Source organism: Azospirillum ramasamyi, from assembly GCF_003233655.1.
In the GTDB taxonomy this organism is placed as follows: Bacteria; Pseudomonadota; Alphaproteobacteria; order Azospirillales; family Azospirillaceae; genus Azospirillum; species Azospirillum ramasamyi.
This window is the reverse complement of record NZ_CP029830.1, coordinates 226,719-270,000: the sequence shown is the minus strand read 5'-3', so window position 1 is coordinate 270,000 and position 43,282 is coordinate 226,719. Positions and strand designations below refer to the sequence as shown.

General features: G+C 68.5%; 34 protein-coding genes and 1 rRNA gene (2 of these 35 only partly in view). 17 read left to right on the top strand and 18 right to left on the bottom strand.

The window, feature by feature from the left end; genetic code table 11:
• A 23S ribosomal RNA gene (locus DM194_RS13825) occupies positions 1 to 263 on the top strand; it begins 2,484 nt to the left of the window's first position.
• A 164-nt stretch (positions 264 to 427) separates the two neighbouring features.
• Here the strand turns inward: DM194_RS13825 and DM194_RS13820 are convergent.
• The 11 genes from DM194_RS13820 to DM194_RS13770 form a co-directional block, all read right to left on the bottom strand.
• Complete coding sequence (locus tag DM194_RS13820; protein ID WP_111068178.1) at positions 428 to 1,534, bottom strand: GNAT family N-acetyltransferase; 1,107 nt, start codon at positions 1,532 to 1,534, stop codon at positions 428 to 430.
• Positions 1,531 to 2,547 (bottom strand): NAD(+) synthase, encoded by a 1,017-nt coding sequence (nadE, locus tag DM194_RS13815; protein WP_111068177.1) that lies wholly within the window; start codon positions 2,545 to 2,547, stop codon positions 1,531 to 1,533. Before nadE ends, DM194_RS13820 begins: the two co-directional genes overlap by 4 nt.
• A 55-nt stretch (positions 2,548 to 2,602) precedes the next feature.
• On the bottom strand, positions 2,603 to 4,657 hold the full coding sequence (gene asnB / locus DM194_RS13810; protein WP_111068176.1) for an asparagine synthase (glutamine-hydrolyzing): 2,055 nt from the start codon (positions 4,655 to 4,657) through the stop codon (positions 2,603 to 2,605).
• 112 nt (positions 4,658 to 4,769) lie between these two features.
• Complete coding sequence (locus tag DM194_RS13805) at positions 4,770 to 6,362, bottom strand: class I adenylate-forming enzyme family protein (protein ID WP_111068175.1); 1,593 nt, start codon at positions 6,360 to 6,362, stop codon at positions 4,770 to 4,772.
• 91 nt (positions 6,363 to 6,453) lie between these two features.
• Positions 6,454 to 6,747, bottom strand: coding sequence for an acyl carrier protein (locus DM194_RS13800; RefSeq protein WP_111068174.1), 294 nt, complete (start codon positions 6,745 to 6,747; stop codon positions 6,454 to 6,456).
• Positions 6,748 to 7,079: 332 nt separating this feature from the next.
• The gene (locus tag DM194_RS13795; RefSeq protein WP_111068173.1) at positions 7,080 to 8,012 is read right to left on the bottom strand and encodes a polysaccharide deacetylase family protein; all 933 of its coding nucleotides are present in this window, start codon (positions 8,010 to 8,012) and stop codon (positions 7,080 to 7,082) included.
• 84 nt (positions 8,013 to 8,096) lie between these two features.
• Entirely contained in the window at positions 8,097 to 9,266 is a 1,170-nt protein-coding gene (locus DM194_RS13790; protein ID WP_211110621.1) for a glycosyltransferase family 4 protein, read from the bottom strand.
• A gap of 377 nt (positions 9,267 to 9,643) precedes the next feature.
• The gene (locus tag DM194_RS13785) at positions 9,644 to 10,846 is read right to left on the bottom strand and encodes a glycosyltransferase family 4 protein (RefSeq protein WP_111068172.1); all 1,203 of its coding nucleotides are present in this window, start codon (positions 10,844 to 10,846) and stop codon (positions 9,644 to 9,646) included.
• Positions 10,847 to 10,870: 24 nt separating this feature from the next.
• Positions 10,871 to 11,902, bottom strand: coding sequence for a glycosyltransferase family 2 protein (locus DM194_RS13780; protein ID WP_111068171.1), 1,032 nt, complete (start codon positions 11,900 to 11,902; stop codon positions 10,871 to 10,873).
• 73 nt (positions 11,903 to 11,975) lie between these two features.
• On the bottom strand, positions 11,976 to 13,304 hold the full coding sequence (locus tag DM194_RS13775) for an O-antigen ligase family protein (protein WP_111068170.1): 1,329 nt from the start codon (positions 13,302 to 13,304) through the stop codon (positions 11,976 to 11,978).
• 271 nt (positions 13,305 to 13,575) lie between these two features.
• The gene (locus tag DM194_RS13770; RefSeq protein ID WP_246024398.1) at positions 13,576 to 14,994 is read right to left on the bottom strand and encodes an exopolysaccharide biosynthesis polyprenyl glycosylphosphotransferase; all 1,419 of its coding nucleotides are present in this window, start codon (positions 14,992 to 14,994) and stop codon (positions 13,576 to 13,578) included.
• Positions 14,995 to 15,877: 883 nt separating this feature from the next.
• Here DM194_RS13770 and DM194_RS13765 point away from each other — a divergent pair.
• Both DM194_RS13765 and DM194_RS13760 read left to right on the top strand, forming a co-directional pair.
• Entirely contained in the window at positions 15,878 to 17,368 is a 1,491-nt protein-coding gene (locus DM194_RS13765; RefSeq protein ID WP_111068168.1) for a lipopolysaccharide biosynthesis protein, read from the top strand.
• Between the two features lie 32 nt (positions 17,369 to 17,400).
• Positions 17,401 to 18,048 carry a serine acetyltransferase gene (locus DM194_RS13760; RefSeq protein ID WP_111068167.1) on the top strand — a complete coding sequence of 216 codons (648 nt, stop codon included), beginning with the start codon at positions 17,401 to 17,403 and terminating at the stop codon, positions 18,046 to 18,048.
• 87 nt (positions 18,049 to 18,135) lie between these two features.
• On the opposite strand, the gene DM194_RS13755 is transcribed toward DM194_RS13760, so the two are convergent.
• The 5 genes from DM194_RS13755 to DM194_RS13735 form a co-directional block, all read right to left on the bottom strand.
• Positions 18,136 to 20,640, bottom strand: coding sequence for a cellulase family glycosylhydrolase (locus DM194_RS13755; protein ID WP_111068166.1), 2,505 nt, complete (start codon positions 20,638 to 20,640; stop codon positions 18,136 to 18,138).
• A gap of 223 nt (positions 20,641 to 20,863) precedes the next feature.
• On the bottom strand, positions 20,864 to 21,829 hold the full coding sequence (locus tag DM194_RS13750) for a class I SAM-dependent methyltransferase (protein WP_111068165.1): 966 nt from the start codon (positions 21,827 to 21,829) through the stop codon (positions 20,864 to 20,866).
• A 260-nt stretch (positions 21,830 to 22,089) separates the two neighbouring features.
• Positions 22,090 to 23,373, bottom strand: a complete 1,284-nt coding sequence (locus DM194_RS13745; RefSeq protein ID WP_111068164.1) for an endo-1,4-beta-xylanase — start codon at positions 23,371 to 23,373, stop codon at positions 22,090 to 22,092.
• Positions 23,374 to 23,501: 128 nt separating this feature from the next.
• Positions 23,502 to 25,763 (bottom strand): GumC family protein, encoded by a 2,262-nt coding sequence (locus DM194_RS13740; RefSeq protein WP_111068163.1) that lies wholly within the window; start codon positions 25,761 to 25,763, stop codon positions 23,502 to 23,504.
• Between the two features lie 84 nt (positions 25,764 to 25,847).
• Positions 25,848 to 26,672 carry a WecB/TagA/CpsF family glycosyltransferase gene (locus DM194_RS13735; RefSeq protein ID WP_111068162.1) on the bottom strand — a complete coding sequence of 275 codons (825 nt, stop codon included), beginning with the start codon at positions 26,670 to 26,672 and terminating at the stop codon, positions 25,848 to 25,850.
• 423 nt (positions 26,673 to 27,095) lie between these two features.
• On the opposite strand from DM194_RS13735, the gene DM194_RS13730 reads away from it, so the two are divergent.
• Positions 27,096 to 29,387, top strand: a complete 2,292-nt coding sequence (locus DM194_RS13730; protein ID WP_111068161.1) for a helicase-related protein — start codon at positions 27,096 to 27,098, stop codon at positions 29,385 to 29,387.
• A 9-nt stretch (positions 29,388 to 29,396) separates the two neighbouring features.
• On the opposite strand, the gene gpmA is transcribed toward DM194_RS13730, so the two are convergent.
• Positions 29,397 to 30,158: a 2,3-diphosphoglycerate-dependent phosphoglycerate mutase gene (gene gpmA / locus DM194_RS13725; RefSeq protein WP_111068160.1), complete on the bottom strand. Its 762-nt coding sequence runs from the start codon at positions 30,156 to 30,158 to the stop codon at positions 29,397 to 29,399.
• A 381-nt stretch (positions 30,159 to 30,539) separates the two neighbouring features.
• On the opposite strand from gpmA, the gene DM194_RS13720 reads away from it, so the two are divergent.
• From DM194_RS13720 to DM194_RS13705, 4 genes are all read left to right on the top strand, one after another.
• On the top strand, positions 30,540 to 30,941 hold the full coding sequence (locus tag DM194_RS13720) for a cyclic nucleotide-binding domain-containing protein (protein WP_111068159.1): 402 nt from the start codon (positions 30,540 to 30,542) through the stop codon (positions 30,939 to 30,941).
• Between the two features lie 19 nt (positions 30,942 to 30,960).
• Complete coding sequence (locus DM194_RS13715; protein ID WP_111068158.1) at positions 30,961 to 31,305, top strand: hypothetical protein; 345 nt, start codon at positions 30,961 to 30,963, stop codon at positions 31,303 to 31,305.
• A 570-nt stretch (positions 31,306 to 31,875) separates the two neighbouring features.
• Entirely contained in the window at positions 31,876 to 34,122 is a 2,247-nt protein-coding gene (locus tag DM194_RS13710) for a hybrid sensor histidine kinase/response regulator (RefSeq protein WP_246024397.1), read from the top strand.
• Between the two features lie 61 nt (positions 34,123 to 34,183).
• Positions 34,184 to 35,479 (top strand): pentapeptide repeat-containing protein, encoded by a 1,296-nt coding sequence (locus tag DM194_RS13705; protein WP_111068156.1) that lies wholly within the window; start codon positions 34,184 to 34,186, stop codon positions 35,477 to 35,479.
• 17 nt (positions 35,480 to 35,496) lie between these two features.
• Here the strand turns inward: DM194_RS13705 and DM194_RS13700 are convergent, their stop codons facing one another.
• Positions 35,497 to 35,715, bottom strand: a complete 219-nt coding sequence (locus DM194_RS13700; RefSeq protein ID WP_111068667.1) for a hypothetical protein — start codon at positions 35,713 to 35,715, stop codon at positions 35,497 to 35,499.
• 184 nt (positions 35,716 to 35,899) lie between these two features.
• On the opposite strand from DM194_RS13700, the gene DM194_RS13695 reads away from it, so the two are divergent.
• From DM194_RS13695 to DM194_RS13655, 9 genes are all read left to right on the top strand, one after another.
• On the top strand, positions 35,900 to 37,498 hold the full coding sequence (locus DM194_RS13695) for a glycosyltransferase (protein WP_111068155.1): 1,599 nt from the start codon (positions 35,900 to 35,902) through the stop codon (positions 37,496 to 37,498).
• A 109-nt stretch (positions 37,499 to 37,607) separates the two neighbouring features.
• Complete coding sequence (gene pseI, locus DM194_RS13690; protein ID WP_111068154.1) at positions 37,608 to 38,663, top strand: pseudaminic acid synthase; 1,056 nt, start codon at positions 37,608 to 37,610, stop codon at positions 38,661 to 38,663.
• Positions 38,656 to 39,402 carry a cytidylyltransferase domain-containing protein gene (locus DM194_RS13685; protein WP_111068153.1) on the top strand — a complete coding sequence of 249 codons (747 nt, stop codon included), beginning with the start codon at positions 38,656 to 38,658 and terminating at the stop codon, positions 39,400 to 39,402. Before pseI ends, DM194_RS13685 begins: the two co-directional genes overlap by 8 nt.
• A 110-nt stretch (positions 39,403 to 39,512) precedes the next feature.
• Complete coding sequence (locus DM194_RS13680) at positions 39,513 to 39,746, top strand: phosphopantetheine-binding protein (protein WP_111068152.1); 234 nt, start codon at positions 39,513 to 39,515, stop codon at positions 39,744 to 39,746.
• A 3-nt stretch (positions 39,747 to 39,749) separates the two neighbouring features.
• Positions 39,750 to 40,598, top strand: a complete 849-nt coding sequence (locus DM194_RS13675; protein ID WP_111068151.1) for an alpha/beta fold hydrolase — start codon at positions 39,750 to 39,752, stop codon at positions 40,596 to 40,598.
• 6 nt (positions 40,599 to 40,604) lie between these two features.
• Positions 40,605 to 40,868 carry an acyl carrier protein gene (locus tag DM194_RS13670; RefSeq protein WP_111068150.1) on the top strand — a complete coding sequence of 88 codons (264 nt, stop codon included), beginning with the start codon at positions 40,605 to 40,607 and terminating at the stop codon, positions 40,866 to 40,868.
• On the top strand, positions 40,865 to 42,046 hold the full coding sequence (locus tag DM194_RS13665; protein WP_111068149.1) for an AMP-binding protein: 1,182 nt from the start codon (positions 40,865 to 40,867) through the stop codon (positions 42,044 to 42,046). Before DM194_RS13670 ends, DM194_RS13665 begins: the two co-directional genes overlap by 4 nt.
• Complete coding sequence (locus tag DM194_RS13660; RefSeq protein WP_111068148.1) at positions 42,043 to 42,804, top strand: SDR family NAD(P)-dependent oxidoreductase; 762 nt, start codon at positions 42,043 to 42,045, stop codon at positions 42,802 to 42,804. Before DM194_RS13665 ends, DM194_RS13660 begins: the two co-directional genes overlap by 4 nt.
• A gap of 56 nt (positions 42,805 to 42,860) precedes the next feature.
• Positions 42,861 to 43,282, top strand: partial view of a ketoacyl-ACP synthase III gene (locus DM194_RS13655; RefSeq protein ID WP_111068147.1) — the start only. It continues 637 nt past the right edge of the window; 422 of the gene's 1,059 nt are visible here — the first part of the coding sequence; the start codon lies at positions 42,861 to 42,863; the stop codon falls past the right edge of the window.

Here is a 43,282-nt window from a genome sequence, read left to right as displayed (position 1 = left end):
GTGTCGGAGTTTTGCGAGGATCTGTCCCTAGTACGAGAGGACCGGGATGGACATACCTCTGGTGCACCGGTTGTCACGCCAGTGGCATGGCCGGGTAGCTAAGTATGGACGGGATAACCGCTGAAAGCATCTAAGCGGGAAACCCACCTCTAAACCAGAGCTCCCTTGAGAGCCGTGACAGACCATCACGTCGATAGGAGGCATGTGGACGGGCGGCAACGCCTGAAGCTAAGCCTTACTAATCGCTCGATCGGCTTGATCTCACCGAGCGCCATGCACAGCGGTAAGCCGCTTCATGGACGCCATAGAAGACGCACCCTCGTCACTTAAAACTCGATTTTATCGCGAACAGCGAAAAGGCCGCCTCCCGTATGGGAGAGCGGCCTTTTCGCTGTTGGGGCTGTTCGCTTTTGAGGCTGGGCGTCTTCTACTCACCCAAGCCCTTGAACCCCATGTCGCTGTCGGCGACGGTGACGAACCAGTTCTTCGGATCGCCGGTCGGCCCGGCAAGTTCCGGCTGGTCCAGCGCCGGCCGGACCATCATCCGGGTCGGCGTGTGCAGGCCGTTCTTCAGGCAGAGGAAGCCCATCATCGACAGCGGCCGCGCGGCCTGGGCGTTCAGCGTCCGGCACATCAGCGCGACCATCCCCTGCCGGCGCGCCAGTTCGGTCATCAGCGAGAAGGCGGCCAGCAGCCAGCCCGGCCGGGCGAGATAGTCGCAGATCACACCGACCGGCTCGCCCTTCCAATGATCGATGCGCAGCACGACATAGGCCAGCACCGTCTCGCCACGCATGACGTAGAAGCGGCGGAAGCGGTCGGCCCGCGGCGTGGTGTCGAAACGCCAGTTCAGGAAGGCCCAATCGCGCCGGGCGATCACCGGATGCTGCGGCGAGGCGGCTTCCCACAGATCGTCGACCCGGTAGTCGAAGCGGTCGATCTCCACCAGCTTGGCGCCGAGCAGCTTGGCCGACAGCCCGTAGCCCATCGAGGCGGTGGCGAGCGCGGGCTTGCCGATCCGGGCGACCAGCTTGGCCAGCCCGCCGCCATAGGGGCTGACGCGCAGGCAGCGCAACGGATCGATCACCCGCAGATAAGTCGGCACATTGCCGAGGTCGAGCCAGCCCGCACGCTTGTAGGACTTGTAGGCGGCCTCCGTCATCGACAGCGACACCGCGAGGTCGCAGGCGCTGGAATGGGTTTCCGACAGGGCGGGACCGACGCCGCGCAGGCGCCATTCCGGGGCGACCATCAGGTCGATCGCCCAGGAGGCCCGGCGGGTGCGCTCGCCGACCTTCAGGGCGAACGGAATGCCGCCCTGCTGGCCGACGACGGCTCCGTTGCGCTTGCACAGCCAGAGCTGCGGTCCCTCATGCTCCCGTTCCGGCGGCTCTTCGAACAGCCAGTGGAAGTGGTCGGGGCACAGCTGGATGGCCTCAGCGCCGAAATTCGCCCGCTGGAACGCGTCGAGGGCGGCGCGGTCATCCGGCTCGTACCGTCCGACGCCACGCTGTTTCCAGTCTATGACGCTCATGCTTCCTCCCCGACGGACACCGGCTGGATCAGATGGGCATCGCGCAGGATGCGGGCGGAGGTGCGGCGCTTGGCGGTGATGTCCTTGTAGACCCGGCGGACCTGCGGAAGCGTCAGGCCCAGCGCCGCCGCCGCCTCCTCTTCCGTGGCGCCGCGGCCATAGGCGCAGAGCGCCAGGTCGAGCTTGTCGTAGGGCAGCGCGTAGTAGAACTCCTCCTGCGACTGCGGCAGGGTGTAGGTGTCGGTGCTGGGCGACTGGGCCTGGATTTCCGCCGGCAGGCCGAGATAGGCGGCCATCTGGTAGACCTGCGACTTGTAGAGGTGGGCGATCGGCTTCAGGTCGGCCAGACCGTCGCCGCCGCGCACGAAGAAGCCCAGCTCATATTCCAGACGGTTCGGCGTGCCGAGCACGGCATAGTTCAGCCGGTCCGCGTGGGTGTATTCGACCGTCTTGCGGATGCGCTGCTTCAGGTTGGTGGCGGCGACGACGTCGAGATAGACATCGACCGGCATGCGGCTGGTCTGGCGCTCGCCGTCCGGCGATTCGACGGTCAGGGTGAAGTAGTTGACGCGGTCGGCGTCCAGGAGGTTGCCGGCCAGACCGATCTTCTGCTTCCAGCCCGGACCGAATTCCGGGAACAGCCGGCGGATGGCGTTGTCGCGCCGCTCGTAGCAGCCGAGAGCCTCCAGCGGGCCCGTGATGTTCTCCATCACCGGCGTGACGCCGAGATGTTCGCAGAGCAGGGTGCCGAGACGGGTGCTCTTCGGCGAGTTCTCCTTCTCCGGCATCAGGATGCACAGCACGCGCTCCGGCCCCAGGGCACGGACGGCGAGCGTGGCGCAGACCGAGCTGTCGATCCCGCCGGACACGCCGAGCACGATGCCCTGGCGGCGCAGATCTTGGGCGACGATGCGTTGGATGGCGTCTTCGATCTCACGCGCCGCGGCCGCGCAATCCAGATCGAGGGCCTTGGAGTCGAACTGAGCGAGGGGCGAGGACAGGGCGTTCAGCATGGTCACGGTTCCCGATGGGGGTTGATGCATCGTCGGTCAGAATGGGTAACGGCGGTCATGCCGCGGTGGGTTGGGGCGTGGCGGTCCGGGCGTCGGCATCCCGATCGTTCAATGCCCGGTCCTCCAGCACATGGATTTCGGCACGATCCAGGGCGGCCCGCTGGTCGCGGATGCGCTGGGGAAGCTCGTCATGGACGTAATGGGCCAGCAGTTGCAGGGTCAGGGTGCCGACCAGGGCCATCTCCTCCCGTTCGCCGGCCATGCGGCCGTTCTGGCGATGAGCCTTGTCGGCCAGGGCGGAAACGGCGTCGGCGTCGGTCAGGCCGTAGCGGGCGAGCGCGTCCGGCGACAGCAGGTCGCGCACATAATCCGGGGCGCCGTCGCCGAAGAGGGCGGTGGTCATCGGCGCGCGGTAGGGGCGCTTCGGCCGCTGGAAAATCTCGGCCGGCAGATGGCGGGCGGCCAGCCGGCGCAGGGCCAGCTTGTCGCGCAGCCCCAGCATCTTCACCCGATCCGGCAGGGCGGCGCAAAGCTCGTCCACCGCCGGGTCGAGGAAGGGATAGCGGACCTCGATGCTGTTGGCCATGGCGACGCGGTCGCCCTGGGCCGACAGCAGGTAGGGCGTCATGAAGGTCGCGATTTCCGCCCACTGGCTGCGCGCCAGCGGCGACCAGCGCGACCAGCCGTCCGGCAGATGGGCCGCCACATGCGCCTCGAAAGAGGCATCGTCGGCGGCGGCCTGGACATCGGCGGACAGCAGGCGCTGCGACCAGGCGGTATTCCGCCAGCGGGTGCGGTGGGCGTAGAAGGTCTCGCCGGTGTCCATCATCCCACGCTTGAAGAAGGCCTGCCACAGCGGGCTGTCCTTCTGGCCGTTGACGGCGGCGAAGGGGTGGATGCGGCCCAGCAGCTTCGGCCGCGCCTTGCTGCCGGGCTGGCGCGCCCAGAAGCGGCGAACCTTGTCCTCCTTGAAGATGTCGTAGCCGGCCAGCCACTCGTCGGCGCCCTCGCCGGACAGCACGACGCGGATGCCGCTCTCGCGCACCAGACGCGACAGCAGGAACAGCGGGGCGGGGGCGGTGCGGACCAGCGGCGACTCTCCGTGGCGGATGACGTCGGGCAATGCCGCCTGGATGTCCTGCGGGCCGCAGAGGATGTCGTGATGCTCGGTCCCGACATGGCCGGCGACCAGCCGCTGCTGCGGCGTCTCGTCGAAGCCGGCGTCGGTGAAGCGGACGCCGAAGCTGTGCATGTGGGTGGTGTCGAGCTTGCGGGCCAGCGCGGCGATCACCGAGCTGTCGAGCCCGCCGCTGATGTAGACGCCGACCGGCACGTCGGCGCGCAGCCGCAGGCGGATGGCGTCGAGCAGCTTCTCCTCCAGCCGGTCGGCCGCCTCGTCTAGCGACAGGTTGGCGAGCGAGGGATCGGTGGCGAAGTCGGGCTGCCAATAGCGGTCGACATGCAGGGCCAGCGTGGAGTCGATGCGGATGGCGGTGGCCGCCGGCACGCTCTCCACCCCGGCGAAGACGCTTCCGTGCGGCGCGGTGCTCCAATGGGTGAAGACCTGGGCGAGACGGGCCGGGTCGAAGGCCGGCGTCACCCGGCCGCCGCCGAACAGGGCCTTGGCCTCCGACGCGAAGAGCAGATGGTCGCCGCGCCGCGCATAGAACAGCGGCAGGATGCCGAGGCGGTCGCGGACCAGCCACAGCTCGCGCCGGGTGGTGTCCCACAGGCAGATGGCGAACTGGCCGTTCAGCTTGGCCCAGGTGGCGGGACCGTATTCCTCGAAGGCGTGGACGATCACCTCGGTGTCGGTCCGGGTGTAGAAGCGGTGGCCGCGCGCCTCCAGATCCCGCCGCAGTTCGACATGGTTGAAGATTTCGCCGTTGAAGCTGATCCAGAGGGTGCGGTCCTCGTTGTGGATCGGCTGGAAGCCGCCGGCGAGGCCGACGATGCTGAGCCGGGCATGGGCAAGCCCGATCCGGTCGTCACGATAGAAGCCGTAGCCGTCCGGGCCGCGGTGGCCCAGCATGGCGATCATGCGCTTCAGCTCGTCCAGACCGGCCGGCTCGGCATAGGATCCTGCGAGAACTCCGGCGACACCACACATGAGCGTGCTCTCTGTCCTGGGGTGGGTGTTGTTGTGTCGGGGAGGGTAGACCCCTACCTGACCTCCCCGCTGGGCGGGGGAGGGACTGCCGCTGATTTTTCTGCTCCAGCGCCTAATCTCCCTCCCCTGCGACGCGGGGGAGGGGAGGGGTGGGGGCAAGAGCCGGAACCTCCTCCACCAGCTCCGCCCGCCTGATCTTGCCGGAATCGGTCTTGGGCAGGCTGTCGCGGAACTCGATGAATTTTGGCACGAGGTGGCTTTCCAGGCGGCCGCGGCAGTGCTGGCGGATCGCCGCTTCCGACAGGACCGCACCGTCGCGCGGGACGAGGAAGGCCTTGACCGCCAGGCCGTCGGCATCGTCGGGGACGCCGATCACGCAGGCCTCCAGAACGCCGTCCAGCTCGTACAGCGCGTTCTCGACCTCGCGGGGGCTGACCTTCTCGCCGCGGCACTTGAACACGTCGTCCTTGCGGCTGACGAAGTAGAGGTGCCCTTCGGCGTCCTGGGTGAAGAGGTCGCCGGTGAACAGCAGCGTCTCGCCCCGGGGGCCGCGGCGCAGGCGGCGGGCGGTCTCTTCCGGCCGGTTCCAATAGCCCCGCATCACGTTGGCGCCGCGCACCACCAGCTCGCCCACTTGGCCGGGGGGAAGGCGGTTGCCGTTCTCGTCGGCGACGAAGGCTTCGCAGTTGGGGATGGCGCGGCCGACGGAGGCCGGCTTCGCGTCGAGTTCGGCGGGGCTCAGCGTGCTGATGCGGGTGCAGCACTCGGTCATGCCGTACATGGAATGGAAGGCGGCTTGCGGGAAGCGCTCGCGCAGGCGGCGGAGATGGGCGGCCGGCAACGGCGCGGCGGCGTTGGTCAGATAGCGCAGGCTGCCGAGATCGGCGGTCTTGGCCGCGTCCAGCCCCAGCAGGGTGGAGAAGACCGTCGGCACGCCGGGCAGGCCGGTGACCCGGTGCTGCACCATGCGCTTCAGCGTTTCCATCGGGAAGGCGAAGGACCGCTCCAGCACCAGGGTGAAGCCGACGCGGGCGCCGGTCATCACCTGGGACAGGCCATAGCCGAAGGTCAGCGGCAGGACGCACATCACCACGTCGTCGGGCGTGTTCTCCAGATAGGTCGAGATCGCCCAGCTGGTGTTGACGTAGTTGGCGTGGGTCAGCATCACGCCCTTCGGCCGCCCGGTGGTGCCGGAGGTGTACATGATCGCCGCCAGATCCTGGTCGATCAGACCGGGATCGGCCGGCGGGCGGTGCCGGCCCGAAAGCGCGTCGGTGTAGAGCAGGCCCGCCGCGCCGGCCGGCGGACAGGCGCCGACCCACAGGACGGCCGGCGGCGTTTCCACCGCCTCCAGCGCCGGCAGGACCTGGCGGGCCAGCGCCGCCGGTGCGATCAGGAGCCGGACGCCGGCATCGGCCAGCAGATAGGCCAGCTTGTCGGCCTTGGTGGACGGATTGACGGGGACGAAGACGCCGCCGGCCTTGAGGGTGGCGAAGAGGCCGGCGACATACTCGATGGAGTTCTCCAGCATCACCGCGACGCGGTCGCCGCGGGCGATCCCCGCCGACTGGAGCGCGCAGGCGACGGCGTCGCTTTCACGGTCCAGTTCGGCGAAGCTGCGGCGGCCATCCCCGGCGATCAGCGCGGTGCGGTCGGGATCGCGCCGGGCCGTGTCGGTGAGGAGCTGGTGAACCAGATGGGTCATGGGAGGGATGTCCTTCTTGCCTTTGCCCGTCCTATGGGACGTGTCCGCTTTGGCCGTGTCCGTTCTGGCTGCCGCCGCCGCGCCCGCGAGGTCAGGCGGCGCTGCGGAGTTCCTGCTTGCGGCCGACGAAGGCGGCGATGCGGTCCACCGATTCCAGGTTGTCGGCGATCATGTCGTCATCATCGACGGCGATGCCGAAGCGCTCTTCCAGGAAGGCGACGACGTGCATGATGCCGGTGCTGTCGATGATCCCCGACTCCAGCAGGGATTCGCTGTTGTCGAAGCCGGAGTCCCTGCCAAGCAGGAAGTTCTCCACGATGAACGCGCGGACTTCCGGCAGGGCGGGAGCGGTCAGGGTCGTCTCGGTCATGGTGGCGGTCCGCATGTCTCTGAAAACTCCTGCTGGGTTCGGTCGACGTGGGGTGCGTCGCTAAAGGGTGAGGCGTCGCGAAGTTGGTGGGGTCGAAAACAGATCCTGGTGCTTCTTCGGGACCGTCCGGGGGGCGGGTTCCGCCTGCCCCCTGTCTGCCGTCCTTCCGTCGTTCCCGCCTTCGATCTCGCATCGGCGTGATGTGCAATTTTATTGTGACTATCGCGCTGCTTTGCGAGAGATCAAAGGATAGGAGTGCATTGAAGTCTGTGGTTAGCCACTCTGTTGCCCGGTTATAGGGCTAGATACTGCTGTCCTGACCTTTGGCATGAGAAAGTGAATCGCGGTCATACGCCTGCAGATTTGGGCTTTGCCATCGTCCCCGACCAACCGGACATGACCTCTCCGGCCTCGGCGCCGCCGGTGCCGCCCTTGCGCTTGCGCAGCCATGCCGGAATGCCGGTCAGCTGCACGCTGAGCCATTCCACCGTCGCGTCGTCTGACACCGGGAAGGCTTTCAGCCGCAGGGGATCGGTGGAGGCGTCGTTCCAGCCGGGATCGATGGTGCGCGCGGTGCGATAGCCGGCGCGGCGGATCTCCTCCACCTCGCGCTCGCTGAAATCACCGTTGGGGAAGGCGAAGTGACGGCAGGGCCGGCCCACCGCCTCCTCCAGCTCGGTGCGGCACAGCGCGATCTCGTCGGCGCAGCGGCCGTCGTCGCATTGCAGCAGAATGGGGTGGGTACGGGTGTGGGCGCCGTAATCGGCGACGTCGGTCATCCGCGCGATCTCATCCCAGGTCATCGCCTGGCGGTCGGCGCCGTCGCTGTCCGGGTCGTTGCCGGCTTCCGCCAGCAGGCGGCGGCGTTCGGGATCGGGAACCCGCTTCAGCCGCTCCACCCCGATGCCATCGGCGGCCGGGGTCTTCCACCAGTAGGGGCGGGCGGTGCCGACGATCTGGCTGCAAAGATAAATTGTCGGACGCAGGTCGAATTCGCGGAACAAAGGTGCCAGCTCGGTGTTGTTCCGATGACCGTCGTCGAAGGTGATAACCAGCGGATAGGCGGGCAGCTTGTCCCAGTGGCCGGTTTCGATCGCGGTCGCCACCGCGTCCAGCGTGGTGAAGCCATAGTGCTTCGAATACCACCGCAGATGCTCGCGCAGCACCTCCGGGGCCGGGTCGTGGTAGACGACGATGGTGACGCCGTGGCGCGCCTTCAGGAACCGTTGCATCGCACCGAACCCCGACCAGCGCACCAGATTGGCGATGGCGCTCTTCATGGTGCACACTCTCCTTCCTGTCGATCTTCCCGTCGTTGCCCCCGGTCCGTGCCCTGGACCGGGAACAGGGTTGGCTTCGTCGTTTCAGCCGGTCGTGCTCTTGGTGTGCCCCGCCGGCCCGGAGGCCGGCACCGGCCCGGCCGGGACGGCGGACGTCGCTGTCAGGCTGCCGCGGGCGTTGCGGCGGTAGATCTCCAGAAGCCGTTCGCGGAACACCGCGACGTCGAACTGGCGTTCCCACCGGGCGCGGGCGCCGGCGCCGAGATTGCGGCGCAGGGTGCGGTCGTCGATCACCCGCGACAGCGTGTCGGCCAGCGCGGCGACGTCGCCCGGCGGCACCAGCAGCCCGGTCTCGCCGTCGGCGATGGCGTCGGGAACGCTGCCGACCGGGGTGGCGACGATGGTCAGCCCTTCGGCCATCGCCTCCAGCACCGACATCGGCAGGCCTTCGAACATCGAAGGCTGGACCAGCACATGGGCGTTGGCCAGCTCGCGTCGGCAGCCGGTCTGATCGAGCCAGCCGGTGAAGGTCACGCGGTCGGCGATGCCCAGCTCCGTCGCGAGGTTGCGGTAGGTCTCCAGGTCGCCGTCGCCGGCGATGGTGACCTGCCAGTTGCGGTCGCGGCAGGCGGGAGAGGCCAGCGCGTTCAGCAGGACGTCGATGCCCTTCAGCTTGATCAGCCGGCCGAGGAACAGCAGGCGCACCGGACCGGCGAAGCCTTCCTCCGCATCGTCCCGGACGGGGGGCTTCGATGGGCCGGGAACCGCGTTGTGCAGCAGGGTGGTGCGCTGTCGCGCCTCCGGCCCGAAGGCCTCGGCCACCCAGTCGCGCCAGAATTCGCCCAGCACGACGATCTCGCTGGTCATCGCCATCATGCGGCGGATCGCCCAGCGCATGATCGGGCCGGAGTCCTTGAAGTGTTTCGGGAAACGCCCGCCATGCAGGTGCAGGACGACCGGCACGCCGAAGGCGCGGGCCATGGCGATCAGGATGCCCTTGCGCAGGACGCTGCCATATTCCGCCATGTGGATGTGGACGAGATCGGCTTTTCCGGCCACGAAGCAGCCGGCGAGGCGGGCGGTGGCCCGTGCGAAGTAGAGGGGCATCAGGTGGAACTTGCCCGGACCGTAGCTGTCGACCACCTCGAACTTCACATCCGGGCAGTTCTGCCGGAGATCGGTGGTGAAGTTGTCGACCACACGGCCCATTCCGCCTTTCTCCTGGGTGCCGCCGGGGGAGACGATGTAAATCATGTCCACTCCTGATCCTTTCCCGGCCCGCCTTCGCTGTGTCGCGCCCCGGCTTTTGCCGTGTGGCGCCCGTCCTCGGACGGTTGCGGCGGGCTTGTTTTGTTTTCGGCCTCGATCCCTATCGTCCGTCGGTCAGACGCCAGGAGACTGCAAGCTGTGGTGCGGCCGGTCGGCTGCCGCCGGTTGGAACGTGCCGCGGCCGGAGGCCGGGAGACGTGTGGATGCAAGTTTACGCGATGCCGCAGCCGCACGCTGTGGAGCGACCGAACGGGTTGGCTTGCCGGAATGGTTACCCAACCTGTGCATGGGCGATCTCCCTTGCGGTTGTACGCTCTCTGATTGTTTCCTACCCCGATCATCGAAGCGGCGCCGGGTCGCCGTCACCGCCGTTTGGAGGCCGCGGCGGCCGATCCGGCCAGCTTGCCCAGCTCCCCCGACAGCTCGGTTCCGCTGCGGTCGAGCTCCTGGTAGATGGCCAGAAGGGACTTGGCGTAGGCGTCGATCACGAATTGCTTCAGGAACAGCCGGCGTCCCTGCTCCGCCAAACGGCTGTAGAGCGCCGAGTCGCTGCCGACCTCCTGGATCGCGCCGGCCAGGGCGGCGGCGTCGTTGACCGGGATGATCCGCGCGGTCTCGCCGTCGGTCAGCACCTCCGGGATCGAGCCGACCGGGGTGGTGATCACCGGCAGCTGGGCCGACAGGGCTTCCAGGATCACCATCGGCAACCCTTCATGGGTCGAAGGCAGCAGAAGCATGTCGTGGGAGCGGATGTGGGCGTGCGCCTCCTCCCGGCCGATCCAGCCGAGGAAGCTGCACTCATCCGCCACTCCCAGCTCGGCGGCCATGGCGCGGTAGCCGTCCACGTCGCCGCCGCCGCCGATGGTGACCCGGAAGGGCTGTCCGCGCTCCTTCAGCTGGGCGCAGGCGCGCAGCAGGGTGCCGATGCCCTTGCGTTCGGACAGGTTGGCCAGCACCAGCAGGGACAGCACGGTCCCCGGTTCCGGCGGCCTGCGCGGGCCGAGATCGGCGCCGACATCGGGAACGGCGTTGTAGAGCACCCGGATCTTGCGGGGGTCGGTGCGGACCGAATGGACCAGATAGTCGCGCCAGTTGTCACCCAGCACGACGACCCGGCCGCAGCGGTTGAACAGCCAGCGGCTGATCGCGCGGGCGAAGGCGCCGCCTTCGAAATACTCGACGAAGGACGCGCCGTGCAGATGGACGACGGTGGGGCAGGACAGCAGCCCGGCCACCACCTGCACCGCCGCCTTGCGCAGGAAGCTGGCGCGCTCCGACACGTTGATGTGCACGACCGACGCCCGGCGGCGGGCGAGGATCCAGGACATCCGCGCCAGGGTCAGGCCGAGGTAGAAGGGTGACAGCAGAACGCTCCCGGTGCCGCGGGTGTCGAGGATGATCGATTCGGTCGTCCCCGTCTTGTCGAACTGGTCGACCACGTAGCCCGTCATGCGGCCGATGCCGCCGCCGCCGTCGAGCGCACCCGGCGTCGCGAAGACGATCACGGTGCGCTTGGCCGTTTCCGGCTGGCGGCTGGGGGCACGTCTGTCGTTGATGCTGTCCATGGGCGTCAGGGTCCTTTTTCGGGCTCAGGCGGCGTCGGACGCGGAGAACAGGGCCTGGCGGAGCCGGCGTCGCAGTCCGACCGGCATCAGCGAGTGCATGGTGAAGGTGGCGAGCGCCATCGGCGTCGGCTGTCCGTCGCGCAAGGCGGAGTTCAGGATCCGCCAGCGGGTGCCCGCGGTGCGTGCCGCCTGCTCGCCGCCGGTCGCCTGGAGGAGAAGGCTGGCATAGGCGCGCGGGGAGAGGTGGTTGCGCATCTCCTCCGCCCATTCCAGCGCGTGGTTGATGTTGTGGCAGGTCGACAGCGTGACCCGGTTGTTCTCCTCGGTGTAATGGACCGCCATCACGTCGGGGATATGGATCAGCGCCACGCCGTCGATCCGGCCGCAGGTGATCAGCCATTCCCAATCGTCGAAACGGGACTTGGGAACGGGGTTGCGCAGCAGCAGCGCCTTGGGCGTCAGCAGGGTCGTGGTGGGGGCGAAGGTCTCGCCCTTGAACAGCCCGCGGCGGACGAACAGGTAGTCGCCGATGGCGTCGGCGGGCGTCGACAGCCGGCGCGGCCAGGCGAAGGTGCCGCGGGCGGTCACCACCTGGCAGCGGCAGCTGATGATGGGGAAGCGGACGTCCGGCGGGCGGGCCGCCATCTGCAGTTCCACCTTCTCCGGCATCCAATGGTCGTCGTCGTCGAGGAAGGCGATCCAGCCGCCCCGCGCGGCGCGCACGCCGATGTTGCGAGCCTCCGCCGCGCCGTGGTTCGTCTGGAGCTCCATCACGGTCAGCCGCGGATCGGCCAGCGTCGCCAGATGGGAGGCGGTGGCGGGATCCGGGCCGTCGATCACCACGATCACGTCGAGATCGCGGTAGGTCTGGTCCAGGGCGCTGCGCACGGCCCGCATCACCATGTCCGGCCGGTTGCGCGTGGGGATGACGACGGTGACCTGATCGTTGGGCGCCGCCTGTTCGCCGGCCCGGTCTTCGCCGGCCATTTGCTTGCCGGCCCCTTGCTTGCCGGCCGCCGGACGGTTGAAGCTTGCCGGCTCGTTGTTCTGGCTCATGGGTCTGCCTTCGGTCGAAGCAAAATGGGAAAGGTCGCTGGTGACATGGCCCTGTGCAGGCCGGATGCGGCGGTCAGAGCCCGCGGCTCTGGCCGGCATAGGCCGGACCCATGCCCGAGGCGGGCATCCCGGCCGGGGCGTGCCGGCGCAGTCGGGCCTGTTCCTCGGCGCGGGCGTTCAGCATCCGCTGCCAGCGGCTCTGCTGGATCAGACGGACCACGGCGATGGTGCCGATCACCCAGTTCATGGAATGGCGCTCGGCGAACACGCTCTCCGACACCGACACCGCCAGCATGGCGCAGCCGACGGCGAAGGCCCAGGCGGCCTCGGGCCGGCTGTTGCCGTAGCGGGCGGCGAAGAAGCCCTGGAACAGCAGGCGGCTGAGCAGCACCAGAACCAGCGCCACGCCCACCAGCCCGAGGTCGAGCATCAGCTCCAGCCAGCCGCTGTGGGCGGAGGTGATGCCCCAGTCGCGGGTGAAGCTGGACCCCGGGCCGTTGAAGCCGAACCAGTAGGCGGCATAGCCGTAACCCAGCAGCGGACGCTCGCCGACGGAATGGACGATGTGCTCCCACAGGACGGTGCGTCCGGTCATGGTGGGATCGCGGCCCAGCGCGTAGAGCAGGTCGTACCAGAAGGTGGCGCCCGCCGTGACCATGATGACCAGCAGCGCCGCCAGCAGGGCCATGGTGGGAACGAAGTTGCGGATGCTGCCGCGCAGCATGGTGGTGGACAGCAGCGCCACCGAAACCAGGACGGAGGTGATCAGGCCGGTGCCCGACTGGCTCATGACGATCAGCAGCATCGCCAGGATCATCAGCGGCCGGGTGACCCAGCGGCTCTGTTCCTTCTGCCAGTCCAGCCAGACCAGGGCCAGGATCAGCCAGACCATCATGCGGCCGGTCACGTTCTTCTGGAAGAACACGCCCTTCCAGGCGCCGACATGCTGGGCGCTGTCCAGCCCGATCTCCGGCATCGCGAAGATCATGAAGTAGGAGACGAACATCAGCGTCGAAAGCCCGACCACGATCAGCCGCATGATCTCCGGGAAGCGGAACCGCAGGCCGAGCCAGATGCCGAACACCGTGGTGAACAGGAAGGCGATGGAGCGGCGCAGCGTCACGTCGGGGAACAGCGACCACAACGCGGTCAGGAAAGCGAAGGCGATCAGCGCCGTCAGCGCCGGGCTGGCGAAGGGAATCTGGAAGGCGATCGCCGGCCTCAGCGCGATCGCGGCGAGCAGCAGGACATAGATGCCGCCGTAGAAGATCGTGACGCCGGCGGCATCCAGGTCGCCGGCCACCGGGTCGCCGCCGGTCAGCATCAGCGGAAGCACCGAGCCCCCGAAGGCGATGATGCCGATGACGGCGATGCTTTTTTCCAGAAAATCGAGGATTTTCATCGGCTTTCCCTTAGGCTGCCGTACCGGGTTCGGCTTTGCAGCACTGAAGATGCGGTTGCCACCCCTCATCTCGTAGCCGGGCGGTGGCATTAGACCGAAGGAGGCCGCGCCCGAAAGGAGTAGCCGGAATCGCGTTTCCCTCTCCCGTTACCGCCCGAAAAAGGGAATGGCTCCTAAGCAATTTCCGGAACTGCCGGGCATGGATGAAAAAAGACCCCCGCGCGGGCGGCGCGGGGGTCCGGCTGGCATTCGGTCCGGTATGTCGGCGGCGTTACGAGCCGTCGCCCTTCAGCACCATCACCGCGGTCTTGCAGAGGATGAAGAAGTCGAACAGCAGGCCGCAGTTGCGCACGTAGAAGACGTCCATGGCGACCCGCTCCTGGAAGGTGGTGCGGTGGCGGCCGGACACCTGCCAGTAGCCGGTCAGTCCGGGACGGACGGTGCCGATCACCGCGGCGGAGTCACCCACCTCCGGCAGTTCCTTGGGCATGTAGGCGCGCGGGCCGATCAGGCTCATGTCGCCCATCAGGATGTTCCACAGCTGCGGCAGCTCGTCGAGCGAGGTCTTGCGCAGGAAGCGGCCGAGCGGGGTGATGCGCGGATCGACCGTCAGCTTGTGGTAGGTCATGTACTCTTCGCGGGCGACCGGGTCGTTCTCCAGCAGTTGCTGAAGCTGTTCCTCGGCGTCGACATGCATGGAGCGGAACTTCAGCAGGTCGAAGGTCTGCTTGCCGCCGGCCCAGCGCTTCTGGCGGAACATCACCGGGCCGGGGCTGTCCAGCTTGATGGCGACGGCGAGGCCCAGCATCAGCGGCGCCACAAGGACCAGCAGGATCGCCGACAGCACGATGTCCATGGCGCGGCGGATGCGCAGATAGCCGGTCGGCGGGCGGACGCTGACGCGCAGGGCCAGCGAGCCGTGCAGGTTGTGATAGGTCGCGTCGACGGCGCTGACGTTGCCCTCGCCCAGCACGCAATAGACCTGGCGGAAGGGCAGGGTGCGCACCAGGCCGGTCAGGTCGCTGCCGTGGCGGGCCATGTCGGCGACGATGGCGGCGCTGGCCTGGCGGGCGATGGCGGGCGACTTGGACAGCAGTTCGACCGGACCCATCACCGGCAGGCCGGCGACGCGGGTCTGCCAGAGGCTGTCGTCGTCGTCGACGAAGCCGACCGGACGCATGCCGAGCCAGGGCAGGCGCTGCAGCTTCTCGGCGATGGCGGCGCCCTGCGGGCCGGCGCCGACGATCATCACCGGCGTGCGCCAGTCCAGCGCGCTGGACAGCAGCCCCTGGATCAGCAGCAGGTCCGCCACATAGGTGACGGCGAAGCCGAGCAGGGCGATCGACAGCGCCTCCACGAAGAAGGAGCGGAAGCCTTCCATCACGATGAAGGGGACGGCCAGGACGGCGCAGCACAGGAAGGCCGCCTGGAAGGTCCGCCTCGTCCGTTCCAGGTAGTCGAAGCGGCCGAGGGTGTAGATGCCGAACACCGACTTCACCAGCGGCACCAGCATAAGCCCGGTGACCAGCGACCGCTGCCAGGCGGCGGCCTGCACCGGATCGCTCAGCGCATCGGTGGCGAAGAAATGGTTGAGCGTCCAACCCACCAGGGCGAGGACGAGGCCATCGGAGAGTGCCAGTAACAGCCCGGGGGCGATCGTCGGGAACGTCGCCTTCTTTGCCGAGGTCATATCAATGACGGCTTCTGGGTCCAGTTTGCTCATCGCAGGTCCCGTGGTTGAAGGGAATGCCAGCTGCCGCACGACAATTCGTGCGGGTGGTCGCTCGTCATCAGCGTCTCTTTGGTAACGGCCGGTCTTTACCGCGCTGCGCCGCGAATTCACCCGCGACGCATTTGTGTAAAGATCGCTCTTTCATGTTTTTTGTCAGCCGATCCGCGGTTGGTTGAGGACGAATTAGGATGAGGAGCCGCAGGCGGCAACAGTGCATACGGACGTTGATTTCGCGTCCGCGATACCACGGGAGCTTCAAAGGGGGCGCACGCTCGAATATTAATGGGGATACTTTTGGATGCCGTACCCGTCAGGGATAGCGTTTCGGAGTAAAGGCAAGGTGGTGCCGCTCCCCCGTAGACACCTGGACTAACCGCGAATTATGGGTAGAGGCGCGGGATCTCCTCCCTCGTCCGGTCTGATCCGCGCCGCGCGTAATGGCGTTGTCGCCAAACTTGTGGGGAGGGGGATCCGCCCGGCCTTACCGATGGAGGGCGGGCGGCAATTCCGAGCGAAGGCGAGGCTCCAACGCTCCCTTGCGTGGTGAGGGGCGTAGGAGGCAGTTTGCCAGTCCGCCGGAAAGCCTAATCGGAAGGTCCTGTTCCTCTGCCGGGGCCACCGATCGGAGCCGGGGTGACTAGCACCGAAGAGTGCCGCCGTCGCTTCAAGGCCGAATTGACGCTTTCCAGACCGCCGCCGAGATTTGGCGCGATCCTTTCCCGCGCTCCATACCCGTTATGCGCCTGCGTGATGCACCGGACGCCGCGACCCCATCCCGAGCGGGAGCGGGGCGGGCGGGACCGGGAAGGGACGGTGGGTAACAGGGGGCGAAGGAAAGCGGATGGCTCTCGAAGCTGGCACCATCATCAAGCATGGCTGGATGTTCATGGTGGCGAATGTGGTCAACCGCGCCGCGGGACTGCTTCTGCTGCCGCTCTATGCCAAGGTCCTTTCGCCGGCGGAGTTCGGCGTCTACGCCCTGATCAGCGTCGTGGGCGACATCGTCGCCGTCATGCTGATGATCGGAATGATCAACGCCTTCACCGTCGTCTATTTCGAGCATCCGGACGAGCGCGGGCGGTCCCGCGTGGTCAGCACGACGATGATCGGGCTGTGGACCGCCACGCTGGCCCTGCTGGCGGTGGCGCTGCCGGCCGGCTGGGCCGCCAGCGAGCTGCTGTTCGGCAGCCGGGAGCAGGGACGGATCATCGCCATCGCCTTCGCCGGCATCGCCTTCAGCGCGGTGTTCGAACTGGCCCTGGCCTATTACCGGGTCCACAAACGGTCGGGCACCTGCCTGCTGATTTCCGTCGGCAAGGCGGTCGGGCTGATCGGCCTCAACCTCAGCTTCCTGCTCTGGATGGATCTCGGGGTGACCGGCATCTTCCTTGCCAATGCCATCACCTTCGTCGGGCTGGGCATCGGTCTGACCGTGGCGATCCTGGTGGCGAACGGCCTGGGCTTCTCCTTCGGGCTGCTGAAACGGGTGGCGGCGCTGGGCCTGCCCTTCATGCCGCAGACCATGCTGGACATGGGCAACCAGTTCGCCATGCGCTATCTGGTCAACCTGCTGATGGGCGTGGCGGCGGTCGGCGTGCTGTCCTTCGGGCTGCGGCTCGCCACCATGCTCTACATGTTCCTGACCGCGTCCTTCCTGCAGATCTGGTCGGTCAGCCGGATCGAGGCGCAACATGATGCCGGCGACGGCGCCGCCAGCCGGGAACAGTCGGAATTCGTCTTCTACCTGTTCGTCGTCCTGCTGTCGGCCGCGGCGCTGGGCATGGCGCTGACCGCGCCGGAGGTGCTGTGGCTGATCGCCTCCAGCGAATACGAGACGGTGCTGCCCTGCATGCCGCTGCTGGTGCTGGCCTATGTGGTTCACGGCGTCCGCATGCATGCCGAGATCGGGCTGGTGAAGACCAAGAAGGTGGGCGTGCTGCCGGCGATCTCGCTGGGCGGGCTGGCGGTCGGCACGCTGATCATGGCGGTCACGCTGGGGCCGCTCGGCCTGATGGGCGGCGCCATCGGCGTGCTGGGGCGCGAGCTGGTGATGCTCGGCGCCACCGAGACGCTGTGCCGCCGCCTCAGTCCGAAGGAGCCGCCGCTGAGCGTGCTCCGCATCCTGGGCATCCTGGCCCCCGGCGCCGTCGCCTATCTGGCCGGGTTTGCACTGTTCGGGTTCGAGGTGAACCCGACCTACACCGCCGCCAAGGTCGGCCTGACCATGCTGTTCGCCGTCGTCGTCCTGTTCGGGCCGAGCTTCGGCAAGAGCGACCGCGCGATGCTGTTCCGCATCGCCGGCCGGTTTCTTCGCCGTCCGCAGACGGCATGACGACGCTTGACCCCCGGGAGGATCACACCGCGATGCAGGACGCTCCCCGCTACACCTATCGGCAGACCGTCGCGGCGGATGCCGTCCGCTACGGCGGCGGCTCCGGCCTCGGGGCGGTGCTGAAACTGCTGGCCGGCAACCGCATGTTCCGGGTGACCTTCACCCTGCGCAGCTGCCAGGCGGCGAACCGGATGTCCGGGCCGCTGCGCAAGCCGCTGCTGGCCGCCTGCCGGCTGCTGCACCGCTGGACCCAGCATTCCGCCGCCATGGACCTGCCCTGGGAAACCGAGGTCGGGCCCGGCCTGCGCATCCTGCACGGCTGGGGGCTGGTGGTGAACGCCAACGCCCGCATCGGCGCCAACGTCACCCTGTTCCACGGCGTCACGCTGGGCCAGAAGGACGACCTGCTTCCCGGCGGGCGGGTGACCCATTACCCGTCGCTGGGCGACGGCGTCTGGGTCGGACCGCATGCGGTGGTGATCGGCGTGCCCATCGGCGACGAATGCATCGTCGCCGCATCATCCGTCGTCACCAAGCCGATGCCGCGGCGCACCGTCGTCGCCGGCAATCCGGGCAAGGCGGTGGCCGAGGTCACCATTCCGGACATCCCGCACCCGGCGCCGGTCGGCGGCCCGTCCGTCGTGGCGGCGACATCCGCCGCTTCGCCGGTTCCCGGTTGAAGGCACGGAACGGCGCAACGGCGAAAGGGCCGGCAGCGTGGCTGCCGACCCTTTTCCGTCACCTTGCCGGTGTGGAAGGATGAACCCTTAGGCGGCGTGCGCCATCGGGTCATGCCACTCCATGCCGTGGTAGCCGGTGTCGTAGGCGGCGTGCGACAGGTCGCTGGCCGCGCTGTCGATGCTGGCGATCGAGGCCGTCGGCATGTCGGCGGCGGCGCTGCCGGTGGCGCTCATCGTGTGGGCCAGCAGGTCGGCCGAGCCCAGCGAGGCGGCGGCGGCCTTGGCGGCGGCGTCGATGATCGTGCCGGTGCCGTTGGCGTTGGCGATGGTCGCGGCGGTCGCGTTGGAGATCTTCAGGCTGAAGGTCTCGTTGCCTTCCGTCACGCTGTCGCTCAGCACCTTGACCGAGACGGTCTTGCTGGTCTCGCCGGCGGCGAAGGTCAGCTTGCCGCTGGTGGCGGTGTAGTCCGAACCGGCCTTGGCCGTGCCGTCCACCGTGGTGTAGTCCACCGTGACCGGGGTGCTGGAGGCCGCCGACAGCTTCACCGTGAAGGTGGCGTTGACGCTGTTCGCGACGGTGGTCGGCGTGTCGAAGATCGCGCCTTCCATGGCCGGCTTGATCAGGTTGATCTTGGACTGGTTGATGGTCTTGTAGTCGTCCATCAGGATGCCGCCCACGTCATGCGATTCCGGCGTCCAGGCCCAGTAGGTCCAGCTCATGCCCTTGTCGCCGGCGGGGATGTCGCTCTTGCCGTCCAGGTTCCAGTCGCCGTTCAGGTACTTGCCCATCGTCCGGGCCCAGGTCTGTTCGGCCGTGCTGTTGAACAGGCCGCCCCATTCGCCGAGCAGGATCGGCGCGGTCTGGTTCTTGTAGAGGTAGCCCCACATCTTGTCATACTGGGCCGGCAGGTTGTTCGGGTAGGCCGGATCCTGCAGCCAGCTGAAGTTGTAGACGCTGTGGCCGTAGGCGTGCGGCGAGTAGACGAGCTTGTTGGGGGTGTCGAACACGATCGGGCGGGACTGCGCACCGGCCAGCGTGCTGCTCCATTCCGTGCCTTCGACGAACAGCAGCCAATCCTTGTTCACGGACTGGATGGCGTTGCCGATGCGCTCGGCGGCCGAGGCCCAGTCGGTGGAGGGGTGACCGCCCCAGGTGGCCGTGATGCTCGGCTCATTGTGCAGGTCGGCGCCGATGACGGTCTCGTTGCCGGCATAGCGCTGGGCCAGCATCTTCCAGTTCTCGATCACCGTCGATTCCGGGAACCGGCTGGTGTACCACAGCCCGTGTTCGTTGGTGCCGGCGCCGCCGTCGTTGCGGTGGTGGTCGAGGATCACCTTCATGCCCAGCTTGCCGGCATAATCGATGACCTTGTCATACACCTGCAGACGGGTCAGGCCGACCAGATCCGGGTTCAGCGCATAGTTGATGCCGTTGGTGACGGCCTCGCTGGTGAACATCTCGTCCGACATGGTCAGGCGGATGGTGTTGAAGCCGACCGACTTCATCTTATCCAGGTGGCCCTGGTAGCTGTCGGCCCACAGGCCGGCGGGGACGTAGTTGTAGCCCTCGCCGCCGAACCAGTTGACGCCGGTGAGGCGGACCGTGTTGCCGGCCTCGTCGACGATCTGGTTGCCCCGGGTGCTCAGGAAGCCTTCAATGCCGCCGGAGGTGCTGGTGCCGGTCGGCTCGGTGACCGTCACGTTGCTGACCGACAGGCTCGGCTGCGACGGGTTGGTGGGGTTGGTGGGGTTGGTCGGCGTGGTGGCCCCGGCGAACCAGGACTTGTCGGCCTGCACCTCCATGGTGCTGTTCCACCACATCCCCTTCTGGCCGGCGATGACATCCTTGCCGTCCAGCGGACCCTTGTCGATCGTCACGATCTTGTCGGTCGGGGCGACGGCGTGGCCGCCGATGGTGATCTTGTTGACGTACAGGTTGCGGTCGGCGCCGTTGACCACCGCATCGTTGACGTACTGGATCTGGACCTTGTGGGCCATGTCGGCGCTGACGTTGGCGTTGAAGGTGAAGTCCTTCGCGGCGGTGCCGGCGGTGGCTTCACCGATCACCTGGCCGTCGACCATCACCTTGAAATGGGCGTTCACGCCGCCGGCCGCGGTGCCGTAGGCGTTCACGACGATCGGCGTGACGCTGGTGGTCGGGGGGGTCGGGATGGTCGGGGTCCCGCCGGCGCCGGCGAACACGTCCTTGGACATGTTGAAGTCGAGCGAGCCGCTCCAGGACATGAGTTCGCGGCCGGCCAGAGTACCCTGGCCGTCGGCAATGTAGGAGACCGTCGAGCTGTTGGAAGCGATGGTCTTGCCGTTGACTTCGATCGACCTGACGATCAGGTCGCGGTACATGCCGGCCTTGTCGGTGGGCAGCCAGTCGTTGTCATACACCACCTGAACCTTGTGCGCGGCGTCCGGCGCCACCTTGGTGGTGAAGCTGTACTTGCCAGCGCTGGTGGAATTGACCGTCGCCTGGCCGACGGCGACGCCGTCGACGAGAAACTTGAAGTGCGGCCAGACTCCTCCGGCAGCCACACCCGAGGCGTTGACGACGAAGGTCATATCGACGGGGTTCGTTGCCATTGGGAGTAATCCTCTTTTCCGTGTTTTCGCTGGAGCCCAGACTGGCCGGAAAAGGTTAATGAGCTATTTCAAATTTTAGGGAAATGCGTCTCGAATGCCACCGCCACCTGTGAAAAGAAAGGGACACGAAAAACCCCTTTGTCGATGCATTGCTGCAACAAAGGGGTAGTTCGTGTCCCTAGTAACTTGTTTTTTCAGCGATTTAGGGGTGTGCGAAAAAGGATTACTTGGGTTTGTGGGCTACCACGAACACCTCGGGCCGGAACATAAAGAGCTGACCAACCCTTCCGAGCTTGCGATTTAGGGTTAATGGCAGCCGTCCCAAAAATGCCTCAACCATGCGCACATAGCCGAAATAGGCGCGGCTCGCGAAATGCAGGTTCAGCCGGCGGCGTACCGCCATCGGCACCACATAGACCGCCTCGATGCGGTCGAAGCCGGCCTGCCGCAGCATCGCCGCCGTCTCGCCCCAGCGGTATTCTCGCAGATGCATGCAGACCGGCTCGTCAAGGCCGAACACCTCCGACAGGTCGGCCGGGCCGGCGTACTTGTGCGGCATGCTCAGGATGTATTTTCCGCCCGGCTTCAGGATGGTTCGGACATTCGTCATGTGGGTGACGACGTCGTCGGGATGCATGTGCTCGACCACATGGGTGGAGATCACGCTGTCATAGCGGTCGGCCGGCTCGAACTGAGCCAGATGCACGCCGTCGCTGTTCTTCCAGGTGATGTTGGTGTCCTGTTCGATCCAGTTGGCGCCGCGTTCGCGCGTCACCTCGGTCGCCACGCAGCGATAGCCGTGGCGGGCGAGATAGCGCAGCAGCCGCGCCTTGCCCGACCCGACTTCGTAGACGTCCTGCGGCCCGCCCAGCAGGGTCAGGAAGTGGCGGAAGTCCAGGTCGTCGTCGCGCGTGTTGGCGTCGTCCTCCGCCTCGTTCAGCCAGGGGCAGCCGCTGTACAGCGTGGTGTAGGCCTGCTCGAAGGCGTCCCAGCGCTCCTCGGGCTTGGTCGCCAGCAACTCGCGGGCAAGGCGCCGTTCCAGATCCCAGTGCCGGTGAACCATCTCCGCCGTCAGCGGATAGGTCGGCGAGAGGTGGAACTTCCGCCGGTAGCGCTCGACGAGGGCGTCTCCGCCCGCTTGATCGGCGGGCAGGCGATCCATCGGCAATGTGTCGGCTGTGTTCTGCACGATCGACCTCTCCTTCTGGGGGTGCCGGACGCTTTGAGGGACTCTAAACGGGAGCGCAAGCGGACGCTCGCACGCGAAGGGACAGGGTTGCGGGCCTATCGGAGGGGGTGGAATCCGAGAAGGGCGTACCACTGCAGCTACATGCGCCGTTTCAGGGCGGGGGCGGCCCCGGATTTCCCGCCTCCCGGTTTTTAAGCCCGTCTCCCACAAGGAGAGAAGCGGGTGCGCTATGGGACGGGACTCAGTTGCCCCGGCCCTGTTCAGCCTGACCGCGCCTTGCCGGTCCGCGCCTTGTCCTGCAGCGTGTCCACCACCGCCGCATAGAGCGCCAACGGCCTGGAATTCGCATCGTAGGGGGAGGGGTGGGGCTTCAGATCCGCATGCTGCCGGGCGATGAAATTCAGGTCGGAGCGCAGGTGCCACCAGCACAGTTCCTCCAGCCGGGAATTGTCCAGCACGTCGGCCAGATAGTTGCGGGCCAGCAGGGCCATCGCCCGGTCCTTCTCCGCCCGCGACCAGGAGCGGGGCAGGCGCGTCTCGTCGACGTCCATCTCCGTCAGATGGACGGACAGGCCCAGCTTGTCGACCGCGCGCAGGAATTTGCGCATGCCGGCGCTGTCATAGGGCTTGCCGCCGATCAGGTGGCTCTGCAGCCCGATGCCGTGGATCGGCACGCCGCGCTTCACCGCCCCGGTCAGCCAGTCCAGCAGATAGGCGCGCTTGCGCTGCTGCCATCCCTCGTCGATCTCGATGCCGAACTCGTTCAGAACCAGCTTCGCCTTGGGGAAGACCTTGTGCGTATGGTGGAAGAAGGGGTCGAGCCATTCCGGCCCCTTTTCCTCGCCGCCGGCCGCCACCCACCACATGCCGCGGCGGAATCCGTAGCGGTCCTGCTGGCGCGGGTGGCTTTCCGCCGTCTCCCAGAAGAAGACCTCGTTGGCGACGTCGATGCGGTAGAAGATGTCGCCGTAGCGCTGGCGCACCGCCTCCACCACGCCGGTGAAGCGCGGCCAGACATTCTCGGCGCTGAGCGTGCCTTCGGGCGAGAAATAGGCGCTTTCCGAAATGCCCAGCTCCGCCTGCCGGGATGCCGGAAGCTTCATGTAGGGCGGCATGCCCATATGCTGCCAGATGATCGTGTGCCAGTTCGGCGTGGCGCCTATGGAACGCGCCAGCTCCACCGCGGCATCGAAGCGGCGCCAGTCGTAATTGCCCTCGGTGTTCTGGAAGACTCCCCACTTCCCGCCGTTTTCCGGGGTGACGACATCGCATTCCCGCGCCATCAGCCGGTCCAGCATCGGGTCTTCCGGGTCGATGTAATGGTCGCGCGCCGCGCCGTGGCGGATGCCCAGCGCCCGGCAGGCGTCGCGCAGCGTCACCGCCGGCTCCGCAGCACCGGCGGCATGGGACGAGGCGGCCTCGGCGGGGGCCGGGCCGGTGGCGCCGCGGCAGCTGGCCAGCACGGCGCCGGCGGCGGCGGTCCACAGCATCTCGCGCCGGGTGGGGCGCCATCGGGGAAGGCCGGGCTTCGGAAGCGTGATCATGGGGAGGGGCTTCTCCTCTGGTCGCGGTAGCCGGTAATGAAGAGGCCCCTCCCTATGGGCGCCGCAGCGTCCGCAGGGGAAGGGCCTCGGGGTCGAAGGAGCTTCAGGTCACCAGAACTGCGCGCCGCTTACGGAGCGGTCCGCAGGGTGGTGTCGCCATAGTACTTCCGGGTCGCCATGTAGCTGTTGTAGGGGCCCTGGTAGCCGCGGGAGGCCGCCTTCTTCAGGTTCACGTCGGTCATGACCGCGACGAACTTGCTGTGGTCGATCGGACCCAGGTCGGCGACCGCCTGCAGGTCGCTGGCCGTGGTGTGGCCCCAGCGGCTGACGAACAGCACCTTGGAGGCGGCGCCGCAGACGATGCGGGCATCCGACACGGCCAGCGCCGGGGCGGTGTCGAACACCACCAGGTCGAAGTGCGGCGACAGGCCGGCCATCAGGTGGATCAGGCCGTCGACGTTGAAGCGGTCCAGCGTCTCCGGCATCAGGCGGCCGGCCGGGATCATGGCATAGGGCGCATCGTCGCTGCTGTGCACGATCTCGTCCAGGGTGGCGGTGCCGGCGATCCAGTCCGACAGGCCCTTCTTGGCCGACAGGTTGAACAGGCCGTCGATGCGCGAACGGCGGAAGTCGGTGTCGACCACCACCACCCGGCGGCCGGCCTGGGCGGCGACCTGGGCGACGGCGAGGCTCATCGAGGTCTTGCCGTCCTGCGGGCGGGCCGAGGTGACGGCGATGGAGCCGACCGGACCCAGATCCGACAGGTGGTTGCGGAACAGGGCGCGCATCGATTCCGAGAACAGCGAGAAGGGATGGTTCTGGAAGATCCGGTCCAGCCGGCCGCGGGTGCCGCGGGTGGAGTGGTGCGGGACGATGTGGACCGTGCCGACGCCCAGGATGCGGCGGACGGCGTCCGGGGTACGGATGCGGCGCTGGAACAGCTCGATGCCGAAGACGATGAAGATGGCGACGGCGAGCGAGGCGACGAAGCCGGCCAGCAGCAGAAGCATGCGGAACGGACCCGACGGCTCATGCGGGACCTGCGGCGCCGACACCAGCTTGACGGCGGTCGGGAAGGCGCGGTTGTCCTGCTGGGCCTGCACCTCTTCCAGACGGCCGAGCAGGCTGTCCAGCAGCTGGCGCTTGGCCTGGGCCTCGGCCTCCAGCGTGCGCAGCGGCACCGCTTCCTCGGCCATGGTCTGATAGCCGGATTCCAGCCGGGCGATCATCGCCTTCAGGGCGTTTTCCTGCTCGATGGCGACGTTGGCCGCCTCGCGGACGCCGGCGATCTCGTGGCGGACCTCCTGCTGCAGCGAGGAGTTGGCCTCGTTCAGGCGGGCCTGCAGGTCCAGGATGCGCGGGTGCTTCGGACCGTACTGGCGCGACAGCTGGGCCAGCTCGGTGGAGATGGAGGCGACGGTGGCGCGCAGCTGGGCGACGACCGGGGAGGCGAGGCTGCCGCCGTTGCCGACGCTGCGTTCCAGCGTCTGGGCCTGGGCGACGGCGCGGGCGCGGATGGCCGTGGCCTCGGCAAGGCGCAGGCGGGCCTGTTCCAGTTCGGTGGTGGCCATCAGGCCGTTGTTGCCGTTCTTGACCAGACCGGCCTTGAAGCGGACGGCGTCGACCTTGGTGTCGGCCTCGGCCACTTCCCGGCGCAGGGTGGCGATGCGGTCTTCCAGCCAGGCGATGGCGCTGGTGGACAGGTCGCGGTCCATCTGCTGGCGGGTTTCCATGTAGCGGCGGACGACGGTGTCCACCACCTTCTGGGCGATCTCAGGATCGCGGGCGGTGTAGCGGACCTGGATCACGCGCGACCGGCCGACGACGCCGACTTCCAGGTTGCGGCGGACACGGTCGAGGACGCCGTCGATGCTGTCGGCGGCCCGCGTCTCGCGCAGCTGGGTGTCCTTGGTCATGTCGTCGCCGTGGGCCAGCACAGCCTGAACGACGCCCGGCAGTTCGGGACCGAACACGGAATGGGCCTGCTCACGCGTCCAGGCGGTGGCGCGCTCGACGAAGGGCTTCGTCTCGTCGGCCTGGACCGGCGGGTTGAACTCCGGGTTGGTCGCCAGCTTCAGGTCGGCGACGGCCTGGCTGAGGACGGCGGTGGACTTCAGGATTTCGATCTCGCTGAGGATCGCGCCGTCTTCCGGCGTGATGGCGTTCAGCGCCTGGTCTTCCGCCCGGACGACGCGGACCTGGCGGTTGTCGACCAGCAGAAGGGCTTCGGAGGTGTAATTGTCCTTCATCCGCGAGACGGCGAAGGCCGACAGGGCCGTCAGCGCCAGCACGATGACGACGATCAGCGTTCTGTGCGCCGCCAGCACCCGCAGGATGAACCGGAAGTCGGGGCCCATCGCCGGAGCCGGGCCGTCGAACTCGCGCGGCATGTGGTGGCCGACCTGGGATGGCCACGCCGGAGCCGGCGGGCCACCGTGGCCTCCGTTATTGATCTGGGGAAGATTTTCCACGTCTCAAAGCTCCTTCTGGATGGGCGACGGCCGGATCGGTGACGGAGGGATCCGGGTTGGATCGGGCGCTGCGGCGCCCGTTTCGCGGATGCGGAGGGATGCGGCACGACGAAGGCGAAGGGTGCTCCAGGCGAAGCCGAAGGCACCGATGCAATAGCGGCGGAACAGGCGCCGCGGCTCCTGCGCCAGCCGGAAGGCCCATTCCAGGCCGGAACGCTGCACCGCTTCCGGGGCGCGCTTGAAGCGGCCCGCCAGGAAATCGACGATGGCGCCGCCGTTGACGATCAGCACCGGGTGGTCCAGCGCGCGCTTCAGCTCCGCCGCGACCTGTTCCTGCTTGGGCATGCCCATGGCGAGCAGGATCACGTCGGGGCGGGTGGCCCGCGCCTGGGCGATGTAATGCTCCACCGGGTGGAAGCCGTGCTGCAGGTCGCCGTAGCGGTGCGGCGTGCCCGCCTCCAGAACGGCGCGGGCGCGGTCCAGCCACGGGGTGGCGGTGCCGTAGATCGCGACGTTGCGGGAGGGGAGCGATTTCAGCAGGAGCGGGATGAAGTCGGTGCCGTTCATGTTCAGGCCGGCCGGCATGCCCAGCACGGGCAGGACCGCCTGCAGCCCGATCCCGTCGCGCAGCAGGACGTCCGAGGCGGCGAAGGCGGCCAACGCCTCGTCCGACCCCATGCAGACGTTCAGCCCGTGCGCGTTCAGGAAGGACAGCACCGTCGGACGGTCCACCGCGCCCAGCCGGTCGACCAGGGCCCGGCGCTCGCCGTCGTTCGAAATGCACCGCATGCGCTCGATCAGTTCCAGGACCTCACGAGGATTCGGCATGCGCATCTCCCAAATGAAATTAGTCAGAGCAAAGCGTCGATCGTTTGTCGCCGGAGCCCGTTGCCGATCCGGCGGCCGGTTCGGTTAGGCCCCTTTGCCGGGAAGCGGCGGCTAACCCGTTGGGGGCGGACCATCAAACCTGCGTGGCTCTATGTGGCCGGTGCTCCCCCCTTTTCGCACGGGCGAGATCGGCGAAACGGCGACGGATTCGAATTAGCCCGGGCTTGCTCCCTTCGGGGGAAATCGGCTTGCCGAATCGGCCGGTCAGACCCATAAAGAGTGATCCCGGCCATAAAGAGAGACCCTGGCGCTCTATGGCTGTTGTCCGAGGACAGTGGCGTAGACCCTGCCGGACTGGCCGCCGGGCCGATCCGCTCGGCCGAAGCGCTTGCATGACCGGGGCAATTCCAAGAAAAGACGATCATGACCGACGACACTTCCGACAAGGCCCGTTCGGGCCGTACTCCCGGCACTGCCGATGAATTCGACCGCCGCGACGCCCTGCGGGCGGTGGCCGCCGTGGTGCGCGGCGACGGGATCGAGGTGGATGCGGACAGCACCCCGGCGCGCTGGTCGGTCGCGGTCAACCACGTCGTCCAAATTCCCGGCACCGACCGGAAGCTGAAGCTGCGCTTCAAGGTGGCGCTCGGCCCCCTGCCGGACATCGAGGCCGACCTGTGGGGCCTGCTGACCACCGACGAGGGGTTCGGCCGGCCGCAGGCCAAGGCGCTGGGCAAGCGGGTGAAGGGCGCCTGCCTGTCCTCGCCCGCCATCGCCAAGGCGAAGGACCGCGTCGACGGCTGGTTCGCGTCGATGGAACAGCGGGCGTCCGGCTTCGGCGAATCCTGGCGGCCGAAGGGCTTCGCCGACGAGCTGGGCCGCGTCGTCGGCTTCGGCGGCCGGATCCCGCGCCTGCAGACCCTGCTCGACGCGATGGAGGAGGCGTTCTCGACCGCCGCCGCCCGCGCCGGCCTGAAGGTGCGGCGGGAGCGGCTGGAGAATGCGTCCGGCATGGGCGTCTATCTCGACAGCTTCGCCACCGCCCGCGCGATGATCCGCAAGCTGCGGCTGTATGTCGGGCCGACCAATTCGGGCAAGACCCATGCGGCGATGGACCGGCTGGCCGAGGCGGAGAGCGGCTGCTACCTCGCTCCGCTCCGCCTGCTGGCGCTGGAAGGGCAGGAGGCGCTGGAGACGCGCGGCCGGCCCTGCAGCCTCGTGACCGGCGAGGAGCGCGACGTGCGTCCGGGGGCGGCCTTCACCTCCTCCACCATCGAGATGGTGAACACGTCCAAGGTCTGGGGCGCCTGCGTCATCGACGAGATCCAGATGATCGGCGATCCCGACCGCGGCTGGGCCTGGACCCAGGCGGTGGCCGGCGTTGCCGCTCCCGAGATCCTGATGACCGGCTCCGCCGACGCCATCCCCTACGTCAAGCGTCTGGCCGACGCGATGGGCGAGGAGCTGGAGGTCGTCGAGTTCACCCGCAAGTCGCCGCTGCGCGTCCAGGAGGAACGGGTCAAGCTGACGGAGGTGAAGCCGGGCGACGCGCTGATCGCCTTCTCGCGCAAGGACGTCATGGCGCTCCGTCACGACCTGCTGGGCCGCAACCACAATGTCGCGGTGATCTACGGCGCCCTGTCGCCGGAGGTCCGTCGGGCCGAGGCGCGCCGGTTCCGCGAGGGCACGGCCGACGTTCTGGTGGCGACCGACGCCATCGGCATGGGGTTGAACCTGCCGGTCGCCCGCGTCGTGCTGTCCACCACCCGCAAATATGACGGGCGGGAGGAGCGCGAGCTGACCGCGTCGGAGATCCGCCAGATCGGCGGGCGCGCCGGCCGGTTCGGCATGCATGAGGAAGGCCGCGTCGCCGTGCTGGACGGCGAGAACATCAACCCGGTGCGCCGGGCGCTGACCTCGCCGCCGGTGCCGCCGGAAGACCCGCGCTCGTGGATTTCGCCCAACCTCAGCCATGTCGAGGCCATCGCGCGGGAGCTTGACACCGACAGCCTCGCCAAGGTGCTGCGCACGGCGGGGCAGGAACTGCTGCGCGCCAACCAGACCTTCCGCATGACCGACCTGGAGCAGCGTATCCAGGCCGCCGCCGCCGTGGACCGAGCCAGGCTGCCGCTGGCGGTCCGCGACATGCTGGCCCGCTGCCCCATCGACACCCGCGACCAGAACAACCTGCGCCTTCTGGGCGGCTGGGCGACCAACCAAGGCAAGGGAATTCCCAACGCCGCCCCCGACGCGGCCGAGCGGTTCCGCCACAGCGTCGGCACCGACGTGGAGCTGGAGAAGGCCGAGCGCGCGGTGAAGGAGCTGACCGCCTACGCGTGGCTGGCCTACCGCTTCCCCGACGCCTATCCCGAGATGGATTTGTGCCAGGAGCGCCGGGCGCATCTGAACGCCTTCATCGAGCGCACGCTCGCCGAGCGCTCGCTCGCCCGCGCCTGTCCGGTCTGCGGCACAAGGCTGAAGGCCAACCACCGCTTCCGCGTCTGCGACAACTGCTACACCAGCCGCGTCGAGGAACGCCGCGGCGGCCGTCGCGGCGGACCGGAGCGTGGCAACGGTGAGAAGCCCCCCGGCCACCAGCACCATTTCCACCATCCGGTCGGGAAGGACGCCGGCCGCGATGCGGGCCGTGATGCCGGGCGGGGCGCTCCCCGCACCGGCCGCGGCGGCCCGAGGCGGCGCGGCGCAACGCCTTAAATCGTCGGCTCAAGCCACCGCGCTGCTGTCCCTGCCGGCTCCGTCCCGGTTCGGCCAGGTGATCTCCTCCACCGTCCCGTTCTCGCCCAGGAAGTAGCGGCGCAGCGGCGTCAGGTCGGCGCCCAGCTCGTAGACCAGGGGGCGGCTGGTGGGGATCTCGAACAGCGGGATGTCCTGGTCGGCGACATTGTCCAGATGCTTGACCAGCCCGCGCAGGCTGTTGCCGTGCGCCGAAACCAGGACGCGGGCGCCCAGCCGCAACGCGGGGCTGATCGCCTCGGTCCAGAACGGCACCACGCGGGCGGTGGTGTCCTTCAGGCTTTCGCCGCGCGGGAGGTTCGACCGGGCCAGTCCGGCATAGCGGCGGTCGGTGACGGCGGAGCGCGGATCGTCCGGCTCGATCGGCGGCGGCGGGACGTCCCAGCTGCGCCGCCACAGGAACACCTGCTCCGCCCCGTGGCGTTCCGCCGTCTCCGTCTTGTTCAATCCCTGCAACGCGCCGTAATGCCGTTCGTTCAGGCGCCAGTGCTTGTGCACGGGCAGCCACAGCAGATCCATGTCGCGCAGGACGAGGTGCAGCGTCTCGATGGCGCGGCTCAGCACCGAGGAGAAGGCGATGTCGGCCTCGATGCCGGCGGCCTTCAGCAGCTCGGCCGCCTGATGGGTCTCGGCGATGCCGCGGTCGGTCAGCCCGACGTCGGTCCATCCGGTGAAGCGGTCTTCCGCATTCCAGACGCTCTGGCCATGGCGCAGCAGGATCAGTCGGTGCATGGCGGGTCTCCCTTGCTTCGGCATATGCTTCGGCAGACGGGTTCGGCAGGCATGTGGGGGGCGTGCCGCGGCCGGACGCATCCGGTTTGAAAACAGCCCCGCAATCTGACGGTTCCCCTCCGGTTCCCGCGGCGGAACGCCGCAGCGGCGTGGCCGCAGGATTTGGCGGCAGGGGTTTGGCCCCAGGGATTTGGCCCCAGGGATTTAGGTACGGAGATCCGGAACGCGGTCCGTTTCAGTCCGATTTCATGATTGCTCCCGGAGACACCAATTATGTCAGCCGCGAAATCATGGCGACATATGCAGACAACAATCGTGCGGTAGCGTCCGTGCTGTCGAAATTGCCGGCCCGGCCGGCCCCCTGCGGAAGGAAAAGGGACGATGGCGGAACCGGATGCCGGAACGCAGCACTCCTCGCGCCGTGCAGAGGGCCTGCGGGCCACACCCACGCTTTCCGATTATCGCACCGGCAACCTGACAACCTTGCGTACCGAGGCCACGATGCTGCATCATCATGACGTCATCTCCAGAGCTGTGTCGACCGACCGAGAGATCACTCTGGAGGCGCTTCGTGTGTTCACTTATCTGAGCCGGAGGCTCCACTTCGATCGCTCCGTTCCGGTGCTGCAGTCCGAACTGGCTGATGCGCTGGGCATGCAGCGGCCCAATGTGAACCGGGCCATCAAGCTGCTGGAAACCAAGCAGATCCTTCTGCGGGAATCCAAATTGGGGCGCGCGATCACGTTCCGGCTCAATCCGGGACTGGAGGGCGGCCGGGCCTGAGTGTTTGGTCAGGGATGGAATGATCGTCGAGACTCGTGAACTGTTCTTCACAAATTCCGCCCTGAAGAAAGCCATCGCCTGGTATCAGAAGGCTCCCAACCAGACGGACCTGCCGCTGGGCGTCGTCACCTCGGTGGTGCCCAAGCCCGACGGCGGACTGTCGGTGCAAATCCAGCAGAGCGGCGCCTCCAGGTCGCGGGAGGTCGTCTTCACGCCCAGCAAGACGCTGGCGCTGCTTCTGCTGTTCTGCCGCCGCCAGAAGGTTCCCATTCCCCGCGATGCCGGGAAGGAGCTTGAAACGGCCGATGACGGACTGATCCTGATCGTGCGCGGCGAAACCGCAACCAGCGCGCCGCCGCCCTGATCCGCAGCCGTCCCGAATTCGTACCGAACCGTGATCGTTCCGGTTCGCGTCCTCCCCGCCGCACATCGCCCGCTCCTGTGGGAAGCCGCCGCGCATCCAGCGCGTGCGGCCTTTTTTGTGCCATCCCCTGACGAACCTTCCGGGCCTTCCGCAAAGACAAGGCCGGACCGACCGCACATTCACCCAATGGATGTGCGGGTTATGAGGATGGTCATAGTCGCCAAGGCGGATCGCGCTGCATTTCCTCCTGTGATATTGTTCCCTCGTCCGGTTGAGCTAAGCTATTGTTCCGAAAGAACTCATCCATTGGGTGATGCTCCACCGGTTTGATGGCCGAGCATTTGGGAAATCGTAAGCCTCACCTTGTCGGGATTGGCTTTCTTCAGCTGGACGTTTGATTGCCCGTTCCAGTCGGATGGCAGCCTGCCTACACCATTGTCGAGGACCGTTCTCTGATGATCCCTATGCATCCGAAGCCGCTGCCGTCGGTGGGGCGCCGGCAGGTTCCGCCGGTCCTGCCGGCGCCGGCCTGACCCGGCCGGGTCATCGCATAAAATGTCCGAGTTCCGCATGCCATCTCCCGAGGGAGCCGCCGACAGCCGGTCGCCCACTTCCAAGCTTCTGCGCGGGATAGCCTCTTCGCCCCGTGCGCTGCTGACCGTCCTGTGCACGACGCTGGCGCTTCTCGGGACCGCTTCCTGGGCGGCCGTGACGGTGCTCGATTACCGGGATACGCTGGAACGCGCCGAAGAGCATGCGCGGCGGACCGCGGTCCTGTTCGACAGCCATGCGCGCGGCGTGCTGGAATCGAGCGTCAATCTGCTGGAGCGCGTCGCCGGCCGCATGGATGGTCGCGGCATCGGGGCCTGGGCCGAGCGCAGCCTTACCGAAGCGATGGCGGTGGAACGTTTCGGCCGCATGACCCTGATCGCCGCCGACGGATCGGTGCGGTTCGGCCCCTCCGTCGCCTTTGCCGAGCCCGAGACAGCCGACGGCCTGTCCCTGCTGCTCCGTCCCCTGCCGCCGGATGACGAACATGCGATCCAGGCGGCTGCCGGTCACATGGCCGGCCAGCCCTCCATTCTCCTTGTCCGCCGCATCCACGGCGTGACGGGCGCTCTCGAGGGCGCGCTGCTGGTCGCGGTGCCGGTATCGGCCCTGACGTCCCTGTTGAACGCCTTCGCCGACGATCCTCAGCGCCATGTCGGGTTGTACCGGCCGGATGGTGTGCGGCTCGCCGGGGATGCCGCCGGATCGCTCGGCATATTACCCCGGCTGGAGCCGGGTGCGGAGCAGGTGGAGGCGGAGTGGACGGTCGGTGGAGAGCGGTCGATCCTCGGTTTGAAGCGGATGACGCGCCTGCCGGTCCTGTCGGCGGTGGCGATATCGCAGTCTGCCGTGCTGGCGCCGTGGTATACCCGGATGGAGCGCGGTCTGGTCGTGGTCGCCGCCGGTATCGCGGCGCTCGCCGCGCTGTCCCTGTTGGGAATGGCCAGTCTGCGGCGCGAGGCCGCCGCCCGCGACGCGCTGACGAACGCCAACGCCCAGCTTGAACTGGCGAATGCCCAGCTCGAACAGCGCGTGGAGGAGCGCACGGCCGCCCTCAGCTCCGCCAATCTGAAGTTGAGCCGGGCGCTGGAGGAGAAGGAGCGGGCGAACCAGGCCAAGGGCCGCTTCCTGTCCGCTGCCAACCATGATTTGCGCCAGCCTTTCCAGGCATTGCGGCTGTTTCATCACATTCTGATGGAACGCCTGGCCGACCCCCGCGACCGCGGAATCGCCGAGAAGATGGGCGAGGCGCTGGATGCCGGCGAGAAGCTGCTGCATGCCCTGCTGGAGGTGGCGACGCTGGATGCCGGCGTGGTGCGGCCGCAGCTGGCCGACGTGCCGGTGTCCGCCGTGCTCGAGGATCTGGTGAACGAGTTCCGCGGGATGGCGGAGGAAAAGGGGCTGGAACTGCGCGCGATGCCGGCCCGGATGGTGATCCGCACCGACCGGACGCTGCTGACCCGCATGCTGGGCGATCTGGTGCGCAACGCCATCCGCTTCACCGAGGCCGGACGCGTCACCATCGGTTGCCGGCACCGGGGGCGCTGGCTGCGCATCGAGGTGTGGGACACCGGTGCCGGCATTCCGCCCGAACAGCTGGACAACATCTTCGAGGACTTCGTGCAGCTCGGCAATCCCGAGCGCGACCGCCGGCAGGGGCTGGGGCTCGGCCTCGCCAAGGTGCGGCGCAAGGCGGCGCTGCTGGGTCATGCGCTGGAGGTGCGGTCGCTTCCCGGGCGCGGTTCGGTCTTCGCCGTCAATGTGCCGGTGGTGGGAACCGAGCGGCTGCAGGCGCCGGTGACGGTGCAGGACGCCGCCCCGGCCGAAACCGGCGACCGGCTGATCCTGGTGGTGGAGGACGACCCGGTCCAGCGCGACGCCGTGCGCCTGCTGCTGGAAAGCTGGGGGCACCGCGTGATCGACGCGGTCGACGGCGAGTCGGCGCTCGCCCTGTTCGCGGGAAGCGCCGGGCAGGCGCCCGATCCGGACATGGTCGTCAGCGACTTCCGCCTTCCCGGCCGTTATACCGGCGTCCAGACGGTGACGAAGATCGGCGAGCGGCTGGGCCGTGCCGTGCCGGGCCTCATCCTGACCGGCGATACCGCGCCGGAGCGCATCCGCGACGCGGTGGCGACCGGCTGCCGCCTGCTGCACAAGCCGGTGACGCCGGACGATCTGCGGGACGCCATCGCCGCCATCCTGTCGGAACGGCCGGCCGGCCGGCCGGCGGACGGCGAACAGAGGCTGGAAGACCAATCGGTGGCCTGAATTAACCCTTTCTGAAGCCGGACGCTGCCAAACTGGCGCCTGAAAGGGAGTTCACAGCGCCATGGTGCAGAATCGCACGCTCAAGCGTCTCGACCAGACGCAGCTCGATCAGGCGGTGCGGCGGCACGAGATGTTCCGCAATGCCCGGATGGGCGGCGCGCGCGCCAACCTGTCCTTCTGCGATCTGTCCGGGCTCGATCTGTCGGGCCGGGATCTGGCCCATGCGGATTTCGTCGGGGCCGGGCTGCGCGGCGCCAATCTGGCGGGGGCGCGGCTGGACTGCGCCTCCTTCTTCGTCGCCGATCTGCGGCAGGCGAATTTCGACGGCGCCAGCCTCATCAAGGCCGACCTGCGCGGCGCCTGTCTGCGCGGCGCCATCCTGGTCGGCGCCAACCTGTTCGAAGCGGATCTGCGCGACGGCTCCCTGGCCGAGAAGGACCGCTCCGGCCATCTGCACATGGTGCAGATCGACGCCAGCCCGGCGGAGGCCGACGGCGCGGATCTGTCCGGGGCCAACCTGACCAACGCCCGGATGTCGGGCGTCATGGCCATCCACACCGACTTTTCCGATGCGGTGATGCGCGGCTGCAAGCTGGTGCGGGCCACCATGCGCGGCGCCAACTTCACCGGTTCCAACATGGAGGGCGCCGACCTGTCCGGCGCCGATCTGCGCGGCGCCTGCCTGCGCGGGGCCGTGCTGACCGGCGCCACCATGGTGATGACCGACCTGACCGACGCCGACGTGGAAGAGGCGCTGACCGACAAGCCGGTCGGCCGCGTGGTGGCGGAGTTGGGGCGGTCGCTGGAGGATCTGCTGGCCGACCATATGGCCTGGGTGGGATCGAGCGGGGCGCAGGGCGCGATGCTCGACCTGTCGGGATTCGACCTGCGTCATGCGCCGTCGCTAGCCCACATGTGCCTGACCATGCTGCGGGCGCAGGGTGCGACGCTCTACGGCCTGGACCTGTCGGGCGTTCAGTTGCAGGCGGCGGTGCTGGACAAGTCGGACCTGCGCGGCGCCAGCCTCGCCGACGGCGACCTGCGCGGCATCAGCCTGCGCCACGCCAAGCTGAACAACGCCAACCTGCGCAACGTCAACCTGCGGCCTCTGGTGTTCGACGAGCAGCGCTCCCGCCCGGCCGACCTGTCGGGGGCCAAGCTGCGCTACGCCGACCTCAGCGGCGCCTGCCTGCGTTCGGTCAATCTGGGCAACGCCGACCTTTCCTTCGCCAACCTGCGCGGCTGCGACCTCGCCCGCACCGACTTGACCGGCGCCAAGCTGTTCGGCGCCAAGCTGGAGCGCCGCGCACTGGCCGAGGGGGCGATCCTGGATGGGGTCGCCGGTCTGAAGCTGTAGGCGGGCGGCACGCCGTGTCAGTCCGCCGCGCGCGGCACCTTTCGGGCCAGCCGGCGCAGATCCAGCGCGGCGCGGTCGGCGACGCGTTGCGCCTCCACCAGGATGCCGGTGAGATCGCCGACTTCCGGCGCGATCTCGCCCGCGGCATCGGACATCGTGTCCAACTCCGCCGCGGCCTTCTCGATCAGTCCGGTCACCACGCCGGCCGGACCGGCGGCGCTGTCGAAACCAGCCATGGAAAAATCCATCATAAAATTATGGTCTTTGTCGAGTGTGTCGCATTCCCGCTTGCGGCGCAACGACTTCTGCTGCGCCGCGGCATGAGGGATGGAGCCTTTCCTTCCGGCAAAGCCCGCTTGCGCGGCCGGTTGCGGCGGCGGTACACACGGGAAGGCTGTCCGCAGTTGAAAGGTCCTTACGATGCCGGAAACTGGTCCGTCCGACCGCCTGTCCGCGGCGGCCGACGCGCTGATGGTCTTCCTGACCGACCGGCAGTTCGATGCGGACAGGATCAACCGCTTCACCGCGCTCTGCGAAGAGCTGCGCCGCGACCTCGACCTGGACAGCCGGCTGGCGCTGGCTGACAGGCTGGAGCGCGAGGCGCCGTCGAACGACACGATCCGTCTGCGCTCGGTCCTGTTCCTGCTGACCGGCGACCTTTACCACTACGAGCGGATCCTGCATTACCTGATACTGGGGGGCGACAGCGCCGATCCGGTGGTGCTGCATTCCGTCCACTGGTGCATGATGCGGCAGCTGTTCCTGGGGATGGCCCACGGGGAAAAGCAGGCGAGCTTCGTGGCTTGCGATCTGTTTCGCTATTACACCGCGATGGTCAGGCAGCTGGCGCGGCGTTGGGAACTGACACCGGCCGCGGCGCCCCTGCGCGACGGACCGATCCGCCGGGTGGCGGTCGTGACCAACCAGTTCACCAACCAGGGCCACCAGCCGACCCGCGACTGCTTCGACTTCGCCGCCCGCATGCAGGACGAGTTCGGGCTGGACGTCGCCATCATCAACGTCAACGGTCTGCCGAACCGGGTGGAGAGCGTCTTCATCCCGCCAATGGTGGCGGATATGGCGACCAACCTGGAGGGCGTCTTCGCGTTGAGGATGTTCGGCCGGCAGGTCAAGGTCGCCTCGTTCACCGAACCGGCATTCAGCCGGAGCAAGCTGGCTGTGATCGTCGAGACCATCGACGGCTACGATCCCGACCTGATCGTCTCGTTCGGCGGGTCGAACATCGTCGCGGATCTGTTCGCCGATGCGGGCGCCCGGCCGGTGGTGTCGATCCCAACCAGTTCGGGCATCACGCTGTCGCTGGCGCCCATCGTGCTGGGATATGAGGAGGAGGACCACACCCGCTCGATCCCCGCGCTGTACCGGGCGCCCTTCGCCCGCCGTTTCCGCCCCTTCACCTTCGGCTTCACGCCGCCGCCGTCCGACGGCGTCCGGGTCGAGACCGGCTTTCCCCACGGCACGGCGCTGTTCGTGGTGGTCGGCAACCGCCTGGCCAATGAGGTGAATGCGGAGATGCTGGCGCTGTTCGACGAAATCCTGGACCGTTGTCCCGGCGCCGCGCTGGTCTTCGCCGGCGAGGTGCGGGATCTGCCGAAGCGTCTCGCTCCGCTGCGCAATGTGGAGCGCATGCGCTGCCTCGGGCATGTTCCCGATATCCGGGCGCTCTACGGCCGCTGCCGCGTTTTCCTCAACCCGCCGCGGCAGGGCGGCGGGGGCAGCGCCGCCTATGCCCTGGCGGAGGGGGTGCCGGTGGTCACCTATGGCTGGGGCGACGGCGCCAGCGTCTCCGGTCCGGACTTCTGCGTGGCGGATGCCGGCGCCTATCTGGAGCGCGCCGTGACCCTCGCCACGGACGCCGCCGCCCATGCCGCCGCCGCCGTCGCCGCCAAGAACCGCTTCACCGTGATCGGCGACCGGCGCCGCTGCGTCGAGCGGCTTCTGGCCTATGGCGAGGAGGCACGGGAGATCCTGCGCGCCGAACGCGCCGGCACGAATTAACCTTCCTTCACGTTTTCGTGGAAGACTGATCCAGCCGCCCCGTTTCCCGTTGGAAAGCCGACCCGTGCCGAACGCCGTTCCCGCTCATCCCACCAAGACTCGTCCTCCCATGTCCATCGCCGGCCGGCCGATCGGGCAGGGGCATCCGCCCTATCTGATCGCGGAGATGTCGGGCAACCACAACGGCGACCTGGGCCGCGCCCTGGCGCTGGTGGATGCGGCGAAGGAGGCGGGGGCCGATGCGGTCAAGCTGCAGACCTACACCGCCGACACCATCACCATCGCCCATGACGGTCCCGGCTTCCGGCTGGAGGGCGGGCTGTGGGGCGGACGCACCCTGCACGACCTCTACCGCGAGGCTCACACCCCGTGGGAGTGGCATGCGCCGCTGTTCGAGCGGGCGCGGGCGCTGGGGCTGACAATCTTCAGCTCCCCCTTCGACGAGACCGCCGTCGAACTGCTGGAGGAGCTGGACGCGCCGGCCTTCAAGATCGCGTCCTTCGAGCTGATCGATCTGCCGCTGATCCGCCGCGCCGCGCGGTCGGGCAGGCCGCTGATCATCTCCACCGGCCTCGCCACGCTGGGCGAGATCGAGGAGGCGGTGGCGGCGGCCGGCGACGTGCCGCTGGCCCTGCTGCATTGCGTCAGCGGCTATCCCACGCCGCCGGAGGAGTGCAATCTCCGGACGATCCCGCATCTGGCGGAGAGTTTCGGCGGCATCGCCGCCGGCCTGTCCGATCACAGCCAGGGCATCGCCGTGCCGGTCGCCGCCGCGGTGATGGGCGCCACGGTGATCGAGAAGCATTTCACCCTGTCGCGCGCCGACGGCGGGGTGGACAGCGCCTTTTCCCTGGAGCCGGCGGAATTCAAGGCGATGGCGGAGGCCGTCCGTACGGCGACCGCCGCCATGGGCCGCGTCGACTACATGGTGAAACCCAGTGAGGCCGGCGGGCGCGATTATCGCCGCTCGCTCTATGTCGTCGCCGACGTCGAGGCGGGGGAGCCGCTGACCGCCGCCAATGTCCGCTCCATCCGCCCTGGCTTCGGCATGGCGCCGAAACACCTGCCCGAGGTGCTGGGCCGCCGCGCCGCCCGCCGCCTGCGCCGGGGGGAGCCGCTGGGCTGGGAGATGCTGGCGCCTCGGGGGAAGGAGCCACATGGATAAGCCGCGCATCGTCGCCATTTCGCAAGCCCGCATGACCTCCACCCGCCTGCCCGGGAAGGTGCTGATGCCGGCCGCCGGCCGGCCGCTGCTGGCCCATCATCTGGACCGTCTGTCCCGCGCGCCCGGCCTGGACGCGGTGGTTCTGGCGACGACGGTGAACGCCGCCGACGACCCGGTGGCGGAATGCGCAGAAAGCCTGGGCGTCGCGGTCTTCCGCGGCGACGAACAGGATGTGCTCGGCCGATTCGCCGGCGCGGCGGCCCTCGCCGGGGCGGATCTGGTGGTGCGGGTCACCGCCGATTGCCCGCTGATCGATCCGGCGCTGGTCGGCCGTCTCATCGCCGCCTTCCGCGACGATCCGTCGCTGGACTATCTGTCGATCGACAGCACCCGGTATCCGCGCGGCCTGGATGCGGAGATCCTGCCGCGCCGCCTGCTGGACGAGGCGGCGGCCAAAGCCGCCGATCCGGCCGAGCGGGAACATGTCACCCCCTACATCTACCGCCGGCCGGAGCGTTTCCGGCTGGGGACCGCGCTGGTGCCGGCCGAGCCGGTGGAGCCGCCCGATCAGCGCTGGTGCGTGGACGAGCCCGCCGACTACGAACTGGTGCGGCGCCTGCTGGAGGCTCTGCTGCCGTCCAATCCCGCCTTCGGCTGGCAGGATTGTTGCAAACTGCTTCGCGACCACCCCGATTGGATGGACATCAACCGTGCGGTCCGGCAAAAGACGCTGCACTGACGAGATACGCCCGTCCGGGGGCCTGTCCATACAACGGGCGCGGCAGAACGGGTGCGATCGACCGGAACCCGCCGAACCGCCTTCACGACGCCTATAAAGGAGACCAGCCCATGGATCGCAAAGACTTCCTGCTCGCTCTTGACGAGATGCTCGAACTGGATCCCGGCACGCTGACCGGCGATGAAGTCCTGGAATCGCTGGAGTCCTGGGATTCGCTGGCCGTCATCAGCTTCATCGCGCTGGTCGACGAGAAGACCGGCGTGGTGGTGGAAGGCGAGAAGCTGGCCAAGGCCAAGACCGTCGCCGATCTGCTGGCCCTGGCGGGTGCCCCGGTCGCGGCCTGAACGGTGCCTCGTCCTGTTTCCAGGCCCGTTTCGGAAGGCAGCCGCCTGCGCGCCGGTGTCGCCACCGTCGCCGGCGGTCCGGCGTCCTACCTGTCGGTCGGCAGCGGCGGTGTGCCCGTCCTGCTTCTGCATGGCTTCGGCGGCGACCGGCTGACCTGGCAGTTCAACCTCTCCGCTTTGTCGTCCCGGCGGCGCGCCGTTGCCGTGGACCTGCCGGGCCATGGCGGTTCCACCCCCGATGTCGGCAGCGGCCGGGTTTCCGACTTCGCCCCTTGGCTGGTCGAATTCCTCGACGCGCTGGAACTGGCGCGGGTGCATGTGATCGGCCATTCGATGGGCGGCTATGTGGGGCGTGAACTGGCCCTGCTGGCGCCCGGTCGGGTCGCGAGCCTGACCCTGCTTTCCAGCGCCGGGCTGGGCACGCCCTTCGACCTCGGCTTTCTCAGGCGGGCCGTGGCGCCGGCCGACGTGGCGGAGGGTCGCGCCTGTGCGGCGCGCCTGTTCGCCGGGCCGTCGCCGCTGATCCCGCGCTTCGGCGAGGTGCTGCATGCGCAGGGCGCCGACCCGGTCCGCCGGGCGGGGCTGGAGCGGATCATCGACGTCTCCTTCGCCGGCCATGCCGACGGCGGCCCGCCGGTGGATTGGCGCGCCTATCCGATGCCGATCCAGGTTCTGTGGGGGGGCGCCGACCGGATCATCCCGCTGCCGCCCGCCGACCGCCTGCCGCCGGGCGCCCCGTTCCGGGTCTTCGGCGGCGCCGGTCACTTGCCGCATATCGAGGCCGCCAGCCCGGCGACCGCCGCCATCCGCGCCTTTCTGGACGGCTGCGACGATGTCTCCAGCCAGAACTGAGCTTCCATGACGAACCCTGCCGCCGCCGGCCCCATCTTCTCCCTGATCGCCGAGGAACTCGGCCGCATCGCCGCCGACAAGGGCGAGGTGCTGCCGCCGCTGACCGCCGATAGCCGCTTCCTCGATGGTGGACTGCCCATCGACTCCCTCGACCTCGCCACGCTGCTGGTGGTGCTGGAGCAGCGGACCGGCCAGGATCCCTTCCGCGAAGGCTTCCTCCAGTTCACCACGGTCGGAGAGCTGGCTGCACTCTACACCGTCCCGGCATGACCGAGCGCCGCCCCGCCTGGATCCATCCCGCCTTCCGCCTGATCGAGGGGGAGGAGCTGTTCGGCTGGCCGGAGCTTGCCGGGTTGGCGGTGCCGGCGGGCGGCGTGATGCGGGCCGACCGGCCGTCGCGCGTGCTGGCGGCGCTGGCCGCCGCCGACGCGGCGGGGCAGGGGCTGCTGCTGGCCCGCGGCGCGGCGGATCCCGGTGGATGGCGGCCGGGGCCGGGTTTTACCGTCACGCTGGAAAGCTCGGGGACCACCGGCACGCCCAAACGGCTCCGTCACGGGTTCGACCGGCTGCGCGGCCGGCTGCGCGGCGTGGCGGAGGAAGGGGCGCGCTGGCTGCTGACCTATGATCCGGGCACCTTCGCCGGCCTGCAGGTGATGCTGACCGCGGCGGCGGCCGGGGCGCTGCTGGTCGCCGTGCCGGGAGCCGCTTCCGGCGGCGGCGTCGCCGCCCTGGCGGAGGCGGCGCGCCGCCATGCCGTCACCCATGTCAGTGCTACGCCGAGCTTCTGGCGCGCCCTCCTGATGACGCCGGGTGCCGCCGATTTGCCGCTTCGGGCGGTGACCTTGGGCGGGGAGGCGGCCGACCAGCCGCTGCTCGACCGGCTGGCGGAGCGGTTTCCCGGCGCGCGTCTGCGCCACATCTACGCCTCGACCGAGGCCGGGGCGCTGTTCGCCGTCGCCGACGGCCGCGCCGGCTTCCCGGCGGCTTGGCTGGACGAGGCGCCGGACGGGCTTGCCCTGCGCATCGCGGACGGCGTGCTGGAGGTGCGCAGCCCGCGCGCCGCACCGGGCGTGGCCGATGCGGAAGGCTGGCTGTCCACCGGCGATCTGGTGGAACGGCGTGGCGACCGCGTGCTGTTCGCCGGCCGGCTGGACGGGCTGGTCAATGTCGGCGGGGTGAAGGTCTCGCCCGAGGCGGTGGAGCGCCGTCTGCTGGCGGTCGGCGGGGTGGCCGACGCCGCCGTGTCGGCGGTGCCGAGCCCGATCACCGGCCATCTCCTGACCGCCACGATCGTGCCCGAACCGGGTGCCGACGCGGCGGCGCTGAGGGCGGCCCTGCGCGCGTCCACCGCAGACCTGCCGCCGGCCGCGCGGCCGCGCGCGCTGACCTTCGCCGACCATATCCCGCTGAGCGCGGCGGGCAAGAAGAGCCGAAAGGGAGCCGCATGACCGCGCCCGCTGCCGTGGAACCGAAGCGTCACGTCATCGTCACCGGGGGCAGCCGCGGCCTCGGCCTTGCGCTGGTCGAGGCGCTGCTGGCCGACGGCTACCGGGTGTCCACCTGCAGCCGTTCGTCCTCCGCGGCGTTGGAGCGGCTGGCCGGACCCGACCTGTTCTGGCAGTCCTGCCGCATCGGCGAGGGCGACGATGTGCGCGCCTTCTTCGACGCCGCCGTCGCCTGGGGCGGCGGCTCGCGGCTGTGGGGGCTGGTCAACAATGCCGGCATCGCGCGCGAAGGTGTGCTGGCGACCTTCCCGGAGGTGGATGCCGAGGCGGTGATCCAGACCAACCTGACCGGAGCGCTGCAGGCCGCCCGCGCCTTCCTGCGCGCCAAGCTGGTGGAGCGCGGCGCCGGTGCGAAGGGGGGGCGCATCGTCAACATCTCCTCCATCATCGGGCAGCGCGGCTATGTCGGGCTGGCGGCCTATTCGGCGTCGAAGGCCGGCCTGGACGGCCTGACGCGGGCGCTGGCGCGCGAGGTCGGCCGGCGGGCGATCACCGTCAATTCGGTGGCGCCGGGCTATCTCGACACCGAAATGTCGGGCACCCTGTCGGACGGGCAGCGCGACCAGATCGTCCGCCGCACGCCGCTGGGCCGGCTCGGCACGGCGGCGGACGTGGTGCCGCTGGTCCGGTTCCTGCTGGGCGACGGCGGCGGGTTCATCACGGGACAGACCCTTACGGTGGACGGCGGCATCACCTGCTGAGGCGGTGCCGGCTCGGGCGGTGGGTGACGGCCGGAAATGACAGGGGAGGGGCGGAGATGGTCGCCAGCCGGATCGACGGGGTTTGCGTGCGCGGCATCGTCGGCTGTGTGCCGGAAGGGCGCGAGACGGTCGACGACCTCGCCCGCCGCTTCGGCGAGGAGGCTGCGCGCCGGATCGCCGCCGCCACCGGCATCGCGGAGCGGCGTATCGCCGCCCCCGGTCAATGCACCAGCGACCTTGCCGAATCCGCGGCGCGCCGCCTGCTCGACGGGCTCGGCTGGGAACCCGGCAGCATCGACCTGCTGGTCCTGGTGACCCAGACCCACGACCACACGCTTCCCGGCACCGCGTCGCTCCTGCACAGGCGGCTGGGGCTGCGCAAGGGTGCCGCCGTGCTGGACCTCACCCATGGCTGCTCCGGCTTCGTCTATGGGCTGTGGACCGCGGCGGGGTTGCTGAAGGCCGCCGGACGGCGGGC

Coding starts and splice junctions, on each gene's coding strand:
- DM194_RS13770 (WP_246024398.1), bottom strand. CDS start 14,994: ATGACCTCGGCAAAGAAGGCGACGTTCCCGACGATCGCCCCCGGGCTG.
- DM194_RS13760 (WP_111068167.1), top strand. CDS start 17,401: ATGCAGGACGCTCCCCGCTACACCTATCGGCAGACCGTCGCGGCGGAT.
- DM194_RS13805 (WP_111068175.1), bottom strand. CDS start 6,362: ATGACCCATCTGGTTCACCAGCTCCTCACCGACACGGCCCGGCGCGAT.
- DM194_RS13785 (WP_111068172.1), bottom strand. CDS start 10,846: ATGGACAGCATCAACGACAGACGTGCCCCCAGCCGCCAGCCGGAAACG.
- pseI (WP_111068154.1), top strand. CDS start 37,608: ATGTCCATCGCCGGCCGGCCGATCGGGCAGGGGCATCCGCCCTATCTG.
- DM194_RS13775 (WP_111068170.1), bottom strand. CDS start 13,304: ATGAAAATCCTCGATTTTCTGGAAAAAAGCATCGCCGTCATCGGCATC.
- DM194_RS13670 (WP_111068150.1), top strand. CDS start 40,605: ATGACGAACCCTGCCGCCGCCGGCCCCATCTTCTCCCTGATCGCCGAG.
- DM194_RS13745 (WP_111068164.1), bottom strand. CDS start 23,373: ATGATCACGCTTCCGAAGCCCGGCCTTCCCCGATGGCGCCCCACCCGG.
- DM194_RS13740 (WP_111068163.1), bottom strand. CDS start 25,763: ATGCCGCGCGAGTTCGACGGCCCGGCTCCGGCGATGGGCCCCGACTTC.
- DM194_RS13800 (WP_111068174.1), bottom strand. CDS start 6,747: ATGCGGACCGCCACCATGACCGAGACGACCCTGACCGCTCCCGCCCTG.
- DM194_RS13685 (WP_111068153.1), top strand. CDS start 38,656: ATGGATAAGCCGCGCATCGTCGCCATTTCGCAAGCCCGCATGACCTCC.
- DM194_RS13795 (WP_111068173.1), bottom strand. CDS start 8,012: ATGAAGAGCGCCATCGCCAATCTGGTGCGCTGGTCGGGGTTCGGTGCG.
- DM194_RS13660 (WP_111068148.1), top strand. CDS start 42,043: ATGACCGCGCCCGCTGCCGTGGAACCGAAGCGTCACGTCATCGTCACC.
- DM194_RS13680 (WP_111068152.1), top strand. CDS start 39,513: ATGGATCGCAAAGACTTCCTGCTCGCTCTTGACGAGATGCTCGAACTG.
- nadE (WP_111068177.1), bottom strand. CDS start 2,547: ATGCTGAACGCCCTGTCCTCGCCCCTCGCTCAGTTCGACTCCAAGGCC.
- DM194_RS13755 (WP_111068166.1), bottom strand. CDS start 20,640: ATGGCAACGAACCCCGTCGATATGACCTTCGTCGTCAACGCCTCGGGT.
- DM194_RS13665 (WP_111068149.1), top strand. CDS start 40,865: ATGACCGAGCGCCGCCCCGCCTGGATCCATCCCGCCTTCCGCCTGATC.
- gpmA (WP_111068160.1), bottom strand. CDS start 30,158: ATGCACCGACTGATCCTGCTGCGCCATGGCCAGAGCGTCTGGAATGCG.
- DM194_RS13790 (WP_211110621.1), bottom strand. CDS start 9,266: ATGATTTACATCGTCTCCCCCGGCGGCACCCAGGAGAAAGGCGGAATG.
- DM194_RS13765 (WP_111068168.1), top strand. CDS start 15,878: ATGGCTCTCGAAGCTGGCACCATCATCAAGCATGGCTGGATGTTCATG.
- DM194_RS13695 (WP_111068155.1), top strand. CDS start 35,900: ATGCCGGAAACTGGTCCGTCCGACCGCCTGTCCGCGGCGGCCGACGCG.
- DM194_RS13820 (WP_111068178.1), bottom strand. CDS start 1,534: ATGAGCGTCATAGACTGGAAACAGCGTGGCGTCGGACGGTACGAGCCG.
- DM194_RS13705 (WP_111068156.1), top strand. CDS start 34,184: ATGGTGCAGAATCGCACGCTCAAGCGTCTCGACCAGACGCAGCTCGAT.
- DM194_RS13780 (WP_111068171.1), bottom strand. CDS start 11,902: ATGAGCCAGAACAACGAGCCGGCAAGCTTCAACCGTCCGGCGGCCGGC.
- DM194_RS13720 (WP_111068159.1), top strand. CDS start 30,540: ATGGCGGAACCGGATGCCGGAACGCAGCACTCCTCGCGCCGTGCAGAG.
- DM194_RS13700 (WP_111068667.1), bottom strand. CDS start 35,715: ATGGCTGGTTTCGACAGCGCCGCCGGTCCGGCCGGCGTGGTGACCGGA.
- DM194_RS13710 (WP_246024397.1), top strand. CDS start 31,876: ATGCCATCTCCCGAGGGAGCCGCCGACAGCCGGTCGCCCACTTCCAAG.
- DM194_RS13715 (WP_111068158.1), top strand. CDS start 30,961: ATGATCGTCGAGACTCGTGAACTGTTCTTCACAAATTCCGCCCTGAAG.
- DM194_RS13730 (WP_111068161.1), top strand. CDS start 27,096: ATGACCGACGACACTTCCGACAAGGCCCGTTCGGGCCGTACTCCCGGC.
- asnB (WP_111068176.1), bottom strand. CDS start 4,657: ATGTGTGGTGTCGCCGGAGTTCTCGCAGGATCCTATGCCGAGCCGGCC.
- DM194_RS13735 (WP_111068162.1), bottom strand. CDS start 26,672: ATGCCGAATCCTCGTGAGGTCCTGGAACTGATCGAGCGCATGCGGTGC.